General features: G+C 46.7%; 38 protein-coding genes and 1 pseudogene (2 of these 39 running past the window's edge). 7 read left to right on the top strand and 32 right to left on the bottom strand.

The annotated features are described in order from the left end of the window. Positions 1–105, bottom strand: partial view of an ABC transporter permease gene (locus tag NYR53_RS10205; protein WP_437180141.1) — the 5' end (the start) only. Its footprint begins 816 nt before the window's first position; only the first 105 of its 921 coding nucleotides appear in the window; it begins with the start codon at positions 103–105; the stop codon falls past the left edge of the window. A 153-nt stretch (positions 106–258) separates the two neighbouring features. Between NYR53_RS10205 and NYR53_RS10200 the strand changes: the two genes are divergently transcribed. Together NYR53_RS10200 and NYR53_RS10195 are read left to right on the top strand one after the other, a co-directional pair. Continuing rightward, positions 259–1,839: a response regulator gene (locus NYR53_RS10200; RefSeq protein ID WP_261305061.1), complete on the top strand. Its 1,581-nt coding sequence runs from the start codon at positions 259–261 to the stop codon at positions 1,837–1,839. Next, positions 1,836–3,635 carry a sensor histidine kinase gene (locus tag NYR53_RS10195; RefSeq protein WP_261305060.1) on the top strand — a complete coding sequence of 600 codons (1,800 nt, stop codon included), beginning with the start codon at positions 1,836–1,838 and terminating at the stop codon, positions 3,633–3,635. The genes NYR53_RS10200 and NYR53_RS10195 overlap by 4 nt, the downstream gene beginning before the upstream one ends. A 242-nt stretch (positions 3,636–3,877) precedes the next feature. On the opposite strand, the gene NYR53_RS10190 is transcribed toward NYR53_RS10195, so the two are convergent. From NYR53_RS10190 to NYR53_RS10155, 8 genes are all read right to left on the bottom strand, one after another. After that, a complete protein-coding gene (locus NYR53_RS10190; protein WP_261305059.1) occupies positions 3,878–6,286 on the bottom strand; it encodes a glycoside hydrolase 5 family protein in 2,409 nt (802 codons plus the stop codon). 43 nt (positions 6,287–6,329) lie between these two features. Continuing rightward, the gene (locus NYR53_RS10185) at positions 6,330–7,079 is read right to left on the bottom strand and encodes an SDR family NAD(P)-dependent oxidoreductase (protein ID WP_261306317.1); all 750 of its coding nucleotides are present in this window, start codon (positions 7,077–7,079) and stop codon (positions 6,330–6,332) included. A 534-nt stretch (positions 7,080–7,613) separates the two neighbouring features. Then, positions 7,614–8,561, bottom strand: coding sequence for an alpha/beta hydrolase (locus NYR53_RS10180; RefSeq protein WP_261305058.1), 948 nt, complete (start codon positions 8,559–8,561; stop codon positions 7,614–7,616). 224 nt (positions 8,562–8,785) lie between these two features. Next, positions 8,786–11,635, bottom strand: a complete 2,850-nt coding sequence (locus NYR53_RS10175; protein WP_261305057.1) for an alpha-L-rhamnosidase — start codon at positions 11,633–11,635, stop codon at positions 8,786–8,788. Between the two features lie 26 nt (positions 11,636–11,661). Beyond that, positions 11,662–12,327: a GDSL-type esterase/lipase family protein gene (locus NYR53_RS10170; protein ID WP_261305056.1), complete on the bottom strand. Its 666-nt coding sequence runs from the start codon at positions 12,325–12,327 to the stop codon at positions 11,662–11,664. 130 nt (positions 12,328–12,457) lie between these two features. Continuing rightward, positions 12,458–13,333, bottom strand: coding sequence for a carbohydrate ABC transporter permease (locus NYR53_RS10165; RefSeq protein ID WP_261305055.1), 876 nt, complete (start codon positions 13,331–13,333; stop codon positions 12,458–12,460). Between the two features lie 21 nt (positions 13,334–13,354). Further along, a complete protein-coding gene (locus tag NYR53_RS10160) occupies positions 13,355–14,296 on the bottom strand; it encodes an ABC transporter permease (RefSeq protein ID WP_437180139.1) in 942 nt (313 codons plus the stop codon). Between the two features lie 64 nt (positions 14,297–14,360). Further along, positions 14,361–16,088, bottom strand: coding sequence for a type 2 periplasmic-binding domain-containing protein (locus tag NYR53_RS10155; protein WP_261305054.1), 1,728 nt, complete (start codon positions 16,086–16,088; stop codon positions 14,361–14,363). A 329-nt stretch (positions 16,089–16,417) separates the two neighbouring features. On the opposite strand from NYR53_RS10155, the gene NYR53_RS10150 reads away from it, so the two are divergent. Together NYR53_RS10150 and NYR53_RS10145 are read left to right on the top strand one after the other, a co-directional pair. Continuing rightward, positions 16,418–18,094 (top strand): sensor histidine kinase, encoded by a 1,677-nt coding sequence (locus NYR53_RS10150; protein ID WP_261305053.1) that lies wholly within the window; start codon positions 16,418–16,420, stop codon positions 18,092–18,094. Beyond that, the gene (locus NYR53_RS10145) at positions 18,095–19,705 is read left to right on the top strand and encodes a response regulator transcription factor (RefSeq protein WP_261305052.1); all 1,611 of its coding nucleotides are present in this window, start codon (positions 18,095–18,097) and stop codon (positions 19,703–19,705) included. 140 nt (positions 19,706–19,845) lie between these two features. Here the strand turns inward: NYR53_RS10145 and NYR53_RS10140 are convergent, their stop codons facing one another. Then, entirely contained in the window at positions 19,846–20,076 is a 231-nt protein-coding gene (locus NYR53_RS10140) for a hypothetical protein (RefSeq protein WP_261305051.1), read from the bottom strand. Between the two features lie 20 nt (positions 20,077–20,096). Beyond that, positions 20,097–21,980, bottom strand: a complete 1,884-nt coding sequence (locus NYR53_RS10135; protein ID WP_261305050.1) for a beta-L-arabinofuranosidase domain-containing protein — start codon at positions 21,978–21,980, stop codon at positions 20,097–20,099. A 127-nt stretch (positions 21,981–22,107) separates the two neighbouring features. Between NYR53_RS10135 and NYR53_RS10130 the strand changes: the two genes are divergently transcribed. Continuing rightward, the gene (locus NYR53_RS10130) at positions 22,108–22,977 is read left to right on the top strand and encodes a helix-turn-helix domain-containing protein (protein WP_261305049.1); all 870 of its coding nucleotides are present in this window, start codon (positions 22,108–22,110) and stop codon (positions 22,975–22,977) included. A 252-nt stretch (positions 22,978–23,229) separates the two neighbouring features. On the opposite strand, the gene NYR53_RS10125 is transcribed toward NYR53_RS10130, so the two are convergent. The 17 genes and pseudogenes from NYR53_RS10125 to NYR53_RS10050 all read right to left on the bottom strand — a co-directional run bounded on the left by NYR53_RS10125 (position 23,230) and on the right by NYR53_RS10050 (position 50,670). Beyond that, positions 23,230–29,832 (bottom strand): OmpL47-type beta-barrel domain-containing protein, encoded by a 6,603-nt coding sequence (locus NYR53_RS10125; RefSeq protein WP_261305048.1) that lies wholly within the window; start codon positions 29,830–29,832, stop codon positions 23,230–23,232. Between the two features lie 128 nt (positions 29,833–29,960). Then, on the bottom strand, positions 29,961–31,538 hold the full coding sequence (locus tag NYR53_RS10120; RefSeq protein WP_261305047.1) for a glycoside hydrolase family 43 protein: 1,578 nt from the start codon (positions 31,536–31,538) through the stop codon (positions 29,961–29,963). 32 nt (positions 31,539–31,570) lie between these two features. Beyond that, positions 31,571–32,725 (bottom strand): glycoside hydrolase family 88 protein, encoded by a 1,155-nt coding sequence (locus tag NYR53_RS10115; protein ID WP_261305046.1) that lies wholly within the window; start codon positions 32,723–32,725, stop codon positions 31,571–31,573. Positions 32,726–32,761: 36 nt separating this feature from the next. Further along, positions 32,762–33,562, bottom strand: a complete 801-nt coding sequence (locus tag NYR53_RS10110; protein ID WP_261305045.1) for an alpha/beta fold hydrolase — start codon at positions 33,560–33,562, stop codon at positions 32,762–32,764. Beyond that, complete coding sequence (locus NYR53_RS10105) at positions 33,559–37,119, bottom strand: COG1470 family protein (protein ID WP_261305044.1); 3,561 nt, start codon at positions 37,117–37,119, stop codon at positions 33,559–33,561. The genes NYR53_RS10110 and NYR53_RS10105 overlap by 4 nt, the downstream gene beginning before the upstream one ends. Continuing rightward, positions 37,079–38,530, bottom strand: coding sequence for a glycosyl hydrolase family 28 protein (locus tag NYR53_RS10100; RefSeq protein WP_261305043.1), 1,452 nt, complete (start codon positions 38,528–38,530; stop codon positions 37,079–37,081). The genes NYR53_RS10105 and NYR53_RS10100 overlap by 41 nt, the downstream gene beginning before the upstream one ends. Positions 38,531–38,763: 233 nt before the next feature. Continuing rightward, positions 38,764–40,071: an ABC transporter substrate-binding protein gene (locus NYR53_RS10095; protein WP_261305042.1), complete on the bottom strand. Its 1,308-nt coding sequence runs from the start codon at positions 40,069–40,071 to the stop codon at positions 38,764–38,766. Continuing rightward, positions 40,055–41,671 carry a response regulator gene (locus NYR53_RS10090; RefSeq protein ID WP_261305041.1) on the bottom strand — a complete coding sequence of 539 codons (1,617 nt, stop codon included), beginning with the start codon at positions 41,669–41,671 and terminating at the stop codon, positions 40,055–40,057. Before NYR53_RS10090 ends, NYR53_RS10095 begins: the two co-directional genes overlap by 17 nt. Further along, on the bottom strand, positions 41,658–43,433 hold the full coding sequence (locus NYR53_RS10085) for a sensor histidine kinase (protein ID WP_261305040.1): 1,776 nt from the start codon (positions 43,431–43,433) through the stop codon (positions 41,658–41,660). The genes NYR53_RS10090 and NYR53_RS10085 overlap by 14 nt, the downstream gene beginning before the upstream one ends. Positions 43,434–43,579: 146 nt before the next feature. Continuing rightward, the gene (locus tag NYR53_RS10080) at positions 43,580–45,211 is read right to left on the bottom strand and encodes an extracellular solute-binding protein (protein WP_261305039.1); all 1,632 of its coding nucleotides are present in this window, start codon (positions 45,209–45,211) and stop codon (positions 43,580–43,582) included. A 68-nt stretch (positions 45,212–45,279) separates the two neighbouring features. Beyond that, positions 45,280–46,164: a carbohydrate ABC transporter permease gene (locus NYR53_RS10075; protein ID WP_261305038.1), complete on the bottom strand. Its 885-nt coding sequence runs from the start codon at positions 46,162–46,164 to the stop codon at positions 45,280–45,282. 35 nt (positions 46,165–46,199) lie between these two features. After that, positions 46,200–47,159: an ABC transporter permease gene (locus NYR53_RS10070; protein WP_261305037.1), complete on the bottom strand. Its 960-nt coding sequence runs from the start codon at positions 47,157–47,159 to the stop codon at positions 46,200–46,202. Between the two features lie 261 nt (positions 47,160–47,420). Then, positions 47,421–48,095 carry an ABC transporter ATP-binding protein gene (locus NYR53_RS10065; RefSeq protein WP_261305036.1) on the bottom strand — a complete coding sequence of 225 codons (675 nt, stop codon included), beginning with the start codon at positions 48,093–48,095 and terminating at the stop codon, positions 47,421–47,423. Between the two features lie 60 nt (positions 48,096–48,155). Continuing rightward, positions 48,156–48,678: pseudogene (sigK, locus tag NYR53_RS10060) on the bottom strand (RNA polymerase sporulation sigma factor SigK); the annotation flags it as partial. Positions 48,679–48,806: 128 nt separating this feature from the next. Beyond that, on the bottom strand, positions 48,807–49,286 hold the full coding sequence (locus NYR53_RS10055; protein WP_261306315.1) for an RNA polymerase factor sigma-54: 480 nt from the start codon (positions 49,284–49,286) through the stop codon (positions 48,807–48,809). Positions 49,287–49,296: 10 nt separating this feature from the next. Further along, positions 49,297–49,518: an RNA polymerase factor sigma-54 gene (locus NYR53_RS34420; protein ID WP_367618664.1), complete on the bottom strand. Its 222-nt coding sequence runs from the start codon at positions 49,516–49,518 to the stop codon at positions 49,297–49,299. Positions 49,519–49,587: 69 nt separating this feature from the next. After that, on the bottom strand, positions 49,588–50,670 hold the full coding sequence (locus NYR53_RS10050) for a LacI family DNA-binding transcriptional regulator (RefSeq protein WP_261305035.1): 1,083 nt from the start codon (positions 50,668–50,670) through the stop codon (positions 49,588–49,590). A 141-nt stretch (positions 50,671–50,811) separates the two neighbouring features. On the opposite strand from NYR53_RS10050, the gene NYR53_RS10045 reads away from it, so the two are divergent. Both NYR53_RS10045 and NYR53_RS10040 read left to right on the top strand, forming a co-directional pair. After that, positions 50,812–52,008 carry an AGE family epimerase/isomerase gene (locus NYR53_RS10045; protein WP_437180138.1) on the top strand — a complete coding sequence of 399 codons (1,197 nt, stop codon included), beginning with the start codon at positions 50,812–50,814 and terminating at the stop codon, positions 52,006–52,008. A gap of 31 nt (positions 52,009–52,039) precedes the next feature. Further along, complete coding sequence (locus tag NYR53_RS10040; protein ID WP_261305033.1) at positions 52,040–53,215, top strand: glycoside hydrolase family 130 protein; 1,176 nt, start codon at positions 52,040–52,042, stop codon at positions 53,213–53,215. A 64-nt stretch (positions 53,216–53,279) separates the two neighbouring features. Here the strand turns inward: NYR53_RS10040 and NYR53_RS10035 are convergent, their stop codons facing one another. The 4 genes from NYR53_RS10035 to NYR53_RS10020 form a co-directional block, all read right to left on the bottom strand. Next, positions 53,280–55,007 (bottom strand): sensor histidine kinase, encoded by a 1,728-nt coding sequence (locus NYR53_RS10035; protein WP_261305032.1) that lies wholly within the window; start codon positions 55,005–55,007, stop codon positions 53,280–53,282. Positions 55,008–55,084: 77 nt separating this feature from the next. Further along, positions 55,085–56,365: an ABC transporter substrate-binding protein gene (locus NYR53_RS10030; RefSeq protein ID WP_261305031.1), complete on the bottom strand. Its 1,281-nt coding sequence runs from the start codon at positions 56,363–56,365 to the stop codon at positions 55,085–55,087. A 144-nt stretch (positions 56,366–56,509) separates the two neighbouring features. Further along, complete coding sequence (locus tag NYR53_RS10025) at positions 56,510–57,247, bottom strand: response regulator transcription factor (RefSeq protein ID WP_261306314.1); 738 nt, start codon at positions 57,245–57,247, stop codon at positions 56,510–56,512. A gap of 89 nt (positions 57,248–57,336) precedes the next feature. Beyond that, positions 57,337–57,671: the 3' portion of a carbohydrate ABC transporter permease gene (locus NYR53_RS10020; RefSeq protein ID WP_261305030.1), read on the bottom strand. The gene runs 496 nt beyond the window's last position; the window shows 335 of its 831 coding nt (coding positions 497–831); the start codon falls outside the window, past its right edge — the gene reads right to left on this strand; the stop codon is at positions 57,337–57,339.

Genomic DNA, 57,671 nt, shown 5'->3' with positions numbered 1-57,671 from the left:
AATGGGCAAATAGTTAAAGATGAAGAAGAAGATGACTGCCGGCAGAGACATCATTACCAATAGCCGGTTCTTGATCAGATGCCGCAGTATCGATTCGCGTTTCACTGTTGAACCCTCCTGTTGTCTTTGTAATTATCGCAAAAGCGTTATCATCATCATGACGGATTACCAACACATATTTAACCAGACAGAATTGTAATCTAGCCAAATATATTGTACTATCGTAACTAATATGAATTTCGAAAGAAGGTACTCTTCGTGCTGAAGATAATAATCGCGGATGATGACCCATTTACGCTTCAGGGAATTATCGGGGCAATTCCCTGGAACGAATTAGGAATCGGGACTGTGTACCAGGCCAGCAATGGGAGCAAGGCATTTGATATCGCACGCCGGGAGCGCCCGCAACTGCTGTTAACCGACGTGCGAATGCCCAAAATGGACGGTATAGAGCTTGCGACCGCTTATCGGGAACTGGATCCGGACTGTCAAATCATTTTCATGAGTGGCTTCTCTGACAAGCAATATCTGAAATCGGCCATTAAGCTTAGAGCCGTATCCTACGTCGAGAAGCCCATTGAATTAAGCGATCTGCAGGACGCCCTCCGGCTCGCGGTTTCGCAGGTTCGATCGACAAGGGTGACTCCCAAAGCGGAGACGGATGTGATCCAAGCCGCTATGCCTCTCATCTCAAGCGAGCTGGCGCTAGTAATTACGAAACCGCAATCCGATAAAGAGCGAATCAATGAGTTGATGCTACTTGCCGGATATACATTTCCTGCCCGGATGCGTTTGCAAACGTTGCTTGTCAAAATCCGTAATAAGAATATGGTAAAGCCGGAACAAATGGAAATGACAGCGGATTACATCTATGGTTTGGCATCTGGATTGCTGACAGAATCCAATACGACAGGCATTGCCGCAGTGAAAGACGAGTCTCATATCATCATCCACCTGTACGTCACATCCGGCAATTTGGACGACCTCCGGGATGTTGCCGATCGGTTCGCCTCGAACTTATTGGATATCCTGCCGGACAAGGACATTGTATTCGTCGCGTCAGGCAAGCCGGTCATAGGATTGGCCGGTGCTGAAGAATCCTACCGCACAGCCGTCATGGCCTTGCAGTATATGTTCTTTAACGGTTATTCCGTATATGGGTATAACGAAAACAAGACACCTTCGTATTCCTTCGTCCCTCATATAGCAACCATGTTCGAGGAGCATCTGTCCAAGCTGGAAATCGAGCAATCGATTCGGCTTATCTCCAGTCTCACCTTCGATATCAAGCAGCATAAGAACACGATGGTCAATTATGTAAAAGAAATCTTTTTCCAACTTCTGATGGCACTGGTCCGGGCGTCGGCAGATCGGAACATTCGCTTGTTCGACAATGTCGATAGCCCGGGCTTCTTATGGAACATGATGAACGAATTCGACACCATAAGCGAGCTGAGGGATTTCCTCGTCATGAAGGTGGAACGCTATGCGTCGCTGAGCACGGAAAAATCCCCGTATAGCGGTATTGTTAACGACATCCATCAATTCGTGCATGACCATTACGCTGACGCACATCTGTCCATCGGCCAAATCAGCGCCCACACCCTGCTTACGACTTCGTATCTGTGCAACCGCTTCAAGCAGGAAACGGGTCAAACGATCAATCATTATATGACGAATTACCGGATTGAAAAAGCCAAAGAGCTTCTGCGTGATCCTTCGCGCAAAGTGGCGGATGTGTCGAAAAGCGTGGGGTATAGCAACGGAGATTACTTTGCGAAGTGCTTCCGTAAGATTACCGGAAGCAATCCATCCGAATACAGGGAGGGACTCGAATGATGAGGTTAAAGGCAGCCCGGCACTTCCCATTTTTCTCCGATCTCAAGCTTAGACATAAACTGATCCTTTCCTTCTTCGTGTTGATCGTCCTTCCACTCGGCGGCTATTTCTATCTGTCTTCGGAGCAGCTCTACAAGCAATTCTTGAACAGGACCTCATTCTCGGTCTCGCGAAATTTCGACCAGTCATTCTCCTTTCTCTCCTATAAAATTCAAAAAATCCGCTCTGCCAGCGATATCCTGTTGTCGGAGAAAATGCTTACCGATGTAATGACCTCCGATGCGCGCACCGATGATTTCTTCAAGCAGTACAGAGATTTTCTAGATTTGCGGCCGTTCTTATCTTCCTTCGAGGACAAACGGGATATCCAAAGCGTCAAATTGTTCGTTAACGAACAATTGTTTTATTCCGAAGAGAACGTCAACCTGTTCAGTCTACAGAAAGCACGTCAGACCTATTGGTTCAAGCGGTTAATGGACAACGGTGAAGGGATTTTATGGGCCCCCGGCTCTTACTTCACGGATTCGGATGCAGACAGCAATAGTTTCTTGGCGGTTCTACGGCCATTTCGTAACCCCAATGATTACTCTGAATTTCTTGGCGTCATTCGATTGGACATTCCGGTAGACGCGGTCATGGATATCTTAATCAACGCTGCTCCCATCCGGAACAGCCTGACGTATATCGAGAATTCCAACGGGGATAACGTCGCCAGTTCGAATCTTACGCTTCAACGGGAATATAAGATTGGTAAGGATGAGGTGATTAGCTCCGCTAAGAGAGGCCCTCATTTTGTCAAACTGGCGAATTCATCCCATCAAGTGTATCTCCAAAGCAGAATGATCCCCGGGACCGATTGGTATATGGTTACAGCGGTTCCGCTAGAGGAGATTGCTTCCGAGAGCAAAGCAATGCTGCAGAATTCACTCATCCTGCTCATCGCAATCGCTTTGATCGCTTTTCTTCTATCCATTCTGATTTCCAATTATATGACTTCGCGCTTAACCCAGATCATGCGTAAAATGCGTAACGTGCAAGAAGGCAACGTCGCAGCGCTCTCATTGCCCCCATCCAGGGACGAGTTCGGGGAGTTGATCGAGAATTACAATTATATGGTCGGCAAAATCGGGTTATTGCTGGAAGATCAATTTCTGTCCGGACAAGAAATCAAGAGTGCGGAGTTAAAAGCGCTGCAGGCGCAAATTAATCCTCACTTCCTTTACAACACGCTTGATATGTTGAAATGGATGGCTCGAAACGGAATGACTGACGAGATTGGAAAGGTTGTAACCTCTCTTTCTAAGTTCTACAAACTCAGCTTAAGCATGGGAAATACGGTCATCACCATCCGTGATGAGCTTCTCCATGTCAGCAGTTATATGCAAATCCAAAGTACTCGTTATGCGAATAAAGTTCTGCTCGACATTCAGGTGGATGAAGAGATTCTGGAATACGGAATACAAAAAATAACCCTTCAGCCTATCGTAGAGAACGCGATCATCCATGGTATTCTGTGTACGGAAGAGGAGACCGGAACGATCCAGATTACAGGCAAATTGGACAAAGGTGATATTGTGATTATCGTTTCTGATGACGGAGAAGGGATGTCTCCGGACGTCTTGGAGAAACTGCTTACGAATGATCTCAAGAATCGAACAAGAGGGAGCGGATACGGCCTGCGAAACATTAATGAGCGGATCCATTTGTTTTATGGTTTGGATTACGGACTTACTTTTGATAGTAAACCAGGAATAGGGACGGCTGTTTCGATCCGTATTCCTGCTCGGATATTATAGTTCCCGCATTGATTGGAAGAGAATTCTCCCAACGAATCTAAAAAATTCGCCCTCTACTTAGTCAAAAACTCCAAGTTGAGGGCGAATGTTCTTCATAAGAAAGAGCCTCAGATTTTCTTGCGGATGCCCAGTTCAATCAATCGTTAAAAATTCAACAACCACTTTGATGGCTACCTTTGCGGTAAATAGTGAATTTGATCAAACACAAATACCTTTAATTTCCGCTTCCTATCTTCCCCACCTTACTTCTTTTCCAACAGGAAGTGGACAGCAGGGATTGTGCCGTCAAGCATAAAGGTCACACCGTCCTCAGTAGTCGTCCCTTCGATGCTAGCTATTGGGGCTCCGACCGTGTCCAGGGCAGTAAGGGTTGCAGAATTACATCGTACGAAAAGATTACCTTCAGGGGTATCTGCGTACAATTTCCCCTGATGATCGACCGTCGTCACGAATCCTTCTACGGTGAAGATGGTTTCGTCCATGCCGGTTTCTCCGAGAATCGTCAGTAGAATCGTTTCCGTCCGTTCTACGGAAGGGCCGTTCACTGGCAGCGCTGCTGCGGAGATTCGATCGTTGCTGAGAGTCAGGGAAATATCCTTCGTCAACGTGATCCCGCTGACCGGATTACCGCTGAAGTAGGAGCACCCTTCGGTACGGATACGGAAGGTTCCCGCCTCTGGGTCAAAGTCCAGCTCGCCGGTATCCGAGACGAGCGCATTGCCGACAAGGCCTCGATCATGAGGCAGTAGACCCCAACGCTTGAATGCGGCATCTAGATTAGCGGCAAAAGCGGTGTAATCGCCATGTCCAGCCAAAGAAGCGATGTCATCGAAAACGAGGGTCTTGTCGCCAAGCTTCGCGCCGGGAAGCAGCTCATCGGTCTCGGCGGCAAGCCGCTCCAGCCGTCCTCCACCAGCAGCATGCCGCCATGCGTCCCGATAAGACGACCAAGCGAAGTATACGGAACGTTCCGCCTGGGAAAGATCGCCGTTGTTCACAAAGCCTGCCGTAATCGCTACGTCCGCGTCCCCCGTATAGGTATCTCCTTGATCCAGAAACACGTTGCGCATGTTGGTGATATAAGGAAGAAAAGTATTCGGCATACTAAAGGAAGCCGGCAAGGTCTTTAGATCGTTCTTCGTGAATACCAGATCCACCCGGTGCTCCGCAGGGCGCACGAGTCCCTTAAGGAACACTGTCGCCATGAAACCGAACTGGCATATCAACGACGGGTCGTTATAAGCGTCGAAAATGTCGGTAATCACATCGTCGGGCTGATCGTTCCAGCTTTCGGACGTATGATAGCAATAGAGCATGAGACCGTCCCAATCGTTCAGGCAAGCATATGCCGCCATCGATAGGAATGCCGTAGAGTGGAAAGGATTCACGCCATACTCATTCCACTCGCTCAGAATAAAGGGCTTGCCCCTAACCGCTGCCGTGGTAGCCATTTGCAACATTTCGGTGCGCATGAATATGCCATCCTTGTGCACGTGCAACGGATTGGACGTTACATATTCCCGCATGCCCGGCACAACTAGCGTTTCCTGATGAAAAGGCGGCATCGGATGGTTGAAGTACGTATTGTTCATCATAATGTCGCCGTCCGAATGGGAGTAGACATCCGCAGCACCGTTCAATAGGTTACTGGTGTTGATAGGCACTTTCGCCCCCAGTGATCGAACATGGTCAATCATTGTGCCATAATACCGCCGGTTTATATAGATGCCGAAATCCGTAAAATCGGCATAGCGGGCGGGGCTTCCTATGCCCGTCCATTCCCCCATAGGGTTGTTGGTCACTTGGTAGAAGCTGCCCTCGGGGAAAAGCACGGTGCCCGCTTCTGGGTCTTCATCTTCGCCAAGCGCGCATGTTCCGTTAAATGTCCATGCTTGGGCCAGATTTTTCCTTGTGTCATACTTGGCAAGCAGGAACCGGTTGAAGCGGCGTTGCAGCTCCTGCCGGTACGGCGCAATACCCTTCTCGTTCTTAATGTCCTCTGTACCTTTAATGACAGAGTCCTCGTTCGCGATCTGAATGCTCATGACCGCAGGGTCGTCAATTAAGGCCAAGCCGGTGTAAGGATTTACGTGGCAAAGGAGTTTAGTCGCATATTCTTTCTGAAGCTCGATCAAACGTTCATTCACATGAGTAAAACTCTTAAAGGGAAAGCCTGGCGCATCAGGATAATCCAGATCGTCTCCGTCTATAAAAGCACGAGCCACCAAGAGATCCACTTGCAGGTAAATGCCTTTCTCTTTTAACTTCGCAACAAAATAATCAAAGCGATCTAGGCCCTTCTCATTGAAGATTCGGCTTGAACCGCTATTGTAGTCGATCAACGGGTTATCGAGACTCGAGCTCCAGCCGGAGGGGCCGAGGGGCGCATCGGCTGCATGAAGGCGGACGACATTAACGCCCAAGGACGCAAAGCGTTCCGCGAGACGCTCCGCTGTTTCATGGTCAGGCGTATTGGAACGAGTGGGCACATTAAATCCAATGAATTTCGCACGAGTGCCATCCTCAAAGTATAAACGCCCATCTTTAACTTCCGTGAACCCATGCTTGCCCGCAGGCGCGTCCAGTAACCAGGAAAAATCCAATGCACCTACGTTTGGAGCGGTCTTATCGATTTTGATTCTCTGTTTCATATTAATCCTCCTATTTTATTGAAGTATAGAAACTAGTTTGCATTTACAGCGTCAATCCGCCGTCCACCACGATAATCGAGCCTGTCATATAGCTGGACTTGTCAGACGCCAGGAACACGACCATCTCCGCAATCTCGGAAGGTTCTGCGAATCGCCCGAGCCGCATGTTAGGGAACTCTTCAGGTGTATACCCGGATTCCTGCATCATCATAGGAACGGACTGAGTCAGCGCCGTATCGACACCACCTGGGCATATGGCATTCACGCGAACACCCTTGCGTACATATTCAATCGCCGCTGCTTTCGTCAGACCGATGACGGCGTGCTTGCTTGCGGTATAAGCGGCCATACTATGCTCGGCACGCAATCCTGCGGTCGACGCTGTGTTAATGATCGAACCGAACCCTTGGCCGTTCATTACCTTAAGCACTTTCTTCAATCCAAGGAAAACACCCCGAACGTTAACGTTCATCATGCGATCGAAATCGGATGTATCAAGATCCTCGATCAGCGAGAACTTCTGCAGAATACCGGCGTTGTTAAAAAAGACGTCGATTCGACCGTACGCATCCATGGCCATCTTCGTATATCGTTCAACATCCTCTTCCTTGGAGACGTCTGCTTGAACAAACATGCCTTCTCCGCCTTGTTCGAGGATGAGTTTAACCGTCTCTTCGCCCGTCATGGTGTTAAAGTCGACGGCGACGACCTTGAATCCTGCTTGGGATAACTTAATTGAAGCAGCACGGCCAATACCTCCGCCGGCTCCTGTCACGATCGCGACCCCATCCATGGATTGGGTTACCTGTTGGCGTTCGCTACGGTCGTTCTGCCGAGGACTCGGCTGATCATCTGTTGGAATACTCGCTAAATCCTTCACAATCGCAGAAAGGAGGTCCGCGGGAATATTCGCCTGCGGAAAAGCGCTAAATTGCTTCAAGGTGAAGCTCTTTCCCATACTTACCATCGGACTTGTCGTGACTCCAGGCAAATGCTTTTCCAAAACTCCAGCCGCAGCTATATGACTAAGTAATTCGCCCAATGTTGAATTTTCCGAAAATGTCATTTCATGCACCTCCATTAGGTATGTTCTAATTTTTCTATCAATGATCTTCTCCGCTCCTCTTGCAAATTGCTTCTAGAGAGCCTGGAACTGCGTGTATGCTATATACTGACGGACGGAGACGACGGAATTCACGATGTAGTCAAAGAAGGTGCTCGAAGCAACCCCCTATTTCGTGACCGGTCGGAAGTTGCTCGGATCGATGTGTTTTGGCTGGCACAACCATCCGCCGTAAACGTTCACGGAGATTTTACCACCATCGGTTTATCCATAAAATGCACGGTGCAAAGCATCAAAACGCGCTTGCTGCTCGTTTTTTGAAATCCGGGCATCATTCACTGCGGGGGAGCCATGAAATGCGCCTGGATAGACATGTAGTTCCGTAGGCACTCCTGCGCGGATTAAGCGTTGGGCATATTCCATACTCTCATCCAGAAAAAGATCAAGGGCTCCTACAGTGATGAACGTTGCCGGCAGCCTGGTCAGGTCCTCGGCCCGGGATGCTGAAGCATAGTAAGATACGCCATCAATACCCGGTTCATGTCCCAGATATGAAGTCCACCCGAAACGATTGCTTTCTGCCGTCCACATATATTCACCGTTGTATGGGTGAGGTTCTGCTATACATGTACGATCATCCAGCATAGGAGCTGCAATTCGTTGAAAAATAATTGGCACTTCACCTCGGTCACGAGCGAGCAAGGAAAGGGAAGCTGCGAGACCTCCGCCGGCACTCTCCCCTCCAATCGCTATGCGGTTCGGATCAATGCCTAATTCTTCCGCATGGTTGTACATCCAAAAGAGTGCAGCGTAACAATCCTCGATTGGTCCAGGGTGGCGAGTTTGCGGTGCCAATCGATAGTCGACGGATACGATACTGCATCCGAGTGCTACTGCCATTTCCGCAGTGTCTACCTGGTCAGCTTCCGGAGACCCCATCACCATGCCCCCACCATGGATATATAAATAACCGGGTCGCGGAGTACTTGTATTAGTTGGCGTAAATACGAGGACTCGTACTTCCGGAGCCCCCTCGGGACCGGGAACAAACTTTTCCGATACTGTGAGTGGTAAATCCTCCGGAAGCGGCCTAATTTGGTTTCCTAAGAGTTCAATGACATAGGGTAATACTTCCCTAGTTAATCCCCCATCAGGCAACGAGTCCGCATATGCCTTTAATTCCGGGTCAATCAGATGAGCACTTCGTTTCATGTCCCAAAACCCCCAATGTTTGAAAGATAATCGAGTGCGGTTCCACTTAATATTTTTCTGCGCTTTTATTAATCGTTGAGTTTGATGAAAATACCTTTCGTTCTACTGTTAATTTGTCACCTAGAGCCACTCAACGCCTTTAAACTGATATTTATACTAGACATTGAGCGGATTGCATGCATGTATATATATACTCCCTCTATTTCCCATTAAGAGGTGAGTCCTTAGCGCAGTGCCTTTAATTTCGTATCCAGCTCGTCGAGCATGCTCGCATCCATGGGGTAATGAGCGGCAAAATCCCTAATCGAAACGTCTCGAACTTTGTACCAAAGCGCACCCGGATCCAGCTCGAAACCGGGAGGGACCATAGGGGAGATCAACTCTCGAGCATGCTGGTTCTCGGCCAGAACGACCAGCGGCGTATACGTGCTGAGAATTTTGATATAGCTCTTGGTCGGCATGTAACGGATCACGTAGTTACCGCTTTCCAACTCGAGCTTAACGTCATCACCCTCTTGAATCGCGGGCACAGTAGGCGCGGGACCGTCGATCGACAGAAGATCCGCCGAGGCGCGCGGCAGGCGAACGAGAGCTGTCGAATGAAACGGGATCTCGAACCGGAATTCGAGCCGCCCCTCTTCGTCGAATGCCCACTCGCTCCTATAGGTGCCTGCCGCGGAATCGATCACGGCTTTCGCCCACCGCAAGCGGAAGTCCGGCTTCGGCGCCAGCTTTATTCGACGGAAGCCCGGTGCTTCTTCGTCCGGGTTCATCCCCGCGATCACCCGGTACATCCATTCTGCGATCGCTCCATAGGCATAGTGATTCAGAGAGTTCAAGCCAGGCGGGCCGATCTTCCCGTCCTCATTAATCGAATTCCAACGTTCCCAGATGGTCGTGGCTCCCAGCTTGACGGCATAGAGCCAGCTCGGATAGTCGTCGTTCAGGAGCAGCGTATAGCCTAATTCTTCGCAACCGTTATCCGACAGGGCAAAGTTCAGATAAGGCGTTCCGACGAAGCCGGTTCGGAGATGATTGTTGTCTTTCCGAAGACGAATAATCAATCCATCCACGACGCGCTTCCGGTACGACGCCGGCACCAAGTCCATGTACAGCGCCACCGCATACGCCGTCTGGGTATCGAGCGCGAGACGTCCGTTCTTCGAGAAGAACTCATCCTTGATGGACTGCTTGACTTCCCCGGAGATTCGTTCGTAATAAGACACATCATCTTCTCGTCCCAGCACTTTTGCCGCCTTCGCGACTAATCGCGAGGAATAGCAGTAATAGGCGGAGGCAATGAAGTCCGTGTCGGTGCCCCCCATCGCCGAATCGGGATTGCTTCCGTCGAGCGCAAGCCAATCTCCGAATTGGAACCCGACCGTCCAGAGCCTCCGGCCGCCCGAGCCTTCGTCGGCACGGATGATGAAATCGACCCAGCTCTTCATGCTCTCGTACTGCTGCTTCAGAATCGCCTTGTCTCCGTAGTGGAGATATACATTCCAAGGAATGATCGTGGCCGCGTCCGCCCAAGCGCTGGAGCCGCCGCTCGGAACGTTCACGGCGGGCACGACCATCGGAACCATCCCTCCGCGATCCTCTTGTTCCCGGGCCATATCGTAACCGTACTTCGAATAGAACACGTACGAATCCATGTTGAAACAAGCCGCCCCGGAGAACACTTGGGCGTCTCCCGTCCACCCCATCCGTTCGTCCCGTTGCGGGCAATCCGTCGGAACGTCCAGAAAATTGCCCTTCTGTCCCCACAGCGCGTTCAGAAACAATCGATTTACGAGCGGGTCGCTCGTCTCGAAACTGCCGGTCTGCTCCAGATCAGAGTAGAGGACGCAGCCTGTGAAGTCGTTCGGATCGAGCTCGCCTGGCCAGCCTTCCACCTTCACGTAGCGGAATCCGTAGAAAGTGAAGAACGGACGGACGACCGCTTCCTCCCCATCAGCCGTATAGACATATTCAGCCTTGGCCGTTCGCAGGTTTTCCCGGTAGAAGTTGCCATCCTGCAAAACCTCGCCGTGCTGAAGCCGGATGACCGTTCCCTTCGGAGCGCGTGTACGGAATTGAATCCAACCGACCATGTTCTGGCCCATGTCGAGCACCTTCTCGCCTGCTGGCGTGTGGATCACCTCGATCGGCTTCAACTCTTCCTTCACAACAACAGGTAAGCTCAGCCTCGCCTTCAGGCGTTCTAATCCGAGGTTGCCTTCGCGAACCGAGTACGATTCCGTCGCCGTGAATGTCGCGTCGTAGATTTCTCCGTCATACAGGTTGCCGCCTATGACCCTGCTTCTTTCCGCCGTCCATTCCGTATCGGATTTCAGGACCTCCGTCGTTCCGTCGGCGTACTTCACTCGAATCTCGCACAGAAGTGCGAACTCGCTGCCATACAACTCCTTCGAATGACCATCGAACCCGAAGCGGCCCTTGTATAACCCGTTGCCGAGGGTGACCTCTACGCGGTTGTCGCCTTCGCGCAGCATCGGTGTAACGTCGTACGTCTGGTACTGCAGCCACTTGTGGTAGGCGTTGAAGTGCGGAGCAAAATATTCGTCGCCGGCCTTTATGCCGTTCATTTGCATCTCGTACAATCCGAGCCCGCAGACATACGCCCGCGCGGAAGCGATCGGCCCGGCTAGCTTGAACGTCCGACCGAGCACCGGATGGTGCTCCTTGTCCATTTCGGGAACAATCCACTTCGCCTCCCACGGTTCGTCCAGCTTCGCCGTCTCGAACCAAGCGATTGGGCTGACGGCATGGTCGCCGTTGTCCGCCCATACTTCTACCCGCCAGTAGTAACGGGTTCTCGGCTGAAGTTGGACCGGCAGTTCGAAGGAAATGCTGTCAATATCAGTGCGCTTGCCGCTATCGAATACGACGGACGAGAACGCTTCGTCCAGCGCGACTTCGTATCGGGCGGCGATCTGCTTCTTCGCGTCGGTACCCGTCACGACGTAAGAAAGTCGAGGCTGGGCACCCATGGAGAATCCCAACGGATTTGTGATACGATTGGTTTTCAGTTTAGTGATGATCATGAGCATCGTTCCTTTCAGAATTAACATTTCTTCGGTCCAATCATTAAAGTTATCTAAAAGTGCTTTTTCAGTTCATCGTATACCATTTCATAGCCCTCGATACTTAGATGAAGTCCGTCTGTCGTAAAATTGATCTTCAGGCTGCCATCTTTATCGCCAAGCTTGGAGTAAAGGTCGATATACTTTAGGCCTAACTGGTTAGACATTTCATAAATCATCGCATTTAAACGCCGAATTTCTTCGTTGTTGCGGTCACTTTCGAAGAAACTAGCCACTTTGTGATGTTCGGTGTTACGGATCGGATAGATCGACTGGACAAGGATACATGCATAGGGCAACTTCCCTTTGATGTCGGAACAGATTTGCTCGATCCTTTGAATGATTTCCTCAGGTTTATTACCAATACCCAAATCGTTCGTACCGATCAACAAGACGACCGTCGACGGCTCCAGATCGCAGACCATTTCTTGCAGATTTTCCAGCAACTCCAAGGAAGTGTATCCGCTGATTCCGCGATTATAGATCGGTTTACTCCCTTGGTACATCTCGTATAGCGGGAACCCTTCAGTGATGGAATCTCCGACGAACACGATACCGTTCTTCTTAGCAAGCAAGTTCAGCTTCCCGAACGAGTCCAGTCTGTTCTTTTTTGAGAATTCCACATGCAGTAGCGCGATTTCTTTCAAGACTGTTTGCAATTCTTGCGGTAAATTTTGCATAGATACCTCCCCCGATATCAATAATTCTGGTCTGCCACTGCGCGGTTCCGAATCCAAATTAATCTTTTTCTTCGCTTTTTTCGATTGAGCCTTCATTGCCATACAAGTAGCCAGACCAAGAGAGACCTATCTATTCCTTAACGGCACCAATGACAAGCCCGGCTGCAAAAAAGCGTTGCAGCACCGGATAAATAACCAGAATCGGGACTGCACCGATCACAATCTGTGCGGACATGAGTGCCTGAAAATTCGTTTGGGCCAATACTTTGACATTATTGGAATTGATTTCGGGCATACTAATGATGGATTTCAGATAAGTAGCGAGCGGTACATGATTCGGTTTCATATAGATGCTTCCGGCCAGCCACTCGTTCCAGTCGTTTACGATCAAAAACAATCCGACCGTCGCCAACACGGGAATGGATAAAGGCAAGAAAAGCTTGTTGAATACGGTCCAATGATTGGCCCCGTCCATAAATGCCGCTTCTTCCAGTTCCTTGGGAAGGGCTTTGAAAAAATTCATGACGAGAATCAGGTTGAAAATGTTAACGGCCCCCGGGAGGACCAGTGCCCAGATGGAGTCGTACAGCCCGATTTTCGTTACGACCAAATACATAGGAATCATTCCGCCGTTAAATAGCATTGCGAATACGAAGAATCCGACAAAGAACTTATACCCTCCAATCCCGTCGCGGCCTTCGCCTTTAGACAGGACATAAGCGGCCATGCAAGTGATCGTTAACCCGATGACAAAGCTGAGAAGGATTCGCTCTACCGAAACGAGAGCAGAATGATATAGCTCGGGACTCCCCAGTGCTTTCTTATACGAAAATAAGGTGGGCCCGATTGGCCAAAACGTAACCTCGTGCGCGGCAACCGCAGGGGCGGAGCTGAACGAGACAGATACTACATGAACCATTGGAATCAGACAAAGAAGGGCAAGCAAACTTAAAAATAAATAATTAGCGCTTTGAAATACCTTGTATCCTGATCTTGCTCTAAGCATTTCTGTCCTCTCCTCTCTTTTTTAAAATATTTTGTAGCCCGCAAATTTCCCCGCAAGCCGGTACGAGGCAATGATCAACACAAGTCCGACGACAGACTTAAAAAGACCGATCGCGGTGGAAACACTGAAGTTTCCGCCGATAAGACCCATACGGTATACAAAGGTATCTATAATATCGCCGGTCTGATAAACCAGCGGATTGTACATATTAAAAATTTGGTCGAAGCCGGCATTTAGCACTTGGCTGAGGGACAAGGTGACAACGACGACGAGGGTAGGGACGAGCGACGGAATCGTGATATGCTGCGTCATCTTCCACCTTCCCGCACCGTCGATTTCAGCTGCCTCATATAACGATGGATTAATGCCCGCTAACGCCGCCAGAAAAAGAATCGAACCGTATCCGAATTCTTTCCAGATGTCGGTTACGACAATGGTAGCCCGGAAATAGCGATTATCCCCAAGGAAGAAGATCGGCTTGATGCCGAAGGCGTCCTGCAGAAATTGATTGACAAGCCCTCCGTTCGGAGCCAATATTTCCATAAACACGCCGCCCAAAACAACCCATGATAAAAAGTGCGGCAGAAACACAATCGTTTGAATCGTATTTCTCATGAATTTTTGACGAGCCTCGTTCAGCAAAAGTGCAAAAGTGAATGTTGCGATTGTACCGAAAACGATCTTGAGTACAGCGATGATGAACGTATTCCAGATGACTTGTTTACCGTCAGGGTACGTGAACAAAAACTTGAAATTGTCCATTCCTACCCATTTGGAGTGAAGAATCCCCGAATACGGCTTATAATCCTGAAAAGCCATGACGATTCCGCCCATAGGCGCATAAATAAAAATAAGTGTCAGTATGACGGCCGGAAGGAGCATTAGATATAACTGCCAGTTGTCGCTCCGTCGTTTCCTTCTCTGCAAGGCTTTATGTTCCGCCAATTGCTGTACGGCTTCCATGTTTGCCACTCCCCATTCACATAATAAGGGGGGAGGCACGATCAATGCCTGCCCCCTCGATTTGTTATTTTACCGAATTAAACCAATCGTTAACTTCTTTCGTAATCTGGTCACCGCCAGAGGACTTCCACTTCGTTACGAAATTGTCAAACTCCTCAACAGGTGCTTTCGAGTAGATAATCTGTGTGAAAGTATCCATTTCCAGCTTGTTCAAAAACTCGCTTCGCGAGCTTTGGGTGGAAGTCGTTGGCCCTTGAAACAGATTAGGCATGGCAATTTTGGCTTGATCAGCGGTTATTAAGAATGCTTTATTAAACGCGGACTGCATTGGGTTTTTGTCAGCATAGGGATCACTGCCATTCAGCATATTATTAATTGCCATCTCGTTGGCGGTAAGGGTTTTCTCTAATGCAATGTCTTTGAGCATGGCAATCATTCTAGATTTGGATGGCGAAATCCACCCTCCTAACACATAACTCTTCGTTGATACTTGCCCGCCCGGAATTTTATCCTTGTCAAATACAGCTTTGCCGTCTTGGATGACATAGTCATAATTCTCTTGAAAGCCTTTCAGGACGAGAGGATCCTCAGAGTTCGTCGCATCCCACAGGGTATTCATGTAATGAAAATAGGCTTCCAGCGCCTCTGGCGAGATATCCTTGCTAATGACAGTAGCGCCGCCCTGAGAAGCAGTAATTCTTACTCCACTTTTCCCATCCGGTCCAGCAGGGATCGCGTAGGGTTCATAATCCGCTTTGGGATCCTTCGCATAGACCATGGATCCCGGATAATTCGGAAACCAGGTCGCTCCGCCAATGATCCCCACTTTCCCAGATGCTACGTCCTGTACGATTTTATTCCAATCATTAAGCGCAACATCGTCGGGAATATACCCCTTGCTCTTCCAGTCCCTTAGCTTGCCAAGGGCTAATTTAGCGCCGGGTTGAACGGAACCGTAAGCAAGGTTTCCATTCGCATCTTTGTTCCACTGACTCGGCACCGTTCCGAAATCTCCAAATAACCAAGAGATATCGCCGACAGGATAGCCAACCATGGTATCCTTCATAGCGAAGTCAAACGGGATCGTATCTTTCTTCCCATTGCCATCCGGGTCTTGGTTAGCGAAGGCGTCCATGATCGCTTCCAAATCGGTCAGCGATTTAGGTGCTTGCAGACCAAGCTTATCCAACCAGTCTTTCCGGATCCAAAGAACCGGTGCGGAACCACTGATGGGTTCCTGAAGCGTCGGAAGAGCCATTTTCTCTTTCCCTCGTTGGTACGGCAGCCATGCATCCGGCTGCTCTGCCACAGCATCTTTCCAAGCCTTCCCGGCATATTTCTCAAATGCGCTGGTAATAGGCATGACTTTACCGGAATCAATTAACATATTTACCGTATCTTTAGTGGCGGAAAAGATGACATCCGGAAGTTTGTCCCCGGAAGCAAGCATTAATTTCAGCTTCGTATCGAAGGATCCATCACCTACCGGAGAGGACCAGAGCGTCTTGATATCCACTCCGAGCGTATCTTTCGCCCACTTGGTATGGACGTTATTTTCGATGGTTTCTCCATTCTTATAAGTAATTGAATTTTCCGTATACCTTACCGTGGTCAGCGTAACCGGAGGATCAATCTTGCCGTTCACAATATGGAGCTTGGATTCGGTCGTTTGATTTGATGGTGCCGATGATGAAGCCGACTTGTCAGAAGGCTGGGAACTGCAAGCGACAATGGATCCCAGACTTATGACTGCGACAAGCGATGTAGCTGCGAACTTCGACTTTCTGGCCATTCCTAAAAACCCCTCTCAATAATTTGATTGTTCCTCGCTTCATCAGTATAGGACACTGCACATTGTCCTGATATAGCTCAAAATAAACATCAGATAGTTCATTCTAAACTTCATGCATGAACATACGGCTCATTGTACATGCAGCTTCACGTTCGTAAGTTACCCCGATTTATTGCACATATTCCCTTTTGTTCCAACCTTATTACTCCACCCGCACATAGCGTAAAACAAACTTGCAATAACGCAATCCAAACATGCAGCTTTTCCAAGTTGTATTCACTTTGAATCACGACTACAATGGGGCTATCAATGCCGAAAGGAGCATCCGGATGCTCAAAAACTATAAAACCTTTATTACATTAAATTTGCTTGTTCTCGTTTCCACCATATGCATTCTCGGTATGTATACGTATTCCATAAACACAAGTTTGAATATCGTCCAATCGGACATCCAAAGCAGCAATTTGAATCAGGTTCAAGCGGCGGTTAATAATCTCGATCGAAATGTGGAACAATTGGACATGCTTGCCGTGTCGATCGACAAGGACAGGTTGGTTGCCTTGCTTCCATCAATGGATATCATGGATTCTTATGATCAAGTGCGGTTGATCGGCGATCTTTCCAACAAATTGACGTATCAAAGTTTATCGGAAGGTTGGACCAACCACGTCGGCATCTGGTCTCCCATTATTCATCAGTGGATCGGTACATCGATAACGGGTCTCAAGGCCCCTCCAGCCAGAAACGCCACGGAATGGATGTTAGACTCCGCCTCCAATGTTTTCGTAAAAGAAAAGGTGGAACAGGATTTCACCATTCAAATCACCTTTCCGAAGGATAATTTAACTAAACTTCTTGACGATTCAAAGCAACAGGACAAGAACGATCCTTTCTTCTATAAACAAGGGATGTCTTTAATAATGAATTCAAGCTCCGATCTCACAAGGACACAAAACTTGATTCAGGCTTTGGCGGGCGGTATCCGTTCGGATTCTGGCACGGAGATCGTCAATCTTCAGGATAATAAGTATCTGGTGAACTATGTGAAATCGCAAAAGCTGGGCTTGTACATGATCGATTACATGCCGCTTGGTCTCGCTTTAAACCCCATTGTCAAAACCAAAAAATTATTTTACTTATCCTGCGCCGTCCTATTCGCGGCCGGCATTGTGATCGTCTCCTCGTTGTACCGAAAATTTCAAATCCCGATGCTTGAACTGCTAAAGGGAGTTCGCCTGCTCAAAAACGGCGATTTCAAAGCAAGGATTCGCCGCCGTACCAACAACGAGTTCGATTTTCTGTATGCCAACTTCAACGAAATGGCCGCCCAGATCGAAGAGCTCATCGAAAAGGTTTACAAAGAAAAGATCATATCCCGCGAGGCCGTACTGAAGCAATTGCAAGCCCAAATCAATCCTCATTTCTTGTATAACTGTCTATTTTTCATCAACAATTCAGTGCGCCTTGGCCACGATGAGGCTATTACCGCGATGACGCAAAATTTGGCCGAATATTTCCGGTACACTACCCGGCTCGAAGAGCCGATGACAACGGTGCAAAAAGAGATGGCCGTCGTAAACAAATACTTGGCCATCCAGAAGCTGCGAATGGACAGGCTGCATTATGAGATTCGAATCCCCGACTCCATGAACGGTTTGATCATTCCAAAATTGCTCATCCAGCCTTTGGTCGAAAACAGCATCATCCACGGGATCGAAAAAAAACAGTCGGCCGGCAAGGTCATCGTCACAGGAACGGAAACCGATATTGGCTATCGGATCACCGTTGAGGATGACGGGCGAGGCATGACGGAGGATGAAATCAGAACGCTAAAGCTCAAAATCAAACAGCCGCTCGACGACACGATGGGATGTGCGCTTTGGAATATTCAGCAGCGTCTAGGCATTCATTTCAGCAAGTTTTCAGGGATGGAGTTCGGACATAGCTCGCTCGGGGGTTTAAGTATCAGCTTGTATTGGGGCAATCTTGAAAATTCGGAGGGATAAATGATGTATCAATTATTAATCGTGGATGATGAGAAAACGGTCGTCGACAGCCTTGCACTGACGATCCCTTGGTCGGATTACGGAATCGAGGCCGTGTATCAGGCATATTCCGCCGCCGATGCGCTGAAGATTGCAGAGGAACAAGCAATCGATGTACTTATTACCGATATTCGGATGCCGGAGATGGACGGTCTCGAATTGATCGAGCACATCAACCGGTTGTCCCGAAAGGTAAAATGCATTATTTTATCTGGCCATGACGATTTTCTATATGCACAGAAAGCGATGCAGCAAAGTGCTTTTAACTATTTGCTCAAACCTGTCGTGATTGAGGAGCTGGTGGCCTCCGTCCAAAGCGCTATCGAAACGCTTCAAGCCGAATGGAAAGAGATCAGCTCCTATCAGCGTATTCAATATACGCTTCAATCCAACCTTCCCTTGCTAAAAGACCAATTACTGGGCGACCTGCTCAAGAAGAAGCCGATGCCAGCTTCTGTACTGCAGGAACGCCTTTCCCTATTGAGATTGTCTTTCCAAAAAGGTGACCCTTTTATGCTCATGCTCGTGCGCCTCGAAGAAGATTTCTCTGGCTACGACCTGAAGTCTCTCTCCTTGCTGGAGTATGCCGTGACGAATATCGCGGAAGAAGTGTTTCAAGACGTTTTTGAATTATGGCACGGCACTTCCGAGCAAGGATATCTTGTCTTTCTCTTTAAGCCGCGGGAACGTACGGAAGCGATGAAGCTAGTCGATTCTTTCGCGGTGAAGCTGCAAAACCATGTCCAGACCTATTTGAAAGGCAATATATCGATTTGTCTAAGTCCGGTCAGCGTGTTTCCTGACTCGATCGCCGAGTTATATCAACAAGCCGTTTCCACGATCAACCGAAATGTAGGAGCGAATAAAAGCTACTTCATTACGCTTGGCGATGACGAATCGAACAACCTACTCGAGTCGTCACCGATCAACTTGTTCGAACCCCCACTTCTCCCTCAATTGCTCGAATCAGGCAGTTGGGACGAAGCCCTTATGAAATTGGAGCATACCCTTCAGTTATCGAGCCCCGAGGCTGACTATACTTACGACCAGTTGTTTTCTGTCTTCTTGTACTTGTCCTCTTCGCTTTCGATCGGCATTCTCAAAAATGGCGGTAACCTGGAGGAGCAGATAGGCGAAGATTTTGAATTGTTTCTTAGAAAAACAAGCTTTTTATCCAAACAGCGCTTATATGACTGGGCCGCCAAAGTAATAGCAAATTTGAAAAGAAGCTCCAGCACCTATCTGGAGAGCACTCAAAATATCATCACGGCCAAAGTCCGTTCCTTTATTCAGGAGCATCTCTCCGAAGGCGTGTCCTTGCAGATGGTTGCCGACTACATCGGTCTCCATCCGGTGTATTTATCTAAAGTCTATAAAACCGTAACCGGAGAAACCATCGGCGATTATTTATTCGCGCTGCGCATGGATAAAGCGGCATATCTGTTAAAAAGCACCGATCTAAAGATTTCCGACATCAGCTCCAAACTAGGCTTTCTTGCCACGCCTCATTTCATTAAAATCTTTAAAAAGCACTTTGGCAGCACCCCACAAGAATATCGAAACGACGGTTAATAGTTTCTGATAAGGAGCCGAATCTTTGAAATGAGCGGAGCCTCATTTTTTTCGGAGTTCACCTGTTGAAATCTGGTGCTTCTGTTGAAACATTCGATAGAACGTTCTAAACCCCATTCCTACTTCACCCGCAATTTGCTCTATCGTTCTCTCTTCTTGACAGAACATATCGGCATTATTGCTGTATTCGGACATGACTGTATCTGAGATAGCGCAATACTTGCCGATTTATAGAAAAGAATATTATGCTTGGCTATCTGATAATCATCTTCAGAATTAGGACTATCCAAAAGGTGGATATCAAAATTAGCTGTCGCTAAACTAAACACATAGCGATCCACATCCTCCAGTTGTGAATCGATCTGGGCCATATCCTTGCCCCCTGCTATCTTTAACGCCGCTCAACCGGGAAATAAACCGAATACATTTCGTCCTTCACTTCATACAAAGGAATGAAGCGGATTCCCCGCTCCTGATCCTTGGTACGGTAATACCCCGGATTCCACCAGCTATGATTGCGCTCACGATCCGGGATCAGCATGGATTCCGGATCCTCGAGATTGCCGTACAGACGCCTTTCTTCTTGGCTAAGCCCTGCCAATACAATGGGTCCGTCAAGGAAAGCTACGGTACCAGATTGTCCGGGAAGCGGTTCGACCCTGAGCCGTTTAGGGAACTCAACGTGAATTGTATCGCCATTGCTCCACTTGCCGCTGATTTCACAGTACGATGACGGCTTAAAGGTGCCTGAATGCGGGGTTCCGTTTACTAAAATGACAGGCTCTCCGGCGAGCCACCACGGCAGCCGAAGCTTAATGGTCAATTCGGTCGGCTGCTCGCACGTAACGGTCAGGTCATAGACAAAGTGATCCGGACGATGCACCGGAATGGAGGGAATATCGACCCGTGTGATCGCCGTCATTCCCTCAACCGACCATCCGTTCAGCGGATAAAGCCCATTTTGCCCGTTTTGTGTCAGACTGAGGCTGGTACGGGTTCCTTCCCATTCGGTTTCCAGCTTGGAAGGAATCCATTGATTGACAATAATGCCTTCCTCGTCCTCTGAATAGATCGGCGTCTCGTACGCAGCATTCGCCTGGATCAAAGTGCCATGGCAGCACCAGAAATGCTGCGTAGGCGACCCCCATGTTTTCTTGCTGCCAGCCCCTACACCGAGGAAATAAGAGATCATACCGGTTTCGCCATTCTGGTGCGCAAGCACGCCATTGATAAATCTGCGCTCCCAATAATCGGCATAGATGGGATCACCTGTCCAACGAAGAAGCACTTGAGCCAATCGCATCATGTTGTAGTTGCAGCAGTGCTCTTGTCCAACGCCCAGCCGTTCGGCAATTTGCCCAGGAGGCATCCAAAGCTCCGCATCGTCCCCCGCCCCAGTACATACGTATCCGCGCTGTGTGACTGCGCATTGCCAAAACGCTTCAACAATGTGGCGGAAACGCTCGTCTCCGGTCACTTCCCAAGCTCGTGCAGCGCCGAGTATTTCTGGAATTTGCGTATTCGCATGTTTGTTCGTAAGCACGTCTTTTCCCGCTAGAAGAGTATCGAAAAAGCGTCTCCGATCATACCGATAAATCAGCTCCCGGTGCTCTACGGCCTGTGTCAATCCATACAGATCCGCCCATACTTCAAGCATCCCGCCGGTTTCCATATCCAGTAGATCGTCCATTTGATCGCGGGTGAATCGCTCTGTCCAGCGATAAAACCAGGAAGCCATTTTATCCATAATCTTCAATGCCTGATCATTTCCGGCGATCTTATACATCTCATAGAGGCCCATCAATAACTTATGGACCGTATAATGTGGCGCCCACACCCACTTGCCTTGGACAATTCGATGCATATACGATTCAGGGAACGCCGCCAGCCACTCCCCACCGTTCGCTTCCTGACAACGTGCCAGCTCCTGGACGATAGTGTCCGCCTTGGCTTTGACCATTGGGTCTTTGGTTTGGGCATAGATTCGTGCTGCAGCGGACAACCAATGCCCCATCATGTGGCCACGCAGTTCGCAGGTCGGGGATTCCCACCCCCAATGCCAATGCTCGGGACCGTCTTTACTCGTGGTCGAAGCACTGGTCGTCCCCCCATTCCCGCTGTAACTCCACAATCCGGCTTCTAGGTAGAAGTTTCGCAACAGATTTTGATTCGTTAAACTCATGACATATTGTTTATTGAGTTCGAAGCGTGCCTTGAGCGGTCCCTCAGCGAGCCTGATTTGACCGTAAGAATATTCTCGCAGACGTATAGCCATACTTATACCTCTCTCTTTTTTTGATGTACAATACATATAATAATCGTATGAACACAAGCTTTGAATGCATTTTATTTTTATTACCTACACTTTTTTTGGCAAAATCAAGGATGGGGGGGGAGCAAGGATGGACCGGAACATTTATCTAACAGCGGACAGGTTCCCACTAATCCGGGATATTGGCAGCAACCGAACTCAGGACTGGTATTCTCATCCGGATCGGATGCTTGATTACGATGTCTTTCTATTCGTCGCCAAAGGGAGCATGCAGGTCACGGAGGAAGAGAACGACTACGTTGTGGGGGAAAATGAACACTTGTTTTTGAAGAAGGGGGTGCATCATTGGGGCCGGCCCGAGACGCTTCCCGGAACGACCTGGTATTGGATTCACTTTACAACGATCGTCGATGAACGAATCGAATATAAACGGCAGTCCGCTATTTCCGAGCTGGACTACTATTTCCCCGAGCATTATCAACACGTGCTTCAGATGCCTAAATTCGGAACAGCTGCGCTTCACCATACAACCGAAGACCGTTTGAAGTCCTTGATCGAAAGCAGCCGCAAGCAAAGGCCTAACCGGATGACGGAAATCTGCTTGCATGCCTACCAGCTATTCTTAAGCTTGCATCACTCGGCAGCGAATATGGATAAAGCGAAAATGCCGGGAAAAGCAGAAGCCCATGTAGGACGAATCATGGAGTATTTGAGCTGGCATGCCGAAGAGGAATTTGACTCCAAACGGTTAAGTGAATACATGAATTTGAATTACAGCCATATCTCTGCAACTTTCGCCAAAACAACCGGACAAACCGTTATTGAAGCGCATACCCGCCTAAGAATGAACAAAGCGCTGCATCTAATGCGTACCACCACTTTGAATATCTCGGAAATTAGCCAACGACTCGGATTTCAAAACCCGTTCTATTTTACCAGAGTGTTCAAAAAAGTTTTGGGTGAATCGCCTTCCTCTTATATGAATCATTTTTATCGATAAAAATGGTTGGGGATTTACCAAAAAATCATCCGTAAACAAAATAAGCAAATAACCTGCTCTTGGATCCGTGTCAGAAGCAACCGACTTTACCCCAAGTCATTCCGGGAATACAAATGAAATGAGCCCCAAAGGGATTATCAGTATCCCTCCGTGGCTCTTGTTTTGCGCTCTTTTATTTGTTGGCAGAACTTATCGGTTCCACTTTTATAGGGAGGAAGGCGCATGGCCTTCCACCCGAAAGAAGTACGCTTCTTAATGATTTCCTGATTGATTGTTATTACCATTTCCAGACTGATCATGAGGCACGGTCACGGTTACGGAAGTAACTGTTTTGTTGCCCGCCTTGTCAGTTGCTGTGTAGTTGATCGTATAGATTCGCCCTTTTTCTGCACGTAAACTAAAAGATGTGGCAGCTGTACCGAAATTAGCCTGAATGTCGCCTTTACCGCTATCCGGTTGGTTGCTCGTGATTGAGGTTAACACCACGGAATCAACACCCGATACAGCATCGCTCGAATTCAGAATGGCATTGATTGTCACTATTTTATGATTAGCCGGCCATATTGACGTCTTATCCAATTGAACGGTTAATGCTGGCGCCGACTTGTCAACCTTAAACTCGACGGTTTTGAGCTGTTCGACATTGCCTGCTTGATCCGTGCTGCGGTAACTGAACTTATAAGTCCCTTCACCGAAGGCAGGAATGGAACCCGTGTAGGTAATCCAAGCACCGTCATTCAATTGATATTCGGTTGTCACTGCTCCACCGTATACACTAGCATATACGGATAAGCTTACGGTAACATCCGTCGTGTACCAGCTGATCTTGCCGTTGGGCGCTGCCGGATTAAGCGTTGCGGCAGTGACAGGGGCAATCTTATAAATGTTGCTTACGGTCATGCTCGTCACATTTGATACATTGCCTACAGCATCGGTTCCTCTTGCATACACCGTGTCATTGTCGGAAACAACGACTGGTGCGGCGTACGCTGTCCAAGTGCCGCTTGCGCCCATTTTGTATTCCTTCAATGCCGCGTCGGCCGGAAAGCTGATCGTTACGGTGACACCTTGGTTGGTCGGAGCTGTCGTATCTACAGCTAAGATTGCATCGGCAGGCGCTATATGATCGATATTGCCGACCGCATATTGGGTTACATTTGATACATTGCCCGCAGCATCCGTTGCTTTTGCATATACCGTCACATTCCCGGAAACAACTACAGGAGCACCGTATGCTGTCCATGTGCCGCTTGCGTCCAGTTTGTATTCCTTGACTGCCGCGTCCGCCGGATAGTTGATCGTTACGGAAACATCGTGGTTGGTCGGTGCTGTAATGTCTACAACGAAGGTTGCGTCCGCAGGTGGCGTCTTATCGATAATGCTGACCGTGTAACTCGTTACATTGGAGACGTTGCCTGCGGCATCCGTTCCTCTTGCGTACAGCGTTTCATTGTCGTTAACGATACAAGGCTCTGTATACGTTGTCCATGTACCGTTATCACCCACTTTGTATTCCTTCATGACAGCATCATCCGGGTAACTGATTGTGACGGCAACCTTGGCGTTGTCCGGCGTATTATCCGTAGTAAAAGTAGCATCTGCCGGAGCGGTCCTGTCGATGTTTACCTTGATTGTTTGGACGGTTGCAGAATCCTTCAACCGATAATTGAGGGTATAGTTGCCGTCCTGCTCCAATGTGATCGGAGATGCATAGGAAAGCCATGCGGCTTCGCCGTTCAGATTATATTCCGCATTCCCGTAGGTGGATAACGTGATGCTCACTGGGATCGTGTACCAACCGTTTAACCCATTTGGTGCGGCGGGATTCACGGAAGGCTCGATCTTATAGATCAAGCTGTTCAACGCTGTCGACAGGCTGTCGGCGGCTGCATCAACTGCGGTCTGGGTCGCGTCAGCAGCAACCGATTTCGCATTCGTTACCACAGTTTGGAACGACGTATAGCTTTCGGCGGTATAATGGTCGGCGACAACTGCATCTGCTTGAGTAAGCAAGAGCGTGAGCAGCGTACGATCGACAATCTTCTCATAGAACTCCATCTCGCTGACATTGGCAAAGCCGTTAGGCGTATAATAGCGCAAAAAACGGTATGCCGTGCTGCTGGTAATCGTTTGCGTATACCATTTAATATCGCTAACGCCGCTTATCGTATACAAGGTATCAAAGTTGCTACCGTCGTTGGAGCCTTGGATCAGCGCTCCATTCATACGGGAAGCCTGACCGTTTCTCGGCATATACCGAATGCTGCCGAGCACTTTTACATTACCTGCACCCAAATCGACGCGTGCCCAACCAGCTGCGGTTGTGGTGTCAGGGAACGTGCTCGTATTACCATCAAAAGCGCGCCATCCGTTTGTCGCAGCGTCCTTACCATCCGTTGCACTAGTGGAAGCTACTACCATCGAAGAGGTAACGGTGATTTTCGGATAAATGGTATTCACAGCTACCAGCAGCCCTTGAGCCCGATAAAGATCGCCCAGAAGCGCCGCTTTGTCGGCACCCGGCTGGATTACTGAGTTATTAATCCGTTCTATTTCCTTCAGGTATAAGTAGTAGCTTCCCTTAGTATAGCCGTCCTGTGCAAGCACCTTGGAAACTGCATTGAAATCATAATATCCATAAAATTCAACTTCCGCTACGTTGCCAAACCAAGCGGAGCTATTATACAGCCTCAAATAACGGTAACCATTATGATTCAAAAGCTTATCATATCTTATTTCGGTCCATGAATTATCCTTCGCTGCTGTTACTGCTTGGGTAAGGTTTGACCAACTGCTATTATCGTTGGAGCCTTGAACAATGAGTCCATTCAGCCTTCCGCTTTGCAATGCTCTTGGCATGAGTTTAATTCCGCTCAGCTTAATAGACGCGTTTGCTCCAAAGTCTACCGTGTAGTAGGAACCGGCTCCGGTATTCAAGTCCCCATAAGTAGCTATATTGCCATCAAACAACAAATACCCTACCTGCTCCTTCGACAAACCGGTACCGGGGAATTGCTTATCGGAAGCTATAACTGTTGCCAGCGTTGAAACGTTTATTTTTTCAGCTGTTGTCACTCCCGGTACCAAAGTGGCGATGCTGCCCGTATCCGCTGTTGTACCATCTGCCGTCTTTGTTAGGCTAAATACCACAGATACAAATGTGTCAGCAGCAGGTTTTGCGATTGCACCATCCGTTCCGATAATTCCGGCAGGCGTTGCTGATTTTATTGCTATTGTATAACCTTTTGGAACTGTTGGCAGCTTTAAACTTGCTGCATCCTGTGCAGGAGCCTCTACGCTTGTTATTGTGGAAGCAAGTTTAGCAGCCGTTGCACGATATTCACCATAAAATTCAACTTCCGCTGCGTTTCCATACCACGCGTTACTGTTATACAGTCTGAAATAACGGTAACTTTGATCCGACGTTCCATTCACTTTAAGAACGGTCCATGCGTTTGCCTGCGAGCCGGCAGCAGTGCTCGTAAGACTCTTCCAATTGACATTATCGTTCGAGCCTTGAACAATCATACCATCCATTCTGCCTGGGAATGATGCTCTTGGCATGAGGAAAATATCGTTGAACTTAACAGAAGCGTCTGCTCCGAAGTCTATCGTGTAATAGGAACCGGAACCGGAATTTAAGTCCCCATAAGTAGCTGTATTGCTGTCAAACAATAAATACCCTACCTGCTCCTTCGATAAACCGGTGCCAGGGAACTGCGCGTGTGAAGCTGTAACGGTTGCCAGCATGGGAACATTAATGAAATTTACCGGATCAACAAGGTACAGCTTGGAGTTGTCGGTTGTCAGAAATGCTGTATCACCGTTCGTTCCGTCGTTCCTTTGGTAATCGACCGTAAATTGGACTGCACCCGTTTGTACAGATCCATCCATGACTGCAGTTGCGGTCCAGTTTAGATTGTCCTGCGTGTTTACTGCCGCATCTTTGCCTTGGATGCTGACCTGTACGTTCTGAATCGGCTCTTTGGCTTGGATGGTTACCTTTGCCGTGTTACCGATCACGATTTTGCCGCCGACACTTTGATCCGAACCGATCGAAATGGACTGAATCTTATTATTCGTTTCATAACGTTGCCCGTAGATTCTGAATTCGCCGAGCTCAAGGAAGTTTTGAACGCTATTATGAATAACGTCAGGCTGTGGATGAATTTCTTCGATTTTGATGAATCGGAATTGCTGATTTTTGTTCGCATCGTCGACAGCTAGTGTTGCCATGTCATCGATAAATGGTGCTTCACTCGGCGTCAGACGCGTCCAGTTTTCCTTGTCATTGGACCCGAATACCACCGAGCCTGCCGAACGATCCACAAAATTCATTCGGCCCTGAATGCCGAAAGCCGTTGCTGAAACCTTATAATCCGGCCCGAAATCCATGATATGGTACAAATTCGGATATGGCGCCAGACCAGCGACCGGGAACGTATTATTGTTATTATCCACGAGCAGCGAAATCGAGTTGCCGAAAGTGGATGTCACAATATTAGTATAGTCCATGCTTTCATCGGATAATAATGGCGTCACCAATTGAAGACTTTCTGCTGCGCTTCTCAGTTTTAGCAACTGTTGATAGAACGCCGCGTCGGACGCAGTCTGAATCTGATTCATCGTGTCATTATATACAGCATTATATTGATTCAATGTCGCTGTTGTGTAAGTTTCATTTGGTTGATATGGCGTGATGGCCGCTTGTACGGCAGACGCGCGGTCGCTGGCAACAACAATGTTAACGTTCTTGGCTGCAGCCGTCGTGCCGTCAGAAACAACGACGATAAAAGAAGTCGTTCCGGCTTGCGTAGGCTGCCATGCAAATGCGCTGGTACTCGTATTGAATTGGGCACCATTCGGGCCATTCTGAAGCTCATAAGCAATTACATCTGTGGCGCTTGAATCCGTAGCGGCAAAGTCCAAGGTCACAGACTCCCCAACATAGGCAACGATATTCAAATCCAAACTTCCCGCTTGAAATGCCGGCGGAGTCAGCTGTGTGCCTGCTTGTATATTGAAGTGGTCAAAGTCAACCGTCGTACCGTCTCCCTTCACTTTCATATAAAGAAGGTTGTAATCAGGATCCACCTGGCCGTAGGAAACATGACTGATCCCCATGTCATAGGTGATATATTGCCACTGACCCTTTGTATCCGGCAGCGTCAGTGTATTGTACGGGGTTGAGCCCACTTCTTTACTAAACTCTAATGTAGCCACACCGCTCGTTCGAATCTTTAATCCTATGAGAAGGGAATTCGTACGGTCGGGATAGGACATGTTCTGTACAACCAGTTTGCTTCCCTCTGCCGTTGCCTTTGTTTCCACATAAGAGGTAGTTCCCTCTTGCTTCGTTGCGGTATTGTTGTCGTATGCTGTGTACCGGTCTTCGATTTCTGCCAATGCTGCGCTTGGTTGCTCCTTCGGGAGAAAGGTAGCCCCTTCAGCTTCCGCCGCCTGCGGTAAATAGAGCCAGAAGTCGCCGCCGCCGTCCATGTTATCCCAATTGATTTTTAAGCTGCCTTTATAATAGGAATTGGATGGGATTCTCTTCGTGAATGCTTCGTAATAATATGGAGCCTTCTCCGCTATATTTACCCCTTTGACATACGTATAGTAATAGTACAGATCCCAGAAGTTAGCGGTAAGCATCCTTCCTCTGTAGGAATCCGCCAATTTTTGATAGATCCCTCTCACAGCTCCATCTGGTGAAATGGCATAAGGAACCGGCGTCCACGGCGTGTCATAACCGAGCATGTACTGCCAAAAATAGTTGGCGGCCGCTAAAATCCGATCATTCAAAAACTCATACGGACCTACAGCATTGCTATTCGTGGATACGGTTCCATTCTCCGGATCGACTTTGGTGCCTTGGGCAAGAAGCATCCGCGATATGATGGCTGCATTCGTCAAATCACCGCCGCCATGTGCCTGGTCCCGACCCATCTCTACATGTTGAACGTAAGGTTGGGCTAATTTTTCGCCCGTCATTGCATTCGTATCAACCAATCGGAACAGCTGCTTAACTGATCCATTGAAGCCCTGATCTAAAGCCGTCTTATTCACGGTAAACCATTCGACAGCCTCGTTGTATCTCGCTCTGTTATCGGTAAAGATATAACCCGCTATGGCTCCCAAGAGCGGATAATTATGCTGATTCATGAAATAGTTGTTATTATGCTGATATTTTTCGATAATCGGCGTAATCAGATTATTGGTAAAATTATCCGTATCTTGATCCGTCCACTGCAGAGATGCTGTTTGATAACTGGAATATCTCAAGATTTCCGCCGCAGTTACCATCCGGTTGAGCGGTATACCCGTATGAATATGCGCATCTTGATAAGGGGTGTATTGCCCAGGATCCATCTGGGACCAAAGGCGGATAATATGCAGGGCATTGGCCCGATAGGTCTCATCGCCTGTAATATAATACATCAGCGCCTGGGTATAAGCCTTCAGACTGTCAGCTATAAAGACCGCTTCAACTCCTTGACTGTTAAAAGCAACGATGGACGGTTTCGTTGAATCCGAGGAGCTTTGATTGCCGGCCTTCACCGTTTTTGAAGAGGCTGAAGATACCGTCATTGCCTTATAATAGGAATACCAAGGTTCGTGTTGCGAGAGCACCTCCGCTCTCATTGTTTCCAGTGTGGTCTTGGTTAAGCCGACGCCCGGGTGAGTAAAACCGCCCGTGATCGTTTCGTTAATTTCGACTTGATTTCCTGTGATGACGGTCGTATCTGCAGCCGAAACCGCCCCAATTGGCATAAGCGTTGCAACCATGTTCACTGCTACAAGTACGGCTAACAGACGCATCCATATCTTTCCGAAATGAAATACAGTTTTCATGTGTTTCCTCCTTTAAGTTTTACGAGTCCACATACAACGTCGTAGGCTTGGATCCTTTGTACATTGCGGCTTGAAGGCGCTGTCAATTTCTTCTGATAATCAACCTTCTACTCACTGATGTTTCAAACCTAGGCATCCAGCTCCATGTAATCAAAGTAGTCGAAGTCCGCATGCAGGCGCGTTCCTCTCAAATCCTGTGCGCACAGCCCGACGAATGCGCCGGTAAAGGATAATTTACGTTGGTAGCTGTCGGCAAGATTTCCGGAGTATAGCGTCGGACCGATATGCTGCCACTCTTGATCATCTGTACGATAAAAGAATTGAATCTTATCGAAATTCATTGCTGCTTTGAGCTGTATGCGCTCCCCTTTAGGAATCGGTACATAAGCCTCTAGTTCATCATACTGCCCCTGATCGCTAACGATGATCGCCAGGTGTTTGCCGAGCTGTTCATCATGGGAGATACGCAGATAGTAATGATCGGACTCATCATAATAGAGCACAAGACCGGCCATTTGGGTAAAAGCTTCTGGTTCGAACGCCATGCTTGTCACCATCTCGCACCGGAAGCTTTGAATGCGTCTTGCCACGAGGCTTTGGTTGTGCAAGGAGGTAAGTGACTCTCTTCCCTTCAGTCTCAAGAAGCCAGGAGACTCGGTTAAGCTTAACCATGACTCGTCAGTCGGGACGCGAAGTGTGTGCCAATGCACGCTTAGCTTCGTTTCGTCAAAATCATCGCGGATCGGGTCCGGCGCAAACGGGTGTGGCGTCAGCTTCGTCTCAGGAATATGCAACTGTGGCTGCTTACCGCCTGCGGCCAGCTGCAGCCAGCCGTCAGGCGTCCATGCTACTTTTTGAAGGGAGGTTTCTCTCCCTAACGGACTGAGCTTATTGCCGTCCGGCAGGGGACGGGAACAAATAAACACCATGTACCAATCCCCGAGCTGCGTTTCCACCAAGGAACCGTGGCCTGCGTTTTGTAGAGGATGCTCTGGCGTATTTCTTGTCGTGATAATCGGGTATTCCGGATCAACTTCATAAGGACCGTCAACGGAAGTGGCGCGCATGAGGGTTGCGGCGTGCATTGGCCCCGTTCCCCCTTCGGCTACCAGCAAATAGTAGTACCCATCCTTCTTATACACCATTGGCCCTTCCGTAACTCCCAAATCTGTACCTTTGGTAATTAGCTTAATCTCACCGATCAGTTTGCCTTCAGCCAAACAGAACTCCTGCATGACGATGCCTGCGAATCTATTTTTGTTTTTGCGAAAATCCCACTGCATATTAAACAGATACTTGCGGCCATCCGTGTCGTGAAATAGAAAATGATCGAAACCGCTGGCATTCAGGTAGATCGGCTCTGACCACGGCCCTTCAATTGTAGGCGCCGTCACGATATAGTTGTGCAGATCTTTATATACGCCTTTTCTGCCTACTACATTCGTAAAGCACAGATAATAGGTGCCGTTGTCGTAGCTTAAGGAGGGTGCCCATATGCCGCCTGAGCTAGGCACACCGCGCAGATCCAGCTGGCTTACACGATCCAACGGACGCGTCAAAGGTCGCCAATTCATTAAATCTTTAGAATGGTGAATGAGCACCCCAGGGAACCATTCGAAGGTGGACGTTGCAATATAGTAATCATCTTCAACCCGAATGATCGACGCATCAGGGTTGAAGCCACGCAGAATAGGATTTTGAATCATAATGTGGTACTCCTTGTCGTATTAGTTTGAACTTACCAGAGATACAAATCGTTCCCTTTAAGCTTGAAAATCGCTTCCAAGAAATAGTAATCGCCATAAATAATTGCGTGATGATGGTTGACCGAATGATAGGCAGCTGAACCGTATTGAATGATGCAATCATTATCCGTCGACCAATCGTTGCGAGAGCTATCCAGCGTTTTGAGCAGCTTCAGCGCAGCGCCCAGATACAAATCCTTTTCATGCTCGAGGGCGACTTTCGCGATTTCAATCAAACCGCATGCTGCAATCGTAGCAGCCGTATCATCCTCGCGTTTCGGTTCTTTTGGCTGTCTAAAATCAACCAGAATCACACTATCCGCAGGAATGTTCGCGATAAAATAGTTGGCAATCCGTTTCGCGGTTTGCAAATAATCATCCTTTTGCGTATGAATATAGCTCATCATGTACCCGTACAGCGCCCATGTCTGTCCTCTCGTCCAGGAGGATCCTTCCTCATAGCCTTGTCCGCCATACGTTCGGACCACGCCGCCTTCAAAAGGATCAAATTCCACAATGTGGTTGACAGACCCATCCGGGCGGACAAACGCCGTCATCGCCGTATCGGCATGCTTCATCGCGATTTGCTTGAACCGCGGATCGCCGGTTTCTTCCGAAGCCCAATACAGCAGCGGAATATTGAACATGCAGTCGATAATCGCCCAGCCTCTTGTATCGGAGCCCTCCAAATCGTTCCAAGCGCGAATAAAGCCGCCTGCCAAATTAAAGCGCCCTGCTAGCAGATTAGCTGCATGCAGCGCTCTTTTACGAGATTCTGGATTTTGCGTCACTTTATAATTCGCTACACTGGTCGGCAGCCACATAAATCCGACATCATGATGCAAGCCGTAAAATTCATCAAAGCAGCGATCTAATTCTTTTTCAGAGATTTGCGCAATTTCTTTATATTTCTCGTTGCGAGTTTCATGATACATGAGCCACATCATGCCGCCCCAGAAGCCGTTGGTCCACCAGTTAATCTCATCGGTAACAGTGCCTGTAGGATTATCCACAATGCGGTTGTCATGTGTACCGTTAATTGTCGTGTACGGTATTTTATGTTTGGATTTCTCGCTGACCCAATCCATTTTCGTTGAAATCCTGTCGATGACTTCATTCAGCCATTCTTGATCCTGCCCTTTTAACATAATTTTGTGCCCACTTTCCTTATTAAGATTTACTGATTACTTCAGCTGCTCCAAAAAAGCTTGCAACTCCTGGTTAAATTCCTCTGGCGTCTCCATATTGGAGAAATGGCCTGCGTCCTTCAGGTTCACACAATCGGCATGCGGCATGCAATCAAGCAGTTTCTGTGCGGAGCGATGAGCCCCTTCAAAATCATGTGCTCCGTTAACCACAAAAGCAGGAGTGGTGCGGATGTTGGAAAGACGAGGAAGCAGCCCATCCCCTAGCAGACTTTCCGACTCCCGTTGTGTATGCTGAATCGCCGTCCAGTCGCAGATCATTTCCCATAATCGACTTCTGTAGCCATTATGGTCCGGACCACAGCCTTGAAGCAGACGTTCATACCATTCTCGTTTGTAGCTAGCCACATCGGTTACCAATGGAACAGGATCAGACGATTTCGAGTCTGGTATGGCCCCGCTAGCAACCGTCACCGAGTGGACATTCTCCGGATATAAAGCCAAATAGTCCAATGCTACAAAGGAGCCGAGTGAAAGTCCAACCAAATGGACTGCCCCTATATCTAACCGCTGAAGCAGAAAATGCAAATCCTCCGCATGCATATAGTCGTGTCCTTCCATAGGCAATGAAGATCTGCCATAGCCCCTCATATCGTAGCAAAGGACCGGAAAACTCTTGTTAAAATGCTTGATTTGAGGCTCCCACATTCTGCAGTCTACGGAATGGCCGTGGATAAATACCAGGACTTCACCTTCTCCCGGACTACCTAGATATTCATAATAAAGGCGCATACTGCCTTCCTCTAACAACTTCCCGCTTGTAAACTTACCGTGTATCATTCGGTGTGCTCCCTCCTCAACAGAGCTCCGCTCTCATTGGTCTCTCTTACCTCCACGGCTATACAGGCACCATCACCTTCCATGTCCGTCACAAGAACCGTCTGAACTCTTCCAGCCGCTAATTCAATCCGGATTTCATCGGGAGAACATGCCGCCGCTCTGACGATCATAGGCTTGTCTTGATAAGGTTCTATTACGGTAACAAACCTTGCCGTTTTCCCGACACTACGAGCACTTAGCATTTTACGTCTATCGGTTTCGTCTCCTAGGGGGTAATCACCGCCGATGGAGGCAACAAAGCGAGACACCTTGACGCCGGTTAAATCCACGGTTATGACACCTTCGTGATCCGTGTCCATCGGGTTTGCCGGGATTGCACGATCAAACCGTTTGGAGGCAATCTTTACCGGCCCACCGAAATAATCCACTCCTACGCCATTGCCAGGATCAGTATTCACCATCTTGAGAGGTAAATCTGCAAGGTATAGCCGGTCACCCAATTCGGTTTCGAGATATGGATCTCCCCAAAACACGGTCTTCTCTGAGCTCTTCTTAACTCCGTGTTCGCCAGTTCCTTCCTCGGTTCTGACTTGAAGTTCCAAGGTACTGATCCCTTCTAACGAAAGTTTAAGATCCTCCCTGCCAAGTATCCAGGCTCCGAACCTACCTTCTGCCAATACTTCTCCATCTCCCCTGATTTCATAATGAAGCTGTTTCTCCACCTTGTAATATTCGGGATCGTTACCGACGATCATCTCCACTTGAAGAGGCCAAACCGTGTAATGGTCGATGGAAAGGGGACCGTCCTCGTTGTGGTCAGTCCGGTTTGCCCGGTTATCGTACCCTGGACCGAATCCCATCTCGAAATGAGCTTTGACGGGCCCTTGGATCTCATACCACTCGCAGTCGGTAATAAGCTGGGCACTTCCAAGTGGATCGGAATCAAATTGCTCCGTGTGTTTAATCAGCCTCTTTCCATCCGCTTCCAGACCGACAAGACCCTTACAATGGAATAAGCAATCGTAATCATGCTCCTCATCACCAGACATGTAATCGAAAAGAACGACATAGTCGTCCGTAACGACAGTCAAGCGACGCTGAAGCACTGGCTCCGTGAACCCGGTACGTTCCGAATACTCCGGTGCATTTTCGGGGATTGGCATGTAACGAGCCTCATTCCAGGTACGCTCCGCAAAGGTTTTATCCCCGTCCACCCTCCACCCGCCATAGGGAGGATAGGACCACTTAGCTTTGTTCTCCACTGCACAGGCCTGGAAGAGGCGACCGCTATGGAAGAGCATCCGTCTGCCTTCGGTGGGATCCTGCTGCTTCCGGTCAACCACAACCATATTATGGGTAAGGGAGGTTTGTACGTAAAACTTGTACATAAACGTATGATAGTTGTACCAGATGTTCTCCGGATTGTAGAAGCTTCGCCCGTACCGCATGACGGACAATAGACTCACTCTGTCATAATGGCCATGAGCACCGCCATGAGAGCCATATTTCACGACAGCTTGGATCTGTAAGTCCGGTGATCTGCCTTCCGTTTGGGAGCGGAGTACGGCCACACCAGAGTTGTCCGAATATGCAGAAGATAAATAAGGCTTGGATTTACTCGGTTCGAGATCCGGTACAGCGTACAAAAGATCTCGGTCCGCAAGGTCGCAGGTTAAGAGAATATTGGCATATTCAGGTTTTCTGTAGAGATAGTAAGCAAGATCAAAGCGTGCGTCCATATAACCCCTTGGGGAAATGCCAGGAAGCTTGGACTCCGCCGAGTCATTGATGCCGAACAGCACTCCCCGGTAATCTGCATAAGGAAGCAGACTGTCCCACAATTGGGTAATTGAACGGTAATTGGTTCGGCTCGGCCCCCAGATGTCTAAACAAAGCCCATCGATTTCCGGTTTGTCTCCCGGTGTAACCTGATCATGGTACTGTGCGGGAACCCACATGTCTGCGAGATTGATACCCCATGGTTTGCTGCTCTGAGTTATTTCGGAAAACAAGCCGGCTGCCATCAGATTATAGCCAACGGAGCATTCATACCACCAACCGTCGTCCAAGGTCCCCTTAGAAAGGTGGTCTGTATACCCTCCCGTTCCAAATAGGTACCTGTTCATCCGCTCATAATCTTGTAGGGCTTGGCTGCAATACAAGGCTCCGATCATCTCCGCCAAGGTCCAGTTGGATATGCCTCCGACGCATAATGCCCAATCGATCAGCTCCATAAAGAGCCGGAAGGATCGCTCTACATTCACATGGTCCTCTTTCGTAAGGAATCCAGAATCTGCAAGCAAGTCATAGACCACAGCTGTATGTTTGAAAAATTCCCCCTCATGGACCAGCTCCTGGTGGCAAGCTTTCCTTGTTACTGGATAACCTTTCTCAGGATCAACAGTCTTGCGAAGGAATGCTACCGCTTTCTCCGCTAGCTCCAGCCTGCCTGTAAGCTTCCAGGCAATAACCGCATTCTCTGCTTCGTGAGAATGATGAGTTTCGAACAAATAAGAGCCTTCATGTATATCGGGAACGGTCCAAAGATCTGCACGCCGTATGTACATGCCGAGCAGCTCGCAGGCCCATTCATGCTCCTGCACATTTCTGTGGACCGTCGCCCATTCGGCTGCCGTTAGCTTAATATAAGGGTGGGGGAGCTCACGCAATGTGGTCAATTCCAGCTTCTCCGACATTTCACCCCGGCCGCCCAGTACTACTGTAAGCTTCTGTACCTCATGCCCACCTGGTGCTACGCGGTCGGGAACCTCAACCAGAACTGATACCTCCAGTGACTCCCATGGTTTCAATATGTATTCAGCCGGCTCCACCCGGACAGACATCGTTTCCCATCCGTACCTCTCACAGATCCACGTGACCGGCTGATGCTCGCCTGTGCAATTATGAAGAATGACATCATACCGAGCTGTACTTTCGGCCGGGGCTGACTTCGAGAGTACGGGTGTTTGGACAAATAGGGCTGCTCTTCGTTTCAGCTGAATATGTTTGATGCGAACCGGCTCTTGGACATCATCGTTCTTCCAAACCATGGACAAACGGACGGAACGTACAAACTTCCATCTACCTGACAATGCCTTTTTGTCGTCAAATTGATGCAAAGGTAGAACGATCCGCTTCCCGTCTGTTCCTCCGTTCATAACCATACAACGGGAGCTTACGTATTCCACTTCTTCAGGCAAAGGACTCTTATTGCGCAATAATCCAATCTCCACTTTCAGTTCCAGCACTCGCATCCATGGAAGCTCCGCCTCCAGCTCAAGTCCATACCAATCCTGCAAATCCACACTGTAATCATTCCCACTGACAAACCCATGCTGAGTCCAATGATTATCCAAATGTACACCAGGATATTGTAGAGTGATCTCCTGACCGGGGGATAACATGAATCCCGTGTGTTCATTGTGAACCTGTTCCGTAGAAACCGAATACCTCGCTTCCCATTCCAACAGATTGATCACGGTTAACTTTTTGTCCATATCCACCATCACTTGATCATCACCCCTTACCTGATCCGGAGAACGAAATACGCTTGGCATAACCGTTTATGTCAAAATTTCCCTGATCTATGCCAAGGATCAGCTCCCCGTTGATTCGAAGATCAACAAAGCTAACTCCATCTACTATTCGATCGTTATCATAACCATAAATCCGATTCGGGTTAAGATTCGGCCCATTGTAGCTAATTTTCCGGAATGTGATATTTTCGATGGTAGAACCGGGTACCGGGTTATAGGCTTTATTCCATACCACACGAATATCAACCAACTGCCCTAATTCAAATTCCTCTACCCGGATGTTGTCATAGGTCACGTTCCGTATCGTATTCTTGTCTCCCGCATTAATCGCCATGGCTCCCCAATAATTCGTCTGCGGCTCATGATGCTCTAGAATATCGATGTTCTCAAAATGAATGTCTTCAATCACATCTCCGTTCCTCTGATGATCTCCATGGGTTCCAATCATCAGAGGATGGGCTACATCCGCCCAGAAAATAGAATTGCTCACGCGTATCCGGCGTGTATCCCCTCGGTAATCCCATCTAGACCCATATACCGCAATGCAATCATCGGACGTACGAAGAAACACGTCATGAATCTCGATCTCGGAGCTGGCCATCATATCGATGCCGTCGGACCAGCCGCGAGTGCTGAAAGATTTAAAGTTATGAATCCGAACCTTTTCCGACTTGCCGATATAAATGCTGTAATGAGGGGGATCCAACAGGATGATCCCCTCTACAGTAATGTTTTGCGAGAATATGATCCTGACGCCGCGAAATGCGGAAAACCGATGAAAATCTGACAAATACATAATCCCTCTACCGCGGATTATGATATTTTCAGCACGGTCACATACTAGTGATCCTACAAGAATTGCCCCACCGGCAATATAGACAGTTGTATTGGATGGAATTCTCATGATCGTTTCCTCTAAATAATGCATGCCGGGAGCAAAGTAAATCACTTTAGGCAGTTGGCCGCTTTTCACCGTTGGCGTTTTGGCTAGCCGGTAAATATCCTCCATCCTGTGAATGGCCGGGTTCAACATAAGAACATCGGGATCATCGGGGTGTGGCGCATCTTCCTCCAACGGGTTGGCAAATACATGCAGATTGCTGAAACGATCTCCATTTACCTCAATGGATAGCTTGCGTGGGCGGTCTAAAGTAAAAGTAATACAGTTCCCTTCACATCTAAAAGGAATTTCGGCTGATAATGGGCGGATCACCACCTGTTCCACATGATGTGTCACACATTCAACCTGTACTTCAACAGTTCCGTACATATCGAAATAAACCATGGAAGCCTGACGTACCTCATGCATGTCAACCTTCACTTCATAAACAAATAAATCACACCAAGATTCTCCAGGAATACGGACACGAATTTTAAAGTCATCGCGCCCCAATGCCCCTTTCGGTGCATCATAAACAATCAATCGGTTCATATACGCCTCCGGTTAGTTGGTTCTTTATGTCATTGATATTGCCAAACAATCCCGCATCCTGTTTAACGTGGGGGATTGACTTTACTCCATTGTATGCCTCTTCGCAATCGCAGAAAATGCTTCTTTTATAGTTGGTTATGTATGTTTCTTTGGAATGTCGCAAGAAGATAAATACAAATAAGGCAGTGAGTTCAGAGTCGGACCCTGAACAACCACTGCCTTTTTTTAAAAAATTAATTTTGACGTTTCTTCTTCTCCCATGCCTGATTCGCTTGAATCATCGCCTCATCCACCGAAATTTTTCCGGACAAACTATTCTGCACAATGGAGTAGAACTCATTCCGGAATCCTGGCGGAATCTGGTCGGCTCCCCAATATTGGTCCATGGAACGAAGCTTGATCATTCGGGGATTCCGTAGCAAATCCCCTACCTTCTTCATCAACTCCGAAGTCCTGTAGGTTACCGATTCCTTAGTGGATGGAAAGGCGCTTGCCGCTTCCAAGTATTTGGGGTACTCTTCCTCACTGTAGAAGAAGCGCAGGAACTGTTTGATATATTTCACCTTTTCCGGATCCATTGCAGCATTACTTGAAATGGACCACCCCGAAGGCTGTGGGAGTCCAATTATATGAAAGTCGCCATTTCGATCAGGAACAGGAAAGAAACCTATTTCAAAGTCGGGGTTGGCTTGTTCCAACTGCTTGAACATCCAAGGGCCCGACATTAGCATAGCTGCTTTTCCAGAAACCAGATAGCCAATCGTTTGATTATCGGAAATATTCATGTAGCTTGGCTCTACATAGCCATTTTTCCATAATCCTTGAAGTTCTTGAATGGCTGTAAGAGGACTGGTGTCCGTCCAATTGGTCTGACCGACTGAACGTTTGCGATTCCATTCCGTATCTTTGGCGTAAACATAATCCATCATAAAGTGATTGATCCAAAATCCCATATGCCACAAATCTTTACCGCCAACGACCAAGGGGGAAACACCGAAACTTTTGATTGTTTCACAAATCTCAAGGAACTCCTGATAGGTGGAAGGCTCACCCAAGCCCAACTGTTGAAAAAGCTTCTTATTGTAAATGATCCCTTGGGGCATCTCCGTATTTAGCGGGGCTGTATATACCTTCCCGTTTACTTGAGGGATCTTGTCAAAGAGGTACATGATGTCCTCAGGAAGCTCAGCCAACAATCCGGCATCGGCAAATATTTGTGTGTCTCGCATCTCTATCAAATCCGGGAACTCGTCCATGGCATCCAGCATCGCCAAGCTGTCGGCATAACCTTTGGCTTGATTTCTGTTATCAAGAACTTTGATTTGGACATTCAGATGCGACTTTTTGAAGTCATTGATGACGGTTTGAATCCCTTTCTGATGTGCGTTATCCCCCATTGCATAAGTAATAGAAATAGTTACCGGTGCTGGATTCATATCACCAACGAATGCACTCTCCTTCTCATCCTGACTTCCACATGCCGTAAGTCCCAAAGTAAGGAACAGGATTATGCAAATGAATTTCTCACGTATGCAGTTCATCCGTTTGAGTTCCTTTCAAATGTTTATAATCCTGCGGGAGTTGTCCGAACCACTTTCTGAACATCTCACTGAATAGACGGGCGCTATTGTAACCAACCTTTTCTGCAACCTCGTACACCATTAGGTTAGAATGAAGAAGTAACCGCCGTGCATGCTTCATTCGTACCTCCGTTAAATAATGCTTGAAGTTTTCATCCGTATGTTTCTTGAAGAATGTGCTGAAGTAAGATGGATTCATATAGATAAGGGCAGCTATCTTCTCCAAAGTAATATTCTCCGCATAATGCTCATCAATATACTCCTTCACCTGAGTAATTTGCATCTGTTCTTTGTTGCCTAATTTGACCTTTACAAGTAGATGAATCTCCGCAATAAGCTTATGAGTATATTCCTCCACCTCCGTGAAGTTACCAAAACCGTTAATGCGCTCCAACAGGACTTGAAATTGATCATTAAGGCCTTCTATGGCAATATCCATGTTTCTCAATTCCTGGCGGATCATCATAAGCATGGTATACACCGTGGAAACAGCGGTATGCTTATTACCGAATGCTTCTTGTTGGATAGCCTTCAATAATTCTGACAAAGCATTATAAAGAACGTCGCCCGACGAAGCTGTAACGATTTCATGAATAAAATTCAACTGCATTTCCGATACGCTGAGCTGCACGACCGAATCCATCGGTGCCGTCTGATACGGAATCACGTTTCCGGGTCCATGAAAATAAGCCCATTCCAACGCTTCCAGCGCTTGTTTGTAGGAAGTAACGGCTTGCTGGATATGACTAACCGCCCCTCCTACCCCAATAGTCATATTGAGCTTAAGGTAGCTTTTAACCTTGTCGCGAACTTCTTTGGCTGCTTGAAGCGGCATGTCGGAATGATCATTTAGGATTAAGAAACAAAAGGCATGCCCCTTACGGAAAAAGAAGCAATCCGAGTTGTTCTGCATAATCTCCCTCATCACATTCGTAATGGCGAAATCAATCAATTTCCGCTCCTGTTCCTGCCAACGCCCTTCATCCTCCAGGAGTTTTTTCCATTCCCCCACACAAACGGTTGCATTCTTCCTAGCCCTTAAGTTTACAGTTTCGCTCAAGGTTTGTCCTGCTTTCTCATCTCCGTCCATCAATCTGTCAAGCAGCTCCTCAATCGTTTTGTCACGGATGTTCCTCTCCAGATGTTCCAGTTTTTCACGTGTCCGTTCCTCTTCCGACGAATCCCTGATCAAAGAGACTGCTTTTTGGATGACCTGTTCCAGCTGTGCCGTATTAACGGGCTTAACAAGATAATCTAGCGCTCCGTATTTCAATGCATCCTGAGCATATGAGAATTCTTTGTAGGCGCTGATAAAGACAACCTTGGTTGTGCGTTCTGACGCTTCAATATGTCTTAACACGTCGATTCCGGATAAACCTGGCATGCAGATATCGCTTACAATTAAATCGGGCTCACAGGATTCCAGTAATGCCAGCAACTCATTCCCGTCACAGGCTGCACCCACAATTTCTATACCCAGTTCATCCCAGTCAATGATCATTCTCAAGCCTCTCAAAATAACCGGTTCATCATCTGCCAGTATCATCCTAATTTTGCTCATAATCCACCTCCAATTGTAAGGGAAGCAATATCCGGACAGAAGTTCCGATATGGGGTCTGCTCTCGATATCCAGGCCATATCGTTCGCCATATGCTGCTTTGATCCGTTCATGCACATTTTTGATGCCTATACCTCGAACGCTAGTTCCTGCGACATTGGCTAGGTGATCCTGCAAGGATTTCATTTTCTCTTGGTCCATCCCTAATCCATCGTCGTACACGGTAATCCCCATAACACCTTCATCAACCTTCTCTATTACAATCAGAACCGTTCCTTTACCACCTTTTGGACGAATACCATGGTGAACCGCATTTTCAACCAACGGCTGCAGTATCAACTTTAGCACCATCGCTTCCAGTAAAACCTGGTTTCGAAGCTCGACTTGAAGCGAAATCTGGTTATCAAAACGAACCTCGATCAGATGAAAATAATGGCGAAGGTGCTCCAACTCATGCTCCAGCTTAACGAATTCATCTCCATAATCGATCACATATTGAAGTTGATCCGATAACGAATGGATCATATCGCCGACCTTCCGGTCCCCATTCGCAATAGCACTCATTCTAATTACTTCCAATGTATTATACAGATAATGCGGCCGGATTTGACTTTTCAACGCATTCAATTCAGCCTGCTTCCGTTTGATTTCGTTAATATATGCCTCATTAATAAATTCCTTTAACCGTTCCACCATCCTGTTAAATCCGTTTGCCAGCCGTCCCATTTCATCTTTTCTCTTGATGTGGACGACATTATCTAAATTGCCGGATTCGATTTTGATCATATGGCGCATAAGGTGAAGAATTGGTTTTGTAAACATTCTGGAAAATAAGATTCCCATAATGAATAAAGCGACAAAACTTAGAATCGCTGCCAACCAGACACTCTTCTTCGTTCTGTTGATTGGCGAATATATCCCTTCCTTAGCAATTAACCCAACGACTTTTCCTTGAATAACCGGAATGGGTTCCGAAAAGATCATCATATCCCCACGGGATTTAATAGAAGTTTCATCGAATCTGCCCCCTATTCTATCCCGTCTGTTGGAATATAAGATGCTGTCATTTCCGTTGACAATATATATTTCATCCCGGCTTCCAAGCTTCGCTTGTTGAAGCAAGCCATCAAATACACCCACATCAATATCCAGATATAATGTACCGTACAAATTTATTGGGTTTCGAACGCCATTTGTCGTATCTATCCAGCTGCGTGCAAACGTCATGACCAGATCTTGCGAACCGTAATAAGTTTCCATGTGATAAGGGAAGATGGACAGTTTTTTGGGATTTGTCCGGATTTGATAATCCCACTCTATCGGGGGAAATGACACCAGTGGGTCCATCCGCTTATTTCCACGGGATTGCTGATAAACTGAACGGTCAGAAGCCTTAACAAACATAACATTTTGGATAAAACGGTCGCTGAATAATATGTTCTTCACAAAATCGTCCATAGCAGACGAGTTAACACCGTTCGGAAACATTAATGACTGTTCATTCATAAAAATTGAAGTCGGATCCGGTTTCGTGTACATCATTTTGGAGATGTCGTCGTAGCTGTTGAAGATGTCAGACGAATTATTGCTCATATACACCAACATCTGCTTGATATTGTTAACGGTATGCCGTTCAATTTGTCCAGTAAACTGGTAGAGGGAAAGAATACTGAGAACAAAGATTGGAATCATCCCTACAAAAAGAAAGGCCAATGAAAACTTAAAGAACAAGCTGTGCCAGAAATTGAATCGAAGCTTCATCATGCTCTCTCCCCAGTTACGCTTGATTTCATCTATATCTTACCCGAAATACCGACTTAGAAAAAGTATCTCTTACACCAGTTCAATATACATAGAACTAGAACACCCGGACCACATAGGGTCGGGTGTTCTATAGTATGAGAAGAATATTATTTTACAGTCTTATCAAGAAAATCCTGTGCTTGCTTAATAACCTCTGCGCGAACTTTCTCCAAGCCCATGTCACGCAATTCTTTGTTCAACTTCTCAGCGGCTTGACGCCAGTTCTTATCCAAACCGCTCTTCAGAATAGGATCAAGTGTCATACTCTTCGGTTGAATCTTGGCAATTTCCGACTTTACCGGCTCGGTGTTGAATGTAAATCCGGCCAACGGAAGCTTGTAATAGGTGTCTTGAAGTTTTTGGTAAGAAATCAGTTTAATAGCATCTTCGCTATTATCCGCATTTACACGGGATAAGGTTGGATTCCATGACAACTCGTAACCCTGGAAGGTATAGTTTGGTGTATTCGGTGTTGTTTTGTAATAGCCATCGCCGGATTTAGTCCAATGTGTGCCTTCGATACCAAGCTCGAACAGATCGTGATTGTCCTGACTGCTGAAGAGCCAATCCAGGAATTTCATCGTCCGATCCGCATTTTTGGAGGTTGTTGGGATAACTAGATTATTCCATGCCTTGTATTCAGTTCCAATTGCACCTTTTTCCCTATTCATCATCTTCGAGTTGTACACGAAGAATTCAACTTCTGCATTCGGAATCGCAGCTTTCGTCTTTTGACTTTTGCCGGCGAAATCGTTGATTGTTCCTTCATTAGCAGCTGTTTTACCGCTTTGGAACAGAGCACCTGGATCCTTCTCGTTCAGTACATCCTTCTGAACATAAGTGTTCCACTCGACTTTTTTGTCGTTACTGCCATAGAAGTAATCTGATTTGTTAAAAGGAGCCGGATATTTGGCGAATTCTTCAGCAGGATCGCCCAATGTTGTTGCACCAACCACCTTCTTGCCATCCTGTGACAGAATGACGTTGAATGTGGTTCCTGTTCCCGAGATTGCGTAAGGCTCACTTCGTACCTGAGTCATTTGCTCTTCAGGTCCGAACATCTTGAAGAATCCACGGTCGCCTTTCAAAGCAAGAGGTATCATTGATGGCTCGTTTTCCTTCACTTTGTCCAAATACTTCTTCAGATCATCATATGATTTAATGGGTTGCAGCCCATATTTCTCACGGAGATCCTTACGAATGTATATCACTTCTGTATCATAGAACATGTTGGTGATCGGTAAGGCATAGATATGGCCATTCACCTTACTAGCTTCCAAGAATTCATTCGAAAATGCTTTTTTGAGACCTGGATACTGGTCATTGTTGAAGTACTTGTCCAATTCCTGATAGAAGCCCTGGGATATATTCTGAGTTAAGTTCATCCACGGAGCATCGAACATCAGATCGACCGACTCACCAGCTGCCAATTTCAACTTTGATTTCGTCTTATGGTCGTTTGCAGGATTGAACTCAAACTCCAGCTTGGTATTCAATGAGTTCTTTGTCCGCTTTTCGTATTCAGCCAACACCTTATCCATATCTGCGGGCTTATCGCCAAAGAGCATCACTTTAAGTGTGACTGGATCTAGCGCCTTGACAGCTGAAGACGTGGTCGCTGCGCTAGGGGAAGCGCTGGAGCCTGTATCATTTTTATCCGATTTGGAGCATGCAGCCATTGCACTGACGAGCGATACAGATACGGCCAACGTGGTAATTACCTTTAATTTCCCTTTCACTTTTGTTTCCTCCCTTTTTTTGTTTGCTCATATATACTAAATCGTCAGGTGGACGAGTTTAGACGTCTTCAACCTTTGACAGACCCCACCATTAGCCCTTTTACAAAGTACTTTTGAAGAAAAGGATACAAGAAAATAATCGGACCGATTGTCACAACGGTTGTAGCCAAACGGATAGTCAGCGTAGGCGGCACATAATTAGGCAAGCTCACCATCGAAGACAACTCTTGTGCAAATTGGGTATTGCTCATGATGCGCATGATCAGATATTGCAGCGGCCAGAGATTCTCCTTCGAGATATACAACATAGCTTCGAACCATTTATTCCAGAAGGCCAGTGAGTAGAACAGCCCCACGGTGGCGATAGCCGGCATTGAAATCGGCAGGATGATCCGGAATAAAATGTAGATATCGTTCGCGCCGTCGATTTTAGCTGACTCTGCCAAGGATTCATCGATGGATTTAAAGAAATTCCGCATCAGGAACATATTCCAGGGACTTACCAGAGCAGGAATGATAAGCACCCAGATCGAATCCTGCCAGCCCAGATACTTACTGATTAAGAGATAATTAGCAACCAAGCCTCCGTGAAACAGCATGGTAAAATATACAAAGAAATTCATCATATTCCGATACTTTAGATGGCGAAGAGATAACGGATAGGCTAACGCACATGTAACCAACATGGCCAATACCGTGCCAACAACCGTGACGAAAATCGTAACCCCATAAGCACGGTATATCGTGTCATCTTTGAAAATAAGCTTGTATGCTTCCAACGTAAAATCCTTTGGCCATATGGAATAGCCCTCCTGAATAATTCTGGTTTCTGTGGAGAATGAGCTGCTGATTACAGATACAAAAGGGAACAGACAGTATAACGAAAACAAGGTTACGATGAAATAAATGAGATACTTAAGCAAACGGTCCGATAGACTTTCTTTAATGATCATATTCTACACCTGCTTTACTTTGTATAAATCTAATGTTAGAAAAGAGCGGATTCGGGACTGAGTTTCTTGGCTAGCTGGTTAACTGTAACGACGAGAATGAATCCCACCAGAGACTGAAAGAAACCAACAGCAGCAGCCATACTCATATCGCCCAAGTCCATAAGTGCACGGAATACATACGTATCAATGACGTCGGTTGTCGGATACAAGGCCACATTACGTCCAACCAATGCATAAATCATGCCGAAATCTCCGTAAAAAATTCCGCCTATAGCCAAGAGAACCATCAGAATTATAGTCGGCTTCAGAAGCGGAAGTGTAATAAACCGAATTTTATCCCACCGGGTTGCACCGTCAATGGATGCGGATTCATACACTTCTGGATTGATTCCGGTTATTGTAGCTAGATAAATAATGGAGCCAAAACCAGCTCCTTGCCATATCTTTAAAAGAACCAGAATCAGTGGCCAATAGCCAGGTTCACTGTATAACGATAAGGGGCTGATTCCGAACACGCCAAGGAATTTGTTGATCATGCCCGTATCTGCAGAAAACAACGAGACAGAAAACATAGCAATGACCGTCCAGGACAAAAAGTTCGGCAATGTAACCAAGGTTTGGCTGATACGTTTGAACCATTTCCCCGATATTTCGGAGAACATAACTGCTATCGCCACCGATGCAATTGTTCCGCAAAGGATAAACAGTGAGTTTAGAAACAGCGTATTAAAGATAACCTTTAACGTATCATTGGATTCGATGAAAAATCGGAAATTACGCAACCCTACAAACTCACTTCCAGTAATCCCTTTAATCGGATTGAAGTTTTGGAAAGCAATCACGATCCCGCCCATTGGCAAATAGGAAAATACAAAAATAACTAACATTCCGGGTAAAGCCATTAGATACAACAAATAATTTTTTTTCATTTCTTGGAGAAAACCTATTTTATTTTTTCGCTTTACGCTAGATTGAAGTGAAACACTACTCTCCATTTTGATAACCTCCTATGCTGTTGGGGATGACTTTTTTGTCTGTTTGATGGTTTCCCTCGTGTAATTCAACTATATCATCGACATTGAATTCCATGAATGCGTTATTCTTTAGGTCGATGTGCATATTTTTTTGGAGAAAATGCGCATGACATTTAAAATAATCACCTATGTTGTTCCTTTACGTTCGAATATAGTAATCGCATAGTTTAATAAAACAAAAATAAACCGGCACTCCTAACGGAGTCCCGGTCCTTATTCAACTTATCCAACCTCACTCAACCGCCCATCCCGAAAATACACAATCCGCTTCGCCTTCTGAGCAATGGCCTGATCATGCGTAATCAAGACAATCGTCCTTCCCTGCTCATTCAATCTTTTGAAAATATCCAAAATCTCTGTGCCTGTCTGGGAGTCCAGCGCCCCCGTAGGTTCATCTGCCAAAATGATCGACGGATCTCCTGCCAATGTTCGCGCAATAGCAACACGCTGCTGCTGTCCACCAGATAACTCCAATGGAAAATGCTTCTTGCGTTCCAGCAAGTCCACCGATTCAAGGGCATCTAAAACGAGTGGCTCTCTTTCCTTTTTGCTCAGTCCCCGATAAATCAAAGGCAACTCCACATTCTCAAAAGCATTTAATCTCGGCAGCAGGTTAAAACTCTGAAAAACAAATCCAATCTTCTGATTACGAATCTCAGCAAGCTGAGAATCCTTAAGCACGTTTATCGCTTCACCATCTAAGTCATAAATACCTTTATCAACAATATCCAAACACCCGATGATGTTCATTAGTGTGGATTTGCCGGAACCTGACGGTCCCATGATGGCCACGAACTCTCCATGATCAATATCTAACGAGACATCATCTAATGCTTTAATCGTTTCCTCGCCCATCATATAGTATTTACTGGCATTCTCGATATGGATTAACGTCATAACCTTCACCTCCATTACTTGCACATCGTCCAAATAAATGAAGTAACTGATTTATAACCGTTACCGTTTCGCCTTATAGAACTCATGATAAAGCTTCATCAGCGCCCGCTTCTCAATCCGCGACACATACGAGCGGCTGATACCCAGCTCTTTCGCAATCTCCCGCTGCGTCCGCTCTTCCCCGCCAAGTTCCAGACCAAACCGGCCAACGACGACTTCCTTCTCGCGATCGTCCAATATCTCCAGATTACGATAGATTTTACTCTTCTCTATCTTGAGCTGAACCTTATCTACGACATCGTCGGCCTCCGTGCCAAGGATGTCGATCAACGTAATCTCATTCCCCTCTTTGTCCGCGTCCGATGGGATCATGCAAGGACACATCTTTGCGCGTTTTCTTCAATGAACGCAGATGCATAAGGATCTCGTTCTCAATACAGCGAGCGGCGAACGTCGCGAGCTTGGTCCCTTTGTTCGGCGAAAATGACTCGATTGCTTTGATCAATCCGATCGTCCCGATGGAGATCAAATCTTCCAAATCTTCTCCTGTATTGTCGAATTTTTTGACATTGTGAACACGAAGCAACGTAAAATTCCTCAAGAAATTTTCCGGAAAAATGGCTTCAACAGCGATTCTGACTTCAAAAGTAATCGCAGCGCCAAGAATCCATCCAAATCATCTCTTTTAATTTCATATAGACATTTCATTTGCTAGGAGCGAATCCTCGACGAAAGTATTTTCATCTCCTCCCGATACTTCATAACCGTACGCCGCGAAATTTGAACACCTCCCTTATTGAGCAAGTCCGTCAGTTGTTGGTCAGATAAAGGCTGCGCCTTCACCTTTTGATCAATATATTTTTTGATTTTGGATCTAATTCTCTCGGCAGACGTGTCTTCACCATTCGAAGTGGACACACCGGAAGGAAAAATATATTTTAATGCATAGATTCCTTGTGGCGTTTGAATATATTTATTTTGAACAGCACGGCTCACCGTTGATTCATGAAGCCCAACTTGCACAGCAATCTCTTTAAAATTCATTGACTTGAGACTTGAAATGCCCTGATCGAAAAAAGCTATTTGCTCCTTCATAATCAATTCGATGACACGCCGCAGTGTTGATTTCCTTTGTCCTAAGCCCCACAGCAACTGCTGGCATCTTGTATCTGATTCCGCAAATAAAGAGATACATCGCCGGTCATATCCTTAGATAAATAGGAGCTGTATTGCTGTATTCTTCATTAACAACCACTTTAGGAAGATAAGCATCCATCATCATTAACACAAAGTCCCCATGTTCTTTCCGAATCACTGCGTCAGGTTTGATATAATGGGGTGCCTTCTGCTCAAACGCAAGCCCTGGCCGTGGATTTAAAGATCGGATATATGCCAAAGTATGTCGAAGCGTTTCAGTGGATATAAAAGGAAAAGCAGCACGCCTTGGATCAAGGACGAGCTGCTTTTTATAAAAATTCCTTTTTACATAGTGTTACGTGGCTCTGCTACCAGAGGATGCCCTTACGACTAAATCGCAGGCTATGTTGATTTTTTCGAACGGACTTTGAGGATGACGAATCCGATCAAGAAGTGCGGCAACGGAACGTTCGCCTAGCTGTTCTTTTTTGACATGCACGGTTGTCAACGGGACCTCAGCGCGTTGGCTTTCGTCGATATTGTCAAAACCTGTTAGGCAAATCTCCGAAGGTACACTTATTCCACGTTTCTTCAGAAGCGAAAGTGCCGATAATGCTATTTCATCATTGGCACATACCCAAGCAGTTGGCAAAGCCGCGCCCTTCGCAGCAAGGGAATCCAGTTTATCCTGCAATGTATGGTGGATGGCTTCCCTATCCGTACCGGATAAAAGCAGTTTGTCCCGAACAGGGTCAACAATAATAGCATGTTCCTCTAGAGCCTTTCGGAACCCAATCCACCTATCCATGAAACTCCTTGAAAACTGGGTATCCCCCAGAAACCAAAACGAGCGATGCCCCAATGCCAAGAGGTGACCGGTAATTAGCGCCATACTGTCGATATTCGAAGCAAATACAGAATCCGAAGGCACAAGTGAATCCTCATGATCCGTTAGCACAAACGGCAGATCAAGTCTTTGAATCTCCAGCAGCATGTTCGTGGAAACTTCACCGACACCGATTACTCCCAATAGACGATCAGGTTTCAGCACCATTTCGAAATGCTCGGCTGTTTGCTCGGTGATGATCAGCATACCTAACCCATATCGGGACAATGCCAGGCTAATTCCGTGGACGATTACACTCCAGAAGGCTGAGTCCATTGTTTGAAGCCTAACACTAGGCATCAAAATAGCTACAGTCCGCTTCTCCGAACCGTAATCCTCTGACGTCCATTCCCCTGTTTTATTCTTAGGTTTTTCACTTATTTCTGATGCTGCTTTTTGCTGTTTAAAATAGCCAAATTGAGTTGCCGCTTCAAATATCTTTTCTCTGGTTTTTGCACTCACGCCTTCTTTGCCGGCTAATGCCTTGGATACGGCATATTTCGAAAGTCCAACGGCATCGGCAATTTGCTGCATACTTACTTTCTTCTTCATGATGGCCCCTTTTAAATTCCTACTATTAAAGCTAATACTATCTGATTAAAATTAGGTTTACAAGTTATATTGTTAGCAAAATTTTCGTTGACTATCTATTTTTGTTAGTTTACAATTCAATTTGTTAGCTAACAAAATGAGGTGACCCCTTTGAATCCTGCTAGATTAAAACAGGAAATGTCCAATGAATTGGATCACATTTTACAATTTTGGATAAATAATGTGATTGACCGTCAGCACGGAGGTTTCTTTGGTCGTATTGACAGCGATATGACAGTCCATCTTGACGCTCCCAAAGGTTTGGTGCTGAATGCTCGTATCCTTTGGACTTTCGCACGAGCTTACCGGCATGAGCCAAAACTAGCCTATTTAAACATGGCTGACCGTGCACTCGATTACCTTGAAAAGTATTTTCGCGATTCTGAATTCCCCGGATACTTCTGGATGGTAGACAATACAGGAAATCCTCTTCAAACTAAGAAGCAGATTTATGGACAAGCCTTTTACCTTTACGCCTTGTCCGAATATATCCTTGCAACCGGACGCAATGATCTGTTGAGCTTAGCCGAGGAACTCTTTGAAATTATTGAGAAAAGCTTTGACCCTATCCATGGCGGATATATGGAGGCATATGCCCGCGATTGGTCCGAGGAAGGTGACCTTCGTCTTGGTGAACATGACCAGAACGATAAGAAGTCGATGAATACACTCCTTCATATCCTCGAGGCATATACCAACTATTACAAGGTTAGCAAGAGCCTTAAGCTGGTTCAGCAATTCCGCAGACTGATCATAGACACAATCGAACGTGTTATCGACATGGACAAAGGACATTTCCGACTCTTTTTCGACGAGGATTGGACCCCTAAATCGAGTCTAATATCGTATGGACACGACATTGAAGGAAGTTGGCTTCTCATGGAAGCTGCCGAAGCACTGGGAGATCCCGCTCTCATCGAACGTTCCAAGCAAGCCGCGCTGCGGATGGCCGAAGCCGTTTTGGAGGAAGGCGTGGATTCGGATGGGGCTATCATGTGGGAAGGTGATGCTAACCGTGTATTAGATACCGATAAACATTGGTGGGGCCAGGCCGAAGCTGTCGTGGGCTTCATCAATGCCTGGCAGTTGACCGGTGAAGAACGATATTGGAAGGCGGCAACTAATTGCTGGTTGTTTATCCGCGAGCATATCATCGATAAGCATAACGGTGAATGGTTCTGGAAGACGGATAAAAGCGGCAAACCCTCTCTCGCCGAATCGAAGGTTAATGAATGGAAATGCCCCTACCATAACAGCAGGGCTTGCTTCGAGATCATCGAACGATTGCATGCATACTAATTTATTCTCTATTTTGAAAGGTAGTGAGACAATGAGCACATTATTCGAACAACGCAAGCAAATCATCCAAGAACGCTACGAATCTCTTATCAACCGTAAAAATGAGCCGTTGTTTTCAGAAAATGGCATCTATGAGCGGTATACGAATCCGGTGTTGACCGCTGCGCATGCTCCGCTGATCTGGCGTTATGATTTCAATGCTGAGACAAATCCCTATTTTATGGAGAGAATCGGCGTTAATGCGGCATTTAATCCAGGATCCATCGAGTTGAATGGGAAATTTTATCTAGTCGCGCGCGTGGAAGGCAATGATCGCAAATCCTTCTTCGCTATCGCTGAGAGTGACAACGGGGTCGACAACTTCCGCTTCTGGGACCACCCTATAGTTATGCCCGAAACAGACGATCCGGACGTTAACGTCTACGATATGCGTCTTACCAAACACGAAGACGGATGGATCTACGGTGTATTCTGTACTGAGCGTAAAGATCCTGAGGCAGCTCGCGGAGACCTGTCCAGCGCCGTAGCACAAGCTGGTATCGCCCGGACGAAGGACTTGAAAACTTGGGAGCGCCTCCCAGATCTCAAGACCGGATCTGCTCAACAACGAAACGTGGTGCTGCACTCGGAATTTGTGGACGGCAAGTATGCTTTCTATACCCGTCCACAGGACGGATTTATCGATGCAGGTTCTGGCGGCGGTATCGGTTGGGGATTGTCCGAAAGCATGAACCCGGCTGTTGTGAAAGAAGAAACCATTATCGACCGGCGCTACTACCATACCATAAAGGAAGTCAAGAACGGCCAAGGCCCCGCTCCGATTAAAACGGAAAAAGGATGGCTCCACATTGCCCATGGCGTAAGGAATACCGCAGCCGGTCTACGGTATGTCGTTTATGCTTTCTTGACCGATCTTCATGATCCTTCCAAGCTGCTCCACTCTCCCGCCGGTCACCTGATTGCACCGGAAGGTGAAGAACGGATTGGCGATGTCTCTAATGTTGTGTTCATTAACGGTGTCATTGCCCGCGACAACGGGGATGTGTATCTCTATTACGCATCCTCTGACACACGCTGCCATGTAGCCACAACAACCATAGATAAGCTGCTTGACTTTGTTATGAACACGCCAGAGGACCCGCTTCGTTCTTATGCATCCGTGCAGCAGCGGATTAAGTTGATCAACAAAAATCTGGCTAAGAAATAATTATGAAAAAGAAGACTGACCTTGAAATTACCAAGTCAGTCTTCTTTTTCACTTCAAACCTTGATCATCTTAGGATTTTCATAATCACCCTCGTACCTTGCCCCAACCTGCTCTCCAATTGAAGACCGTATTCTGGACCATAATGGAGCTTTATTCGCTCATTAACATTTTGAAGCCCAATTCCTCCTTTAGAATCCTTATCATAAATAAGTTTGTCAAATCGGTCATTCATCTTATAGACGGTTTCCTTGCTCATCCCAACGCCATCATCACTTAAAACAAAATACGTATCAATACCAAGATTATAGGCAGAGATACTGATTTCACCGGGACCGTCACGCTTCTCAAGACCATGGTAAATGGAGTTTTCCACAACAGGCTGCAGGATAAGCTTTAGCATAGGAAGCCGCTTAATGTGATCCGGAACATCCAGCTTTAAAGTAAATTTATCGTTAAACCGCATGTTTTGAAGAAACAGATAATGTTCCAAATGTTCCAACTCGGATGCAACCGTACCGACTTCAACGCCTTTCGTGAGGCTATAACGAAGCATCTGGCCAAGATTATACGTCATAGCTGATACATGGTCGTCATCGTTCAGCTCCGCCATCATTCTGATCGTTTCTAACGTGTTATAAATGAAATGCGGGTTAATCTGGCTCTGAAGGGCGCGCATTTCAGCTTCCTTCTTCCGAAGCCGGCCGTCCGCAACTTCTCCGATAAGCCCGTCTATCCGTTCCAACATTTGATTAAAATGTTTGCCTAACAGCCCCACTTCATCTGCATATCTGACATGAAGCCGCACCTTCATATTGCCGCTTTGCACTTGCTTCATGATCTTAGATATTTTGCTAAGCGGGTTAGTTAAGAAATAAGTAATAATAATAGAGACGATAAGAGCAAAGCCGGTTATGCCAATGGTGACGAGTATCGTTACATTCCGGGTTAATGTTGCCTTAGCCGTGACTTCTTTGACCGGAATAAAGGCAAGCATCTTCCAGTCTGATTTCGAAGAAGTTGTATACGTACAAATATACTCGATACCGTCCAAAGTTACGGCAAAACTTCCGTGTTCACCTACGACCTTGGAAAAGAAGTCCCAAATTTCAGCACTCTGTGTGATGAACGTCCTGTCGCTGTCATACACGACATGATTCTGCTGATCCAGAATCATCGACTTTCCTTTCGTAATGCTGTCCAATTCTTGTATCGTTTTGGCCACAACACTCACAGAAGTGTCAAACACAATCATGCCGATGGGGACAATGGAGGCAGCATCCCTGATTTCCCTGACTACAGAAAAAACATAATCTTTATTGCCCGAAGAATAGGCAACCTCTTGCGTAGATAGCAGAACAGGCAGCCCGTCAGCTTCCTTCGCCAATTTTCTCCAGTATGGAATTTTATCGCGGATATCTTGACGCACCCCATCTGTCTTGAGGTTATAATACAGCTCATCATAATTATCAATGATATAAACGGAAGTCGTATCCTGCTTAATATTGTTAATACTTAAAATGTTATGCTCCACACTACGCATCTTATCAATACTTTGTCCTGGTTCTGTCAGTTTCACCTGCATATCCGTCATGAATAAGGGGAGCGCTGAGATTCGTTTGATATCCAAAATATAATCATCCAGCTTATCGAGCAGCTCGGAAGTCGTCCCAAGAACATAAGTCTGCGTATTTTCTTGCATGGACTTCGAGTAATATTGGAATGAAATGTAGCTCGTTAGCATGAGGGGTAAAGTAATCAGGAAAACAAATATAATGATCAACTTTTTTTTCATGCTGCTATTTGCAAATGACAGCCAGACCTTCAAACAAATGTTTTTCAAGTATGCCAAATAGGATTCCCCCTTACTGCCTATGGGCTGATATTCAAGGAATGGCGGGCTTGCGTCCATTGCTGATTGTACTTATTTAACACCTCGGTAGGGTTGCCAAGTATATATTCCTGCACAAGGGCGGGCATTTCTAATTGAGCCTTATTCAGAATTTGGCTCAATCGATCCGAATCCTTCACAACATTCACATATTCCGGATGATAGGAATCCATTTCTAATAGCTGCGGTAATTCCGGTTTTCTCTCCTTTAATGCAGGAATAAATCCGGAATAATTCTCATATCCGGATTCTTCAACCATCCATTTAATAAAGACTTTAGCCGCCGCTGCGTGCTTGCTGTTTTTGCCCACTGTATAATAACGATCCGGATATTGCGTCACTCTGAACTTGCCCGAATTATCTGCAGGAAAAGGGAAAAAACCAATATCCTCCGATTTCGCACCATTTTCGATAATTTGTTTAATTGCCCAATTCCCTGTCAACATCATTCCGATTTTGCCCACTGCCAATTCCTTTTTCGACCCCTCCCAGTTGGTGTCATTCAGATTCGGCTCCAAATATCCTCGATCATACAAGGTTTTGATGATGGACATCGAGGAAACATAGGGATTATTCGATTGGAAAGGAGCGCCGGATGCGGCCAAGTCGTTCTTGGTCTCAGCGTCGCCTGCTAAGATAATAGGAACATCGTTGGACCAAACCTGAAGAGGCCAACGATCCTTAAAGTTGGATGCAAACGCTACGACACCACTTCTCTTTAATTTATCGCATGTTTCGTAAAATGCCTCTAACGTCTTGGGAACTTCAAGGATTCCGGCTCTTTCAAATGCTCTTTTATTATAAACAACACCACTAACCGCAACCCCGGATGGAATGCCATAGGTCTCTCCCTGGTAAGTCTTGAAATCCTGGAAATGCAGTTCACCTCGTAGATCTATATCCCCTAAAGGAACAAAAAATTTTGCCAAATCCGAATTCGGGATGGAAGGGATCAATAAAACATCCGGCGTTTCCCCCGAGGCCAAACGAATTTTAATATTTTTATCATAATCGCGCAGCGCCTCGAATTGAACAGAAATCGTCGGATATTTCTCGTGAAAACGTGTTGCGTATTCCTTGTACTGTTTATCAATCATATCTGTCCGATTCGTAACAATCGTAATGGTACCGCTCATTTGCGGGTTATTGTTAGCCGTTTTATCTGAAAACGAGATATCATTTGAATGAGTTCCTGTACATCCGGATATCACCAAAGCCGCAATCACCAAAATACTGACTGGACGGATCCTATTTATCTGCATTTTTCTACTTCTCCTTCCGGGTTACTCTCCAATTGAACCGATTATAGTCGAATTGACTAACGCTTACAAATCCCATTAATAGTCAATGGAGGAAATACAAAAACCGGGCTTTAGAATGCCCGGATTCGTTGTTCAACTACTTGTTTACGTGTGCTTCTCCTTATACTCTTTTGGCGTAAGGCCAACCATTTTCTTAAATAATTTATTGAAGTATACAGGGTCGGAATAACCCAGCATGGATGATATTTCGTAATTTTTTAGTTGGGGATAATCGATCAAAAATTGCTTCGCTTTGTCCAATCTGACCGAAATTAGATAATCCGTTATCGTCAGACTTGTTTCCTGGCGGAATAATTTACTTACATAACTTGGGCTCAATTCCACCCTCTCTGCTATCTTGTCCAAATCAAAGGTCTTGTCGAATTCCTTATCCAAGATCTGTTTAATTTTCTCTACAACGTAGTGTTTTGACTCTCCTTCTTCTCTCGTGAGGTCATCTTCACTTCCGTCGCCGTCCAAACTCCGGCTTATTTGGGTTAGTGCTTGGAACAGATCATATTTGTCGAGCGGTTTTAATAAATAATCCGTAACTCCAAACTTCATTGCTTGACGGGCATATTCAAATTCATTGAAACCGCTTATAACGATAACGTACAATTCGGGAAAGCGCTCTTTAGCTTTCTCTATTAGCCTTAAACCATCCATTTTAGGCATCTTAATATCCGTTATCAGTATATCGAGTTCGCTAGATTGAAGGCGATTCATTTCCATATAGGCTTCATGGCCGTTTGCAAATAGTCCTACTATTTGCACGGATAGTTCGGACTTATTTAAGATTTTGGCGATCCCTAACCGGATTATTTCTTCGTCATCGACGATCATGATTTTCAAAAAGGTTCACTCCTTGTTAAATCACCGTTCCAATCACATTTTACCATATATGTTAACCCGTAAGTTAATAGAAAAAGAAGTTAAGACTTAACAGCTCCGCTTGTAACTCCTGAGAAAATATATTTTTGCAGGAACAAATAGATAAGAACAGTCGGAATCATGATGATAAGGATGGCCGCACAGATATAATTCCATTCTGCCTGATTGATACCGGCAAAACGCATGATGGAAGTCGAAACGACCCCCAATTTGGCTTTCGGCATATACAAGTAAGGAATATACAAATCATTATAAATACTAATCGTCTTTAAAATAACCAGGGTTGCTGTAGCCGGGGTAAGCAGCGGAAAAATGATATTCCAATAGATTCGAAACAAGGATGCACCGTCGATCATGGCGCTTTCATCCAGCTCAT

Origin of the sequence: Paenibacillus andongensis, assembly GCF_025369935.1 — a bacterium.
Classification (GTDB): domain Bacteria; phylum Bacillota; class Bacilli; order Paenibacillales; family NBRC-103111; genus Paenibacillus_E; species Paenibacillus_E andongensis.
The sequence above is the reverse complement of the archived record's forward strand: the minus strand, read 5'-3'. Positions and strand labels throughout refer to the sequence as shown.

What these genes read in the sequence shown, in the direction of transcription:
- NYR53_RS10085 (WP_261305040.1), bottom strand. Translation starts at nt 43,433, where the DNA reads ATGATGAAGCTTCGATTCAATTTCTGGCACAGCTTGTTCTTTAAGTTT.
- NYR53_RS10070 (WP_261305037.1), bottom strand. Translation starts at nt 47,159, where the DNA reads ATGGAGAGTAGTGTTTCACTTCAATCTAGCGTAAAGCGAAAAAATAAA.
- NYR53_RS10130 (WP_261305049.1), top strand. Translation starts at nt 22,108, where the DNA reads ATGGACCGGAACATTTATCTAACAGCGGACAGGTTCCCACTAATCCGG.
- NYR53_RS10155 (WP_261305054.1), bottom strand. Translation starts at nt 16,088, where the DNA reads ATGGCCAGAAAGTCGAAGTTCGCAGCTACATCGCTTGTCGCAGTCATA.
- NYR53_RS10180 (WP_261305058.1), bottom strand. Translation starts at nt 8,561, where the DNA reads ATGAAACGAAGTGCTCATCTGATTGACCCGGAATTAAAGGCATATGCG.
- NYR53_RS10185 (WP_261306317.1), bottom strand. Translation starts at nt 7,079, where the DNA reads ATGGATGGGGTCGCGATCGTGACAGGAGCCGGCGGAGGTATTGGCCGT.
- NYR53_RS10025 (WP_261306314.1), bottom strand. Translation starts at nt 57,247, where the DNA reads ATGATCGTCGATGACGAAGAAATAATCCGGTTAGGGATCGCCAAAATC.
- NYR53_RS10145 (WP_261305052.1), top strand. Translation starts at nt 18,095, where the DNA reads ATGATGTATCAATTATTAATCGTGGATGATGAGAAAACGGTCGTCGAC.
- NYR53_RS10100 (WP_261305043.1), bottom strand. Translation starts at nt 38,530, where the DNA reads ATGAACCGATTGATTGTTTATGATGCACCGAAAGGGGCATTGGGGCGC.
- NYR53_RS10065 (WP_261305036.1), bottom strand. Translation starts at nt 48,095, where the DNA reads ATGACGTTAATCCATATCGAGAATGCCAGTAAATACTATATGATGGGC.
- NYR53_RS10195 (WP_261305060.1), top strand. Translation starts at nt 1,836, where the DNA reads ATGATGAGGTTAAAGGCAGCCCGGCACTTCCCATTTTTCTCCGATCTC.
- NYR53_RS10135 (WP_261305050.1), bottom strand. Translation starts at nt 21,980, where the DNA reads ATGGCTATACGTCTGCGAGAATATTCTTACGGTCAAATCAGGCTCGCT.
- NYR53_RS10095 (WP_261305042.1), bottom strand. Translation starts at nt 40,071, where the DNA reads ATGAACTGCATACGTGAGAAATTCATTTGCATAATCCTGTTCCTTACT.
- NYR53_RS10125 (WP_261305048.1), bottom strand. Translation starts at nt 29,832, where the DNA reads ATGAAAACTGTATTTCATTTCGGAAAGATATGGATGCGTCTGTTAGCC.
- NYR53_RS10075 (WP_261305038.1), bottom strand. Translation starts at nt 46,164, where the DNA reads ATGATCATTAAAGAAAGTCTATCGGACCGTTTGCTTAAGTATCTCATT.
- NYR53_RS10030 (WP_261305031.1), bottom strand. Translation starts at nt 56,365, where the DNA reads ATGCAGATAAATAGGATCCGTCCAGTCAGTATTTTGGTGATTGCGGCT.
- NYR53_RS10090 (WP_261305041.1), bottom strand. Translation starts at nt 41,671, where the DNA reads ATGAGCAAAATTAGGATGATACTGGCAGATGATGAACCGGTTATTTTG.
- NYR53_RS10150 (WP_261305053.1), top strand. Translation starts at nt 16,418, where the DNA reads ATGCTCAAAAACTATAAAACCTTTATTACATTAAATTTGCTTGTTCTC.
- NYR53_RS10170 (WP_261305056.1), bottom strand. Translation starts at nt 12,327, where the DNA reads ATGCAAAATTTACCGCAAGAATTGCAAACAGTCTTGAAAGAAATCGCG.
- NYR53_RS10110 (WP_261305045.1), bottom strand. Translation starts at nt 33,562, where the DNA reads ATGATACACGGTAAGTTTACAAGCGGGAAGTTGTTAGAGGAAGGCAGT.
- NYR53_RS10050 (WP_261305035.1), bottom strand. Translation starts at nt 50,670, where the DNA reads ATGAAGAAGAAAGTAAGTATGCAGCAAATTGCCGATGCCGTTGGACTT.
- NYR53_RS10190 (WP_261305059.1), bottom strand. Translation starts at nt 6,286, where the DNA reads ATGAAACAGAGAATCAAAATCGATAAGACCGCTCCAAACGTAGGTGCA.
- NYR53_RS10175 (WP_261305057.1), bottom strand. Translation starts at nt 11,635, where the DNA reads ATGTTAATTCTGAAAGGAACGATGCTCATGATCATCACTAAACTGAAA.
- NYR53_RS10115 (WP_261305046.1), bottom strand. Translation starts at nt 32,725, where the DNA reads ATGTTAAAAGGGCAGGATCAAGAATGGCTGAATGAAGTCATCGACAGG.
- NYR53_RS10140 (WP_261305051.1), bottom strand. Translation starts at nt 20,076, where the DNA reads ATGGCCCAGATCGATTCACAACTGGAGGATGTGGATCGCTATGTGTTT.
- NYR53_RS10165 (WP_261305055.1), bottom strand. Translation starts at nt 13,333, where the DNA reads ATGCTTAGAGCAAGATCAGGATACAAGGTATTTCAAAGCGCTAATTAT.
- NYR53_RS10035 (WP_261305032.1), bottom strand. Translation starts at nt 55,007, where the DNA reads ATGAAAAAAAAGTTGATCATTATATTTGTTTTCCTGATTACTTTACCC.
- NYR53_RS10040 (WP_261305033.1), top strand. Translation starts at nt 52,040, where the DNA reads ATGAGCACATTATTCGAACAACGCAAGCAAATCATCCAAGAACGCTAC.
- NYR53_RS10160 (WP_437180139.1), bottom strand. Translation starts at nt 14,296, where the DNA reads ATGGAAGCCGTACAGCAATTGGCGGAACATAAAGCCTTGCAGAGAAGG.
- NYR53_RS10105 (WP_261305044.1), bottom strand. Translation starts at nt 37,119, where the DNA reads ATGCCAAGCGTATTTCGTTCTCCGGATCAGGTAAGGGGTGATGATCAA.
- NYR53_RS10120 (WP_261305047.1), bottom strand. Translation starts at nt 31,538, where the DNA reads ATGATTCAAAATCCTATTCTGCGTGGCTTCAACCCTGATGCGTCGATC.